64 protein-coding genes (2 of these 64 cut by a window edge) are annotated in these 53820 nt (G+C 60.5%); 33 read left to right on the forward strand and 31 right to left on the reverse strand.

Annotated elements, in window-relative coordinates; translation table 11 throughout:
* Window positions 1-467, forward strand: partial view of a glutaminase B gene (glsB, locus tag HBN98_RS21565; RefSeq protein WP_027611723.1) — the 3' portion only. The gene continues 442 nt to the left of window position 1, outside the view; the window shows 467 of its 909 coding nt (coding positions 443-909); its start codon lies beyond the left edge, outside the window; it ends in the stop codon at window positions 465-467.
* 190 nt (window positions 468-657) lie between these two features.
* Window positions 658-2160 carry an aldehyde dehydrogenase family protein gene (locus HBN98_RS21570; protein ID WP_083368745.1) on the forward strand — a complete coding sequence of 501 codons (1503 nt, stop codon included), beginning with the start codon at window positions 658-660 and terminating at the stop codon, window positions 2158-2160.
* A gap of 128 nt (window positions 2161-2288) precedes the next feature.
* Here the strand turns inward: HBN98_RS21570 and HBN98_RS21575 are convergent, their stop codons facing one another.
* The 3 genes from HBN98_RS21575 to cynS form a co-directional block, all read right to left on the reverse strand.
* Entirely contained in the window at window positions 2289-2948 is a 660-nt protein-coding gene (locus tag HBN98_RS21575) for a carbonic anhydrase (RefSeq protein ID WP_083368746.1), read from the reverse strand.
* Between the two features lie 12 nt (window positions 2949-2960).
* Window positions 2961-3197 carry a DUF2790 domain-containing protein gene (locus HBN98_RS21580; RefSeq protein WP_083368747.1) on the reverse strand — a complete coding sequence of 79 codons (237 nt, stop codon included), beginning with the start codon at window positions 3195-3197 and terminating at the stop codon, window positions 2961-2963.
* A gap of 80 nt (window positions 3198-3277) precedes the next feature.
* Window positions 3278-3745, reverse strand: coding sequence for a cyanase (gene cynS, locus HBN98_RS21585; RefSeq protein WP_064588016.1), 468 nt, complete (start codon window positions 3743-3745; stop codon window positions 3278-3280).
* 120 nt (window positions 3746-3865) lie between these two features.
* Here cynS and cynR point away from each other — a divergent pair, with 120 nt between their 5' ends.
* Complete coding sequence (gene cynR / locus HBN98_RS21590; protein ID WP_083368748.1) at window positions 3866-4741, forward strand: transcriptional regulator CynR; 876 nt, start codon at window positions 3866-3868, stop codon at window positions 4739-4741.
* Window positions 4742-4911: 170 nt separating this feature from the next.
* Here the strand turns inward: cynR and HBN98_RS21595 are convergent, their stop codons facing one another.
* The 3 genes from HBN98_RS21595 to HBN98_RS21605 form a co-directional block, all read right to left on the reverse strand.
* On the reverse strand, window positions 4912-5241 hold the full coding sequence (locus HBN98_RS21595; protein ID WP_064588014.1) for a hypothetical protein: 330 nt from the start codon (window positions 5239-5241) through the stop codon (window positions 4912-4914).
* 511 nt (window positions 5242-5752) lie between these two features.
* Complete coding sequence (locus HBN98_RS21600) at window positions 5753-6256, reverse strand: GNAT family N-acetyltransferase (protein ID WP_083368749.1); 504 nt, start codon at window positions 6254-6256, stop codon at window positions 5753-5755.
* Window positions 6257-6357: 101 nt separating this feature from the next.
* Complete coding sequence (locus tag HBN98_RS21605; protein WP_083368750.1) at window positions 6358-8301, reverse strand: DNA topoisomerase III; 1944 nt, start codon at window positions 8299-8301, stop codon at window positions 6358-6360.
* 38 nt (window positions 8302-8339) lie between these two features.
* Here HBN98_RS21605 and HBN98_RS21610 point away from each other — a divergent pair, with 38 nt between their 5' ends.
* The 3 genes from HBN98_RS21610 to HBN98_RS21620 all read left to right on the forward strand — a co-directional run bounded on the left by HBN98_RS21610 (window position 8340) and on the right by HBN98_RS21620 (window position 10502).
* Window positions 8340-8561 (forward strand): hypothetical protein, encoded by a 222-nt coding sequence (locus HBN98_RS21610; protein ID WP_151101593.1) that lies wholly within the window; start codon window positions 8340-8342, stop codon window positions 8559-8561.
* Between the two features lie 16 nt (window positions 8562-8577).
* Entirely contained in the window at window positions 8578-9984 is a 1407-nt protein-coding gene (locus HBN98_RS21615) for a serralysin family metalloprotease (RefSeq protein WP_083368751.1), read from the forward strand.
* Between the two features lie 149 nt (window positions 9985-10133).
* Entirely contained in the window at window positions 10134-10502 is a 369-nt protein-coding gene (locus tag HBN98_RS21620) for a DUF427 domain-containing protein (RefSeq protein WP_083368752.1), read from the forward strand.
* 122 nt (window positions 10503-10624) lie between these two features.
* Here the strand turns inward: HBN98_RS21620 and HBN98_RS21625 are convergent, their stop codons facing one another.
* Together HBN98_RS21625 and HBN98_RS21630 are read right to left on the reverse strand one after the other, a co-directional pair.
* Window positions 10625-12247, reverse strand: a complete 1623-nt coding sequence (locus HBN98_RS21625; RefSeq protein ID WP_064588008.1) for an MFS transporter — start codon at window positions 12245-12247, stop codon at window positions 10625-10627.
* A 170-nt stretch (window positions 12248-12417) separates the two neighbouring features.
* The gene (locus HBN98_RS21630) at window positions 12418-14064 is read right to left on the reverse strand and encodes a GMC family oxidoreductase (RefSeq protein ID WP_083368753.1); all 1647 of its coding nucleotides are present in this window, start codon (window positions 14062-14064) and stop codon (window positions 12418-12420) included.
* A gap of 133 nt (window positions 14065-14197) precedes the next feature.
* Here HBN98_RS21630 and HBN98_RS21635 point away from each other — a divergent pair, with 133 nt between their 5' ends.
* The 6 genes from HBN98_RS21635 (at window position 14198) to HBN98_RS21660 (ending at window position 18401) form a co-directional block, all read left to right on the forward strand.
* A complete protein-coding gene (locus HBN98_RS21635; protein ID WP_083368754.1) occupies window positions 14198-15082 on the forward strand; it encodes a LysR family transcriptional regulator in 885 nt (294 codons plus the stop codon).
* A gap of 181 nt (window positions 15083-15263) precedes the next feature.
* Entirely contained in the window at window positions 15264-15611 is a 348-nt protein-coding gene (locus HBN98_RS21640) for a metalloregulator ArsR/SmtB family transcription factor (RefSeq protein ID WP_083368755.1), read from the forward strand.
* 25 nt (window positions 15612-15636) lie between these two features.
* Complete coding sequence (locus HBN98_RS21645) at window positions 15637-16107, forward strand: arsenate reductase ArsC (protein WP_083368756.1); 471 nt, start codon at window positions 15637-15639, stop codon at window positions 16105-16107.
* Window positions 16108-16116: 9 nt separating this feature from the next.
* Complete coding sequence (arsH, locus tag HBN98_RS21650) at window positions 16117-16812, forward strand: arsenical resistance protein ArsH (protein ID WP_083368757.1); 696 nt, start codon at window positions 16117-16119, stop codon at window positions 16810-16812.
* A gap of 102 nt (window positions 16813-16914) precedes the next feature.
* Entirely contained in the window at window positions 16915-17754 is an 840-nt protein-coding gene (locus HBN98_RS21655) for an AraC family transcriptional regulator (protein WP_083368758.1), read from the forward strand.
* 68 nt (window positions 17755-17822) lie between these two features.
* Complete coding sequence (locus HBN98_RS21660; protein WP_083368759.1) at window positions 17823-18401, forward strand: LysE family translocator; 579 nt, start codon at window positions 17823-17825, stop codon at window positions 18399-18401.
* Here HBN98_RS21660 and HBN98_RS21665 read toward each other — a convergent pair.
* The 7 genes from HBN98_RS21665 to HBN98_RS21695 are packed head-to-tail and all read right to left on the reverse strand — an operon-like array spanning window position 18372 to window position 24693.
* On the reverse strand, window positions 18372-19766 hold the full coding sequence (locus HBN98_RS21665) for an ATP-binding protein (RefSeq protein WP_083368760.1): 1395 nt from the start codon (window positions 19764-19766) through the stop codon (window positions 18372-18374). The two genes, HBN98_RS21660 and HBN98_RS21665, sit on opposite strands and share 30 nt — an antisense overlap.
* Window positions 19763-20425 (reverse strand): response regulator, encoded by a 663-nt coding sequence (locus tag HBN98_RS21670; protein WP_064588001.1) that lies wholly within the window; start codon window positions 20423-20425, stop codon window positions 19763-19765. The genes HBN98_RS21665 and HBN98_RS21670 overlap by 4 nt, the downstream gene beginning before the upstream one ends.
* A gap of 11 nt (window positions 20426-20436) precedes the next feature.
* Complete coding sequence (locus HBN98_RS21675; RefSeq protein WP_083368761.1) at window positions 20437-21081, reverse strand: tetratricopeptide repeat protein; 645 nt, start codon at window positions 21079-21081, stop codon at window positions 20437-20439.
* Window positions 21078-21887, reverse strand: coding sequence for an SDR family oxidoreductase (locus tag HBN98_RS21680; RefSeq protein WP_083368762.1), 810 nt, complete (start codon window positions 21885-21887; stop codon window positions 21078-21080). Before HBN98_RS21680 ends, HBN98_RS21675 begins: the two co-directional genes overlap by 4 nt.
* On the reverse strand, window positions 21874-22548 hold the full coding sequence (locus HBN98_RS21685) for an iron-containing redox enzyme family protein (protein WP_083368763.1): 675 nt from the start codon (window positions 22546-22548) through the stop codon (window positions 21874-21876). Before HBN98_RS21685 ends, HBN98_RS21680 begins: the two co-directional genes overlap by 14 nt.
* Window positions 22545-24026 (reverse strand): AMP-binding protein, encoded by a 1482-nt coding sequence (locus tag HBN98_RS21690; RefSeq protein WP_083368764.1) that lies wholly within the window; start codon window positions 24024-24026, stop codon window positions 22545-22547. The genes HBN98_RS21685 and HBN98_RS21690 overlap by 4 nt, the downstream gene beginning before the upstream one ends.
* The gene (locus tag HBN98_RS21695) at window positions 24016-24693 is read right to left on the reverse strand and encodes a thermostable hemolysin (protein ID WP_083368765.1); all 678 of its coding nucleotides are present in this window, start codon (window positions 24691-24693) and stop codon (window positions 24016-24018) included. The genes HBN98_RS21690 and HBN98_RS21695 overlap by 11 nt, the downstream gene beginning before the upstream one ends.
* A gap of 207 nt (window positions 24694-24900) precedes the next feature.
* Here HBN98_RS21695 and HBN98_RS21700 point away from each other — a divergent pair, with 207 nt between their 5' ends.
* The 12 genes from HBN98_RS21700 to HBN98_RS21755 all read left to right on the forward strand — a co-directional run bounded on the left by HBN98_RS21700 (window position 24901) and on the right by HBN98_RS21755 (window position 34013).
* Window positions 24901-25449, forward strand: coding sequence for a cytochrome b (locus HBN98_RS21700; RefSeq protein WP_083368766.1), 549 nt, complete (start codon window positions 24901-24903; stop codon window positions 25447-25449).
* A 189-nt stretch (window positions 25450-25638) separates the two neighbouring features.
* Window positions 25639-26532 (forward strand): tetratricopeptide repeat protein, encoded by an 894-nt coding sequence (locus HBN98_RS21705; RefSeq protein ID WP_083369430.1) that lies wholly within the window; start codon window positions 25639-25641, stop codon window positions 26530-26532.
* 127 nt (window positions 26533-26659) lie between these two features.
* Window positions 26660-26872, forward strand: coding sequence for a DUF4287 domain-containing protein (locus HBN98_RS21710; RefSeq protein WP_064587993.1), 213 nt, complete (start codon window positions 26660-26662; stop codon window positions 26870-26872).
* A 13-nt stretch (window positions 26873-26885) separates the two neighbouring features.
* Complete coding sequence (locus HBN98_RS21715) at window positions 26886-27389, forward strand: GNAT family N-acetyltransferase (protein WP_083368767.1); 504 nt, start codon at window positions 26886-26888, stop codon at window positions 27387-27389.
* Window positions 27370-28188, forward strand: coding sequence for a diaminopimelate epimerase (gene dapF / locus HBN98_RS21720; protein ID WP_083368768.1), 819 nt, complete (start codon window positions 27370-27372; stop codon window positions 28186-28188). Before HBN98_RS21715 ends, dapF begins: the two co-directional genes overlap by 20 nt.
* A 94-nt stretch (window positions 28189-28282) precedes the next feature.
* Window positions 28283-28804: a GNAT family N-acetyltransferase gene (locus HBN98_RS21725; RefSeq protein ID WP_083368769.1), complete on the forward strand. Its 522-nt coding sequence runs from the start codon at window positions 28283-28285 to the stop codon at window positions 28802-28804.
* A 506-nt stretch (window positions 28805-29310) separates the two neighbouring features.
* Entirely contained in the window at window positions 29311-29673 is a 363-nt protein-coding gene (locus HBN98_RS21730; protein WP_083368770.1) for a DUF6124 family protein, read from the forward strand.
* 139 nt (window positions 29674-29812) lie between these two features.
* On the forward strand, window positions 29813-31354 hold the full coding sequence (locus HBN98_RS21735) for a phospholipase effector Tle1 domain-containing protein (protein ID WP_083368771.1): 1542 nt from the start codon (window positions 29813-29815) through the stop codon (window positions 31352-31354).
* Entirely contained in the window at window positions 31354-32010 is a 657-nt protein-coding gene (locus HBN98_RS21740; RefSeq protein WP_083368772.1) for a DUF2931 family protein, read from the forward strand. Before HBN98_RS21735 ends, HBN98_RS21740 begins: the two co-directional genes overlap by 1 nt.
* Window positions 32011-32021: 11 nt before the next feature.
* Window positions 32022-32678: a DUF2931 family protein gene (locus HBN98_RS21745; protein WP_083368773.1), complete on the forward strand. Its 657-nt coding sequence runs from the start codon at window positions 32022-32024 to the stop codon at window positions 32676-32678.
* 10 nt (window positions 32679-32688) lie between these two features.
* Window positions 32689-33345 (forward strand): DUF2931 family protein, encoded by a 657-nt coding sequence (locus tag HBN98_RS21750; RefSeq protein ID WP_083368774.1) that lies wholly within the window; start codon window positions 32689-32691, stop codon window positions 33343-33345.
* Between the two features lie 11 nt (window positions 33346-33356).
* On the forward strand, window positions 33357-34013 hold the full coding sequence (locus HBN98_RS21755; protein ID WP_083368775.1) for a DUF2931 family protein: 657 nt from the start codon (window positions 33357-33359) through the stop codon (window positions 34011-34013).
* A gap of 158 nt (window positions 34014-34171) precedes the next feature.
* On the opposite strand, the gene HBN98_RS21760 is transcribed toward HBN98_RS21755, so the two are convergent.
* Window positions 34172-34459 (reverse strand): hypothetical protein, encoded by a 288-nt coding sequence (locus HBN98_RS21760; RefSeq protein ID WP_169844073.1) that lies wholly within the window; start codon window positions 34457-34459, stop codon window positions 34172-34174.
* Window positions 34460-35174: 715 nt separating this feature from the next.
* Here HBN98_RS21760 and HBN98_RS21765 point away from each other — a divergent pair.
* Window positions 35175-35462 carry a hypothetical protein gene (locus HBN98_RS21765; RefSeq protein ID WP_151101590.1) on the forward strand — a complete coding sequence of 96 codons (288 nt, stop codon included), beginning with the start codon at window positions 35175-35177 and terminating at the stop codon, window positions 35460-35462.
* Window positions 35463-35836: 374 nt separating this feature from the next.
* Here HBN98_RS21765 and HBN98_RS21770 read toward each other — a convergent pair whose 3' ends face one another.
* Window positions 35837-36580, reverse strand: coding sequence for an SDR family NAD(P)-dependent oxidoreductase (locus HBN98_RS21770; protein WP_083368776.1), 744 nt, complete (start codon window positions 36578-36580; stop codon window positions 35837-35839).
* A gap of 10 nt (window positions 36581-36590) precedes the next feature.
* Complete coding sequence (locus HBN98_RS21775) at window positions 36591-36998, reverse strand: DoxX family protein (RefSeq protein WP_083368777.1); 408 nt, start codon at window positions 36996-36998, stop codon at window positions 36591-36593.
* A 96-nt stretch (window positions 36999-37094) separates the two neighbouring features.
* Here HBN98_RS21775 and HBN98_RS21780 point away from each other — a divergent pair, with 96 nt between their 5' ends.
* Window positions 37095-37475 carry a winged helix-turn-helix transcriptional regulator gene (locus HBN98_RS21780; RefSeq protein WP_083368778.1) on the forward strand — a complete coding sequence of 127 codons (381 nt, stop codon included), beginning with the start codon at window positions 37095-37097 and terminating at the stop codon, window positions 37473-37475.
* A 159-nt stretch (window positions 37476-37634) separates the two neighbouring features.
* Here HBN98_RS21780 and HBN98_RS21785 read toward each other — a convergent pair whose 3' ends face one another.
* From HBN98_RS21785 to HBN98_RS21795, 3 genes are all read right to left on the reverse strand, one after another.
* On the reverse strand, window positions 37635-38741 hold the full coding sequence (locus HBN98_RS21785) for a DNA alkylation repair protein (RefSeq protein ID WP_083368779.1): 1107 nt from the start codon (window positions 38739-38741) through the stop codon (window positions 37635-37637).
* A gap of 2 nt (window positions 38742-38743) precedes the next feature.
* Window positions 38744-39349 (reverse strand): glutathione S-transferase, encoded by a 606-nt coding sequence (locus HBN98_RS21790; protein ID WP_083368780.1) that lies wholly within the window; start codon window positions 39347-39349, stop codon window positions 38744-38746.
* Between the two features lie 61 nt (window positions 39350-39410).
* The gene (locus tag HBN98_RS21795) at window positions 39411-40319 is read right to left on the reverse strand and encodes a MurR/RpiR family transcriptional regulator (RefSeq protein ID WP_083368781.1); all 909 of its coding nucleotides are present in this window, start codon (window positions 40317-40319) and stop codon (window positions 39411-39413) included.
* A gap of 555 nt (window positions 40320-40874) precedes the next feature.
* Here HBN98_RS21795 and HBN98_RS21800 point away from each other — a divergent pair.
* The 3 genes from HBN98_RS21800 to HBN98_RS21810 all read left to right on the forward strand — a co-directional run bounded on the left by HBN98_RS21800 (window position 40875) and on the right by HBN98_RS21810 (window position 43446).
* Window positions 40875-41279 (forward strand): TraR/DksA family transcriptional regulator, encoded by a 405-nt coding sequence (locus tag HBN98_RS21800; RefSeq protein WP_003225981.1) that lies wholly within the window; start codon window positions 40875-40877, stop codon window positions 41277-41279.
* A 627-nt stretch (window positions 41280-41906) separates the two neighbouring features.
* Window positions 41907-43130: a methyl-accepting chemotaxis protein gene (locus tag HBN98_RS21805; protein ID WP_414860583.1), complete on the forward strand. Its 1224-nt coding sequence runs from the start codon at window positions 41907-41909 to the stop codon at window positions 43128-43130.
* Between the two features lie 112 nt (window positions 43131-43242).
* Complete coding sequence (locus tag HBN98_RS21810; protein ID WP_064587978.1) at window positions 43243-43446, forward strand: hypothetical protein; 204 nt, start codon at window positions 43243-43245, stop codon at window positions 43444-43446.
* 6 nt (window positions 43447-43452) lie between these two features.
* Here the strand turns inward: HBN98_RS21810 and HBN98_RS21815 are convergent, their stop codons facing one another.
* Together HBN98_RS21815 and HBN98_RS27960 are read right to left on the reverse strand one after the other, a co-directional pair.
* Window positions 43453-43689 (reverse strand): DUF2789 family protein, encoded by a 237-nt coding sequence (locus tag HBN98_RS21815; protein ID WP_083368783.1) that lies wholly within the window; start codon window positions 43687-43689, stop codon window positions 43453-43455.
* A 46-nt stretch (window positions 43690-43735) separates the two neighbouring features.
* Window positions 43736-44011 carry a hypothetical protein gene (locus HBN98_RS27960; RefSeq protein ID WP_083368784.1) on the reverse strand — a complete coding sequence of 92 codons (276 nt, stop codon included), beginning with the start codon at window positions 44009-44011 and terminating at the stop codon, window positions 43736-43738.
* A gap of 421 nt (window positions 44012-44432) precedes the next feature.
* On the opposite strand from HBN98_RS27960, the gene HBN98_RS21820 reads away from it, so the two are divergent.
* The 3 genes from HBN98_RS21820 (at window position 44433) to HBN98_RS21830 (ending at window position 46233) form a co-directional block, all read left to right on the forward strand.
* Window positions 44433-44882, forward strand: a complete 450-nt coding sequence (locus HBN98_RS21820) for a hypothetical protein (protein ID WP_169841369.1) — start codon at window positions 44433-44435, stop codon at window positions 44880-44882.
* 8 nt (window positions 44883-44890) lie between these two features.
* Window positions 44891-45088, forward strand: coding sequence for a hypothetical protein (locus HBN98_RS21825; protein ID WP_064590016.1), 198 nt, complete (start codon window positions 44891-44893; stop codon window positions 45086-45088).
* A gap of 128 nt (window positions 45089-45216) precedes the next feature.
* The gene (locus HBN98_RS21830; RefSeq protein WP_083368785.1) at window positions 45217-46233 is read left to right on the forward strand and encodes an ABC transporter substrate-binding protein; all 1017 of its coding nucleotides are present in this window, start codon (window positions 45217-45219) and stop codon (window positions 46231-46233) included.
* Window positions 46234-46389: 156 nt separating this feature from the next.
* Here the strand turns inward: HBN98_RS21830 and HBN98_RS21835 are convergent, their stop codons facing one another.
* Together HBN98_RS21835 and HBN98_RS21840 are read right to left on the reverse strand one after the other, a co-directional pair.
* Window positions 46390-48522 carry a TonB-dependent receptor gene (locus tag HBN98_RS21835; protein ID WP_083368786.1) on the reverse strand — a complete coding sequence of 711 codons (2133 nt, stop codon included), beginning with the start codon at window positions 48520-48522 and terminating at the stop codon, window positions 46390-46392.
* Window positions 48523-48615: 93 nt separating this feature from the next.
* Window positions 48616-49005 (reverse strand): DUF2946 domain-containing protein, encoded by a 390-nt coding sequence (locus tag HBN98_RS21840; protein WP_064587973.1) that lies wholly within the window; start codon window positions 49003-49005, stop codon window positions 48616-48618.
* 93 nt (window positions 49006-49098) lie between these two features.
* Here HBN98_RS21840 and HBN98_RS21845 point away from each other — a divergent pair, with 93 nt between their 5' ends.
* A complete protein-coding gene (locus HBN98_RS21845) occupies window positions 49099-49539 on the forward strand; it encodes a DUF3995 domain-containing protein (protein WP_064587972.1) in 441 nt (146 codons plus the stop codon).
* A 115-nt stretch (window positions 49540-49654) separates the two neighbouring features.
* Here HBN98_RS21845 and HBN98_RS21850 read toward each other — a convergent pair whose 3' ends face one another.
* The 6 genes in view from HBN98_RS21850 to HBN98_RS21875 are tightly spaced (each overlapping or abutting the next) and all read right to left on the reverse strand, a layout consistent with a single transcriptional unit that may run on beyond the window.
* Complete coding sequence (locus tag HBN98_RS21850) at window positions 49655-50017, reverse strand: Na+/H+ antiporter subunit G (protein ID WP_064587971.1); 363 nt, start codon at window positions 50015-50017, stop codon at window positions 49655-49657.
* Window positions 50014-50292: a K+/H+ antiporter subunit F gene (locus HBN98_RS21855; protein WP_003225959.1), complete on the reverse strand. Its 279-nt coding sequence runs from the start codon at window positions 50290-50292 to the stop codon at window positions 50014-50016. The genes HBN98_RS21850 and HBN98_RS21855 overlap by 4 nt, the downstream gene beginning before the upstream one ends.
* Window positions 50289-50777 carry a Na+/H+ antiporter subunit E gene (locus HBN98_RS21860; RefSeq protein WP_064587970.1) on the reverse strand — a complete coding sequence of 163 codons (489 nt, stop codon included), beginning with the start codon at window positions 50775-50777 and terminating at the stop codon, window positions 50289-50291. Before HBN98_RS21860 ends, HBN98_RS21855 begins: the two co-directional genes overlap by 4 nt.
* Complete coding sequence (locus HBN98_RS21865; RefSeq protein WP_083368787.1) at window positions 50774-52453, reverse strand: monovalent cation/H+ antiporter subunit D; 1680 nt, start codon at window positions 52451-52453, stop codon at window positions 50774-50776. Before HBN98_RS21865 ends, HBN98_RS21860 begins: the two co-directional genes overlap by 4 nt.
* Complete coding sequence (locus HBN98_RS21870) at window positions 52450-52794, reverse strand: Na+/H+ antiporter subunit C (protein ID WP_003225953.1); 345 nt, start codon at window positions 52792-52794, stop codon at window positions 52450-52452. The genes HBN98_RS21865 and HBN98_RS21870 overlap by 4 nt, the downstream gene beginning before the upstream one ends.
* Window positions 52794-53820, reverse strand: partial view of a monovalent cation/H+ antiporter subunit A gene (locus tag HBN98_RS21875; RefSeq protein WP_083368788.1) — the 3' end only. 1892 nt of this gene lie beyond the right edge of the window; only the last 1027 of its 2919 coding nucleotides appear in the window; the start codon falls outside the window, past its right edge; the stop codon is at window positions 52794-52796. The genes HBN98_RS21870 and HBN98_RS21875 overlap by 1 nt, the downstream gene beginning before the upstream one ends.

Here is a 53820-nt window from a genome sequence, read left to right on the forward strand (position 1 = left end):
ACGGCAAGGTCGCCGAGTCCGAATACCAGCATCGCGCCCGCAACGCGGCGATGGCGTACCTGATGCAATCGTTCGGCAACTTCCACAACGACGTCGAAGCGGTGCTGCGCAGCTACTTCAGCCACTGCGCGTTGCGCATGAACTGCATCGACCTGGCGCGGGCGTTCTGCTTCCTCGCCAACGATGGCTTCTGCAAGCACAGCGGCGAACAGATCCTCACCCGTCGTCAGACCCAGCAGGTCAACTCGATCATGGCCACCAGCGGGCTGTACGACGAGGCCGGCAACTTCGCCTATCGCGTCGGCCTGCCGGGCAAGAGCGGGGTCGGCGGCGGCATCGTCGCGGTGGTGCCGGGGCAGTTCAGCGTGTGCGTGTGGTCGCCGGAACTCAATGCCGCCGGCAACTCGCTGGCGGGGATGGCGGCGCTGGAGATGCTCAGTTCGCGGATTGGCTGGTCGGTGTTCTGACCCTAACTTCCAGACACTGCAAAAACCTGTGGGAGCGAGCCTGCTCGCGAAAGCATTGTGCCTGTCGATGCATCTCTCACTGACCCTCCGCATTCGCGAGCAGGCTCGCTCCCACAAGGGGTTTGTGTTGCCTGGGGGATGAGTGTTCCTATACATTTTCCGGCCGCCCCTCATATGGTGAATCCGCTTCATGTCTCTCGCGCTCGAACGTCTAGTCGCTGGCACGCCGATCCCTTTCGCTGGTAACCGCGTGACCGTGGTCAGCCCTGAACTGGCCGCGCGCTTTCAGCCCGGTGACCACCTGCTGGTGGAGCAGGTGAGTGGCGAGCTGTTGCTGATTCCGGTGGTCGATCAACAGGCCGCTGCCATTGCCATCGAGCGTGCGGCGAGCGCGTTTACCGCGCTGTCGGCGGTGCCTGACGAGGCCATCAGCCGCTTCTTCGATCTGTTCGCCCAACGTCTGGAAGCCGCGGATTGCTGGGCCTTGATCGAAGCGGCGAATCTGGCCGACATCGAACGCGCCAAGGCCCGTGGCCGCTCCACCACCCGATTGCTCGCCGACGAGCGCATGCGCCGCGACATGATCGCCGGCCTGCGCGCCTGGCGGGATGCGCCGGCCACGCGCGGCAAGGTCATCAGCAGCGTCGAGCATGACGGCTGGAAGGTCGAGCAAGTGGTGTCGCCGCTGGGCATCGTCGCCTTCGTGTTTGAAGGGCGGCCGAATGTCTTCGCCGACGCCGCCGGGGTCTTGCGCACCGGCAACACCGCGGTGCTGCGCATTGGCAGCGACGCGTTGGGCACGGCGCAAGCGATCGTCACTCACGCCTTGAACCCGGCGCTGGCCGATGCCGGTCTGCCGCCGGGCGCGGTGTCGCTGGTGGAAAGCGTCAATCACGCCGCCGGTTGGGCGATGTTCGCCGACCGGCGTTTGTCGCTGGCCGTGGCCCGAGGTTCGGGCCGTGCGGTCAGCCAGTTGGGCAGCATCGCCCAGCAGGCCGGCACGGCGGTCAGCCTGCACGGCACCGGTGGCGCGTGGCTGATCGCTGATCGTGACGCCGACGCCACGCGCTTCGCCGCCGTGGTGCGCAACTCGCTGGATCGCAAAGTCTGCAACACACTGAACGTGTGCCTGATTCAACGTGATCGCGCTGCCGAACTGGTGCCGCTGTTCCTCGACGCCTTGCAGCAGGCCGGCACCGCACGCGGGCAGGGCTGCAAATTGCACATTGTCGAAGGCAGCCAAAGTTGCCTGCCGGCTGAGTGGCTGAACGCGACGGTCGAGGTCTACCGCGCCGAGGGTTATCAAACCGAAGCCCTTGCCGAAGCGCTGGCGCAATCCGAACTGGGCCGCGAGTGGGAATGGGAAGAAACCCCGGAAGTCAGCCTGATGATCGTCGAAGACCTGGATCAGGCGATTGCGTTGTTCAACCGCTACAGCCCGCAGTTCACGGTGTCGCTGATCAGCGAGGATGCTGTTGCACAAGAGCGGTTTTACAACGCGGTGAACGCGCCGTTTGTGGGTAACGGGATTACCCGTTGGGTGGACGGTCAGTACGCGCTGAACAAGCCGGAGCTGGGGCTTTCGAACTGGGAGAGCGGGCGCTTGTTTGCGCGCAGTGCAATTTTGTCGGGGGACGGGGTGTTCACGGTTCGTAGCCGCATGACCCAGATCGATCTCAGCGTAAAACGCTGATGTGAACACCAGACCTGTGGCGAGGGAGCTTGCTCCCGCTGGTCTGCGCAGCGGACCTGAAAAGGCGAGGGCCGCTGCGCGCCCCAGCGGGAGCAAGCTCCCTCGCCACAGGGATGCAGTGTTTTCCTTCAAGCTGCTGCGCTGGTGTTTGCCTGCACCGCGCAAGTCGCCGGCTGCTCAGCCAGCGGTACAAAGGTGCGACGATCCGCCGCCAGCGCATCGATCGACCCCGTCTCGATGTCATACACCCAGCCGTGCAGGTTCAGCAGGCCTTTCTCCTGGGCCAGGCGCACGCTCGGGTGGGTCTGAATGTTCGCCAGTTGCGCGATCACATTTTCCCGCACCATCGAACTCAACCTGGCCGCGTCATTGGCATGCGCTCGCGCCTCGTTCACCACTTTCGCCGACTCGGCATGTTGCAGCCAGCCGCTGACCGCAGGCAGGTGGTCCATGCATTTGCACTGGGCAATCGCGGTCATCGCGCCGCAATCGGAGTGGCCGCAGATCACGATGTCAGTCACCCCCAGCACCGCCACCGCGTATTCCACCGTCGCCGACACCCCGCCCGGATGCGGACTGTAGGACGGCACGATATTGCCCGCGTTGCGGATCACAAACAGTTCGCCGGGTTCTTGCTGGGTCAGCAGCTCCGGTACCACGCGGCTGTCGGAACAGGTGATGAACAAGGTCCCGGGCTGCTGGGTCGTCGCCAGGTGTTTGAACAGTTCGGTGCGTTGCGGGAAGGCTTCGTTCTGGAACTTCAGGAAACCGTCGATCAGGCTTTTCATGGTGTAGTCCTCTTAGTTCGAGCAACCGTTGCCGAATTCGCTGTATTGCAGAATGTGTTTGCCACCGTTGCTGTCCAGATACGTCATCTCCACCGGCACCACGCCGCAGACGTCGGCAACCGGGGTAATGCTCACGACTTTGGCGATGTCCAGCTGCATGCCGTAGCGGTAGGCGACGGCGCCTTCATCGGCGTGGGCCTGAGCGGACAGGCCGGCCAGCAGGGCAAGGGCCAGCAGAATTTTTTGCATGGGGCAGCCTCCAGACGTATTGGGAACGGGTTGCAATGAAAGTGTGGGGTGGCCCGCCCCTCAAGGCGGGCCGGGATGGATCAGAACGGACGCAGCGGCAGGAACTTGCCGTCGAGGGTGACCACGGCGCGGGAACCGCCTTCCGGGTCTTCGACTTTCTTGATGTCGAGCTTGAAGTTGATCGCGCTGATAATGCCGTCGCCGAACTGCTCGTGCACCAGGGCTTTGAGGGTGGTGCCGTAGATCTGGATCATCTCGTGGAAGCGGTAGATGGTCGGGTCGGTCGGCACGCCGCTGAGGCTGCCGCGCAGCGGGATGATCTGCAGGGCGGCAACGGCGTCGGCGTCCAGTTCAAGTTTGTCGCCGACCACTTGCGCGGCGTCTTGCGGCAGCGGGTGCTGGCCGAGCAGGGCAGCGGTGACGTAGGCCAGGCTCAGGCCGGTGTTGTCGGCCAGGTCCTGCCAGGACAGACCTTTGCGTGCCTTGATGTCGAGAATGCGGGTGGTCAGAGCCAGGCTGGCATCGTTGTAGGCGTGGGACTGTTGCATGGTGTCACTCCTTTCAAGGTGGGCTTGCTGTGTTGGAGCAATCTTCTGCCGATTGATCCATAGCGTCCAAGACCGATATACAATGCTTTGCATAAGCCCTGCCTATAGATGGTGAATCACATGCTGTTGCGACATTTGCGTTATCTGCTGGCCGTGGCCGACCACGGCGGGTTCACCCGGGCGGCGGAGGCGTTGCACGTGTCGCAGCCGACCCTGTCGCAACAGATTCGCCAATTGGAGGACACCTTGGGCGTGGCGCTTTTCGACCGCACCTCGCGCACGGTCAAAGCCACTGATGCCGGCGAGGCCTACATCGAATGCGCGCGGCGTGTGCTGGTGGAGCTGGAGGCGGGCAAGCGGGCGTTGCATGACGTGAAGGATCTGTCGCGCGGCACCTTGCGCCTGGCCATGACCCCGACGTTCATGGCCTATCTGGTCGGGCCGTTGGTGCGTGATTACGCGGCGCGGTTTCCCGGGATTCACCTGCAGATTTTCGAGCTGTCGATGGACGACATCGAAGCGGGACTGGCGGACGACTCGCTGGACATCGCAATTGCCTTTACCCCGGTGCGCCACCCGGACATCGAGTGCATCCCGGCGTTTACCGAAACCCTGGGGGTCATGGTCGGGCGCGAGCATCCGCTGTACGACAGCACCGCGGTGCTGACGTCGAGTGATCTCGCGCAACTGGATTTCGCCTTGCTGGCACCGGATTTCATCACGCGGTTATCGATCGATGAGTATTTTCGTCAGCAGGGGATTACGCCGCAGGTGCGGATCGAGGTGAACTCGGTGAGTACGCTATTGGAAGTGGTGCGTCATTCGCCGATGGCGACGATGTTGCCCGAGGCCATTGCGACCGAGGACCGGGCACTACGCAGGCTGCGGATCGAGAACGAAGCGCCGCAGCGTGGGGCGGCGTTGTTGCGGCGCAGGAATAATTATCACAGTGCGGCGGCAGTGGCATTCATGAATCTCGTCCTGCAACGCCAATGATATCTCTCTGTAGGAGCTGCCGAAGGCTGCGATCTTTTGATCTTGTTTTTAAGATCAAGATCAAAAGATCGCAGCCTTCGGCAGCTCCTACGGTGAGTTTTTAGGGGGGAACAATAAAAAGGGCCTGCTTCTTTTTGGAAGCAGGCCCTTTTTATTATTGAAGTTGTAACTCAGTAGAACCGGTCAATCACCCGAACTTCATTCTTGTTCTGCATCGAATCCCACGCCTGTTTCAGCGTCTGCAGGACATTGCCGATGAAGTCTCTGTCGGCCGCGGCTTTCTTGCCGACATAACCGTGGCCGCGGCGGTACATCTTCAGGCGGGCCAGCAGGTTCTGGTTGTTGCGGTCGAATTCTTCTTCACCCGCGTGGGGCGACAGGCAGTCGATATGCACCTGACCCGACTTGCTGATCCAGAGAATGTGGCTGTCGTGGCTGTCTTTTTGCGCAGCGAACATACGAGCCAGTTCTTCGATAGTAGGTTGATTGTTCAGATTCATAATGTTTGCCCCTTGACCAGTTTGGTGATCTTTCAAAGTTGATTCGCTAATACAGGTAGCCCATCGGTTAGTTGATCCCTGGCACCGAAACCAGGACGTCAGCGGTCGCCCGTGAGAAGTACGGGGTCATGCGTCTGTTGCATGTAGTCGTGTTGAATAACTGCTACGCAATAGCGTCACAACGAGGAGAAGCAGCGAAAACCGGGAGGCTCCATGACGACGTTTTCAAGGTCGACCACAAGCGTCTTGAGAATTTTCGCCAGCGCTTCTCGTCCTTGTACTGGACGTTCAGGCCAGGTCAGCTTCTTCAATCTGCCTTGTGGGCAGCGTGTATCCGGAAAAAACAACTCGGCGGTCAGACGAGTTTGCTCAAGCGTGTTACCGATGTTCCCGATCGGGGAACGCCTTCATCATGCAAAAGCAAAACGGTGCCGTCAACGGTTTTGTAGTGATTATTTTTGTTCACTACATATTGTCGGACAAAGCTGTTTTGGAATGAGAAAAGTTCCGTTCAGGCAACGGACGCGGGGGCGTGCAGCACGTAGAAGGTGCACGGGTAACCGTCCACTTCGCGCGGCTGGCAGGTGAAGGCGCCAGCGCTTAATTCGGGGATCAACCTGGCCCAGAAGCGCTGCGCCGGCAGGTTGGCGTCGATGTGGAAAATCTGCCACTGACCGGGCAATCGGCTCAAGAGGGCAGAGACGACAAACTGCGCGACGCCTTGGCCACGAAAGCGTCGGGCGAGGAAGAAGTAGCTGATGTTGTGTTCGGCACCGTCGATGTGGATGTCCTTGTCGACGATCACGAACCCGGCGAGTTCACCGTCGACGCGGATCAGGAACGGTTGGGTGGCGGGGTTACGCCAATAGTCGTCTTCGAGGTGAACACTGAAGAAGCCATGCTCGGCGATGTTCAGCGGCAGCCATTGGCTGAAGTCGTGCATGTAGAACTGCATGAGGTTTTCGATGGTTTGCAGTTCGTCGCGCTGGGCGGGGTGTAGTTCGATGGTGGGCATCGCGCGATGCTCCTGAAGATTGCTGTTTCAGTATTGTCGACTAACACCTTGTGGTGAGGGGATTTATCCCCGATGGGCTGCGAAGCGGCCCCAGCTTTTCCTTAAACCAGGGGACTGCTGCGCAGTCCATCGGGGATAAATCCCCTCGCCACAGCTGCACTGGTGGTTTTACTGCGCGTCGATTTGCGTTTTTTCTTCCACGGCGCCGCAGCCTTTCCAGCAGGTGGCGGGCCGCTGATGGTCAGGCTCAGTGCGGAGCAACGTGTGACCTGCTTGCTCATCCACGCCGCCTGTTTGGTGACGAACTCTTCCAGACTCATTTCACCGCTCTGCACCATGTCCAGCGCCTGCTCCCAGATAGCGGTGGTGCCGGGGTCGGCGATTGCCCGGGGCACGGCGTCGATCAGACTGAAGGCGGCGGGGGTCGCGGCCAGCGCCTTGCCGTTTTTCACCAGATAACCACGGTCCAGCAGGCCTTGAATGATCGAGGCGCGGGTGGCTTCGGTGCCGATGCCGGTGGTGTCCTTGAGCTTCTGTTTCAGCAGTGGATCTTCCACCAGTTTGGCGACGTTCTTCATCGCCTTGATCAGGTCGCCCTCGGTGTAGGGCTTGGGCGGTTGCGTCCACAGGTCCTTGAGGTTCACGCCGGCCACGGCGCAGTCGATGCCCTGGCTCAGCGTCGGCAGGGTTTGCGGGGCCGGTGCGAGGGCTTCGGGCAAGGCGCGTTTCCAGCCCGGCTCGATGATCTGTTTGCCGACCGCGCGCAGGGCTTCACCGGCGCAATCGAAATCGGCCTGGGTGCGATCGTATTCATGGTTGGGCAGAAACTGCGCCAGGTAGCGGGCACGAATCAGGGTGTACACCGCTCGGTGTTTGCCGCTCAGTCGCTCGAGATTTTTCGCCGCCGCCGTGGGGATGATGCCGTGGTGGGCGCTGACCTTGGCGTCGTTCCACGCCCGCGAGCGGCGCTGCGGATCAAGATGACCGTTCAGTGCTTCAAGGCCAGGATCGGCCTGGCGCAATGCCGCGAGTATCCCCGGTGCCTCGCTGTGCTGGCTCAGCGGCAGAAAGCCGCAATCGCTGCGCGGGTAGGTGATGACCTTGTAGGTTTCGTAGAGCGCCTGGGCGATGTCGAGGGTTTCCTGGGCGCCGAGGCCGAGCTTCTTCGAGCAGACTTCCTGCAAGGTGCCCAGGTCGAACGGCAGCGGCGCCACTTCGCGCATGCGTTCGGTGCGCAGCTTCACCACCCGCGCACTGGCGGCATTGCTGATAGCCGCCGCCGCTTGTTGTGCCAGCGCCTGATTCAGGCAGCGGTCCTGATCGTCGCAAACGTCGCCGGGTGCACGCCATTGCGCAGTGAACGGCGTGCCGTTGTGCAGCAGTTGCACATCGATCGCCCAATACGGCACCGGCACGAAATCGGCGATGCTGCGGTCGCGATCCACCACCAGTCGGAGCGTCGGGGTCTGCACCCGACCGACCGGCAGCACGCCCTGATAGCCGGACTGACGGCCCAATAAGGTGAACAGGCGACTCATGTTCATGCCGATCAGCCAGTCGGCCCGCGAGCGCCCCAGCGCCGAGTGATAGAGGCTGAAGGTTTCCGCCCCCGGCTTGAGTGCGGCCAGGGCCTTGCGGATCGACGCCTCGTCCAGCGCCGACAGCCACAAGCGGCGGATGGGCCCGCGATAGCGACAATGCTCGACCAGTTCCCGGGCAATCATCTCGCCCTCACGGTCGGCGTCGGTGGCGATGATCAGCTCGCTGGCCTCGCCCAGCAGGCGCTTGACCGCTTTGTACTGGCTGGCGGTGCGCGGCTTGACGGTCATTTTCCACTTGTCCGGGATGATCGGCAGATCCGCCAGCACCCAGCGCTTGTAACGCGCGTCGTAGGCGTCCGGCGGCGCAGTTTCCAGCAAGTGGCCGATGCACCAGGTCACCGTGACGTCCGTTCCCAGCCAGCAGCCGTCGCCCCGACGCTTGGCGCCGAGCACGGCCGCAATGTCTTTGGCCTGGGAAGGTTTTTCACAGAGGTACAGCCGCATAACCACCGTCGTCGATCAGTTCACTGGAGCTGCACAGAATGGCTGCTGTTGGCGCCTGGGGCAACTTTTATCTGTATGGATATACAGATAAAAGCGTTGCTGGGGATGACCGGTATTTCTGGGACGCCATGCACCACTATCGAGAAATCGAATGGTGCGCCGGTTACCGGACATGGCAGGTTCAGCGGGCCTTTTTAGAAACGCGAGTGACAGGACGATCTCGCCAGAAGATCGCCGTCTCTGCGCACACTGAACTCTGACACAAGGAAGTCCACCATGGCTCAAGCCAAAGCGAAAACCAGCAGCGCCTACGACGAAGTGAATGCCTTCAGCCATCTGTATGACCGCGGCGTCGGCCTGGTCAACGGCAAACCGTCGTTCACCGCCGACCAGGCAGCCGACGAAATCCTGCGCAAAAACCTGTCGTGGCACGACAAGAACGGCGACGGCAAAATCTCCCTGACCTACACCTTCCTGACCGAGAAGCCGGCTAACTACAACCCGAACCTCGGCAACTTCAGTCAGTTCAGCGCGCAGCAGAAAGCTCAGGCCGTGTTGTCCATGCAATCCTGGGCCGACGTGGCCAAGGTGACGTTCACTGAAGGCAAGGGCGGCGACGGCCACATGACCTTCGGCAACTACGACGTCAGCACCGGCGGCGCGGCATTCGCCTACCTGCCGAGCGGCGGCAGCTACGACGGCCAGTCGTGGTACCTGATCAACAATCAATATCAGGTCAACAAGACCCCGGACACCAACAATTACGGGCGGCAGACCCTGACCCACGAGATCGGGCACACCCTCGGCCTGTCGCACCCCGGCGCCTACAACGCGGGCAATGGCAGCCCGACCTACAACGATGCCAAATACGCTGAAGATACCCGTGGCTACAGCCTGATGAGCTACTGGAGCGAAGCCAATACCGACCAGAACTTCAGCAAGGACGGCAGCGGCGCCTACGCCTCGGCGCCGTTGCTCGACGATATCGTTGCGGTGCAGAAACTCTACGGCGCCAACTATGAGACTCGCGCCGATAACACCACCTACGGTTTCGGCTCCAACGCCGGGCGCGACTACTACAGCGCGACATCGGCGTCGTCGAAACTGGTGTTCTCGGTGTGGGACGGCGGCGGCGATGACACCCTGAACTTCTCCGGCTTCACCCAGAACCAGAAGATCAACCTCAATGAAGGTTCGTTCTCTGACGTCGGCGGCCTGGTAGGCAACGTGTCGATTGCTTACGGCGTGACCGTGGAAAACGCCGTGGGCGGTTCGGGCAATGACTTGCTGATCGGCAATTCGGCGGTTAACCATCTGTTCGGCGGTGCCGGCAACGACATCCTCTACGGCGGTGGCGGCGCGGATGTGCTGTGGGGCGGCGAGGGCGCAGACACCTTCGTGTTCGGCGCGGCCAGCGACTCGACCAACAACCAGCCCGACTGGATCATGGATTTCAAGAGCGGCGTGGACAAGATCGACCTCTCGGGCATCGCCGCGTTTGCCACGGGGGCGGCGTCACTGAACTTCGTCAGCAGTTTCACCGGCCACGCGGGCGATGCGATCCTGACTTACTACGCGCAGAACGGTCAGACCGGGCTGCTGGTCGATCTGACCGGGCAGGGGCAGGTTGACTTTGCCGTGGGTGTGGTGGGGCAGGCGGTGGCGACTGACATTGTTGTCTGATGCCTGAAGAGTGGCCCTCACCCTGACCCTCTGCCAGTGGCAGAGGGTTGCGGTGAGGGGCTTCTGGCCGTTCGGCTGCAAAATCGCCCTGACCTGACCCTATGGGCTATACCTGAACCGGTCTCTGCGCCGTATTCAGGAGAAACCTCATGAGCACCACCGGTCTCAACCCCGTCATCACCCTCGAACAACTCTCCGGTTGCCTGCTGGTGAAATTCCACGGCATTCAGGTCGCGGCGTCCTCTCACGTGCTGGTCCTCAGAGAGGCCAACTACCCGCCGGTGTACTACGTCCCCCGTGAGGATATAGACGAGAAATACTTCGCCCGCACCGACCACACCAGTTACTGCCCGTACAAGGGCGATGCCAATTACTTCAGCCTGCAAGTGCCGGGGCATGAGGGGGCGAACGCGGTGTGGACGTACGAGAAACCGAAAATCTCGGTTGAACAGATCAAGGACTATGTGGCGTTTTATCCGGATCAGGTGAAGTTCGAGGTGATCGAGGCGGATGCCTGAAACCTGCATCTGTGGCGAGGGGATTTATCCCCGATGGGGCGCGTAGCGCCCCGGAAAAACGGGGACTGCTGCGCACTCCATCGGGGATAAATCCCCTCGCCACAAGTTCAATCAGTTCGATTTCAGTTCTTGTCCAGATCGATATTCTTCGTCTCCCGCAGACAGATCATCCCCACCACCAGGCTCACCCCGGTAATCAGCACCGGGTACCACAGCCCATAGAAAATATCCCCGGTGTACACCACCAGCGCGAACGACACAGTGGGCAGGAACCCGCCGAACCAGCCGTTGCCGATGTGATACGGCAGGGACATCGAGGTGTAGCGGATGCGGGTCGGGAACAGTTCGACCATCAGCGCAGCCAGCGGGCCGTAGCACATGGCCGAGATGATGATCAGCGCGACGATCAGGGCGACGATCATCGGCTTGTTGATCTGTTGCAGGTCCGCCTGCTGCGGGTAGCCGGCGAGGGTGACTGCGCCGCGCAGGGCAGACTCATCGTAGCCGTCGATCTTCATGTCGCCGATGCTCACCTGCACGCCGCTGCCGGCCGGGGCGGCGGCGCTGGTGTAGGGCAGGCCTTGCTTGACCAGGAAGGTCTTGACCTTGTCGCACGGGCTGTCGAATTTGGCCTTGCCCACCGGGTCGAACTGGAAGGTGCAGGTGGCCGGGTCCGCCAGCACGGTGATCGGTGCCTGACGGCTGGCCTGATCGATCGCCGGGTTGGCGTAGTGGGCCAGGGATTTGAAGATCGGGAAGTACAGCGCCGTCGCCAGCAACAGGCCAAGCATCAGCACCGGTTTGCGTCCGACCTTGTCCGACAGCCAGCCGAAAAAGATGAAGAACGGCGCGCCGATCACCACGCTGATGATCAGCAGACTGTTGGCCACTGCCGGGTCCATTTTCAGGAACTGCGTGAGGAAAAACAGCACATAGAATTGCGCGGCGTAGAAGGTCACCGCTTGCCCGGCATTGATGCTGAACAGCGCGATCAGCACCACCTTGAGGTTTTCCCATTTGCCGAAGGATTCGCGGATCGGCGCCTTCGAGGCTTTGCCTTCCTCTTTCATTTTCAGATAGGCCGGCGACTCGTGCAGGCTCAGGCGGATCCAGGTGGAGATGCCCAGCAGCACGATCGACAGCAGAAACGGAATACGCCAGCCCCAGACTTCGAACTGATCGCCGGTGAAGTAGCGGCAACCGAGCACCACCAGCAGCGACAGCAGCAGGCCGAGGGTGGCGGTGGACTGAATCCAGCTGGTATGGAAACCGCGTTTGCCGATGGGCGCGTGCTCGGCGACGTAGGTCGCGGCGCCGCCGTATTCACCGCCCAGCGCCAGACCCTGAAGCATGCGCAGCACCACCAGGATGATCGGCGCGGCGATGCCGATGCTGGCGTAGGTCGGCAGCAGGCCGACGCAGAAGGTCGCGATGCCCATCAGGATGATGGTCGCGAGGAAGGTGTATTTGCGTCCGATCATGTCTCCCAACCGACCGAACACCAGCGCCCCGAACGGCCGCACGATAAACCCGGCGGCGAAAGCCATCAGCGCGAAGATGAACGCGGTGGTGTCGTTGACCCCGGCGAAGAACTGCTTGCTGATCACCGCCGCGAGGGCGCCGTAGAGGAAGAAGTCATACCACTCGAACACCGTCCCCAAAGACGAGGCGAAGATGACTTTCTGCGTGGCATTGCTGGTGCTGGCGCCGCTCGCGGCGTCCAGCGGCTGAGCGTGTTCTGACATGTCGGTATCCCTCACAGTGATTGTTTTTGTTGTTCCACTGGTGTTGCGTGTCCGGGTGAAGCCTTGAATTAAACGCGGTCCCCTGTAGGAGCTGCCGCAGGCTGCGATCTTTTGATCTTGCTGTTGATCTTGTAAATCCAAAGCCAAAAGATCGCAGCCTGCGGCAGCTCCTACAGGGTTTGGGCCAGTTCTGGGGTTGGTGTGCAGGTCCTGGTCGGTGGATTGAGGATCAGCTGCGCCGCCTTCTCGGCAATCATCAGCGTAGGCGAACAGGTGTTGCCCGAGGTGATGCGCGGCATGATCGAGGCGTCGGCGATGCGCAGGCCCGGTACGCCATGCACGCGCAGTTGCGCATCGACCACCGCGTCAGCGTCCTGGCCCATGCGGCAAGTGCCGACCGGGTGAAAAATCGTCGTGCCGATTTTCGCCGCGGCTTCGTGCAGTTGCTCCTCGCTTTGCAGGCTGGCGCCGGGCAGGTACTCGACCGGTTTGAACGCTTGCAGGGCCGGGGCGCTGACGATGCGGCGGGTCAGGCGGATGGCGTCGGCGGCCACGCGCAGGTCTTCGGGGTGGCTGAGATAATGGGGTTGAATCAGCGGCGCGGCTTGCGGGTCTGCCGAGCGGATGTCGATCCGCCCACGGCTCTGTGGGCGCAGGTCGCACACTGACGCGGTGAACGCCGGGAAGCTGTGCAGCGGCTCGCCAAAGCGCTCCAGCGACAATGGCTGCACGTGGTATTCGAGGTTGGCCGAAGTCTGCTCCGGCCCGGAACGGGCAAATGCCCCGAGCTGACTCGGCGCCATCGACAACGGCCCGCTACGGTCGTACAGGTAACGCAGGCCCATGCCCATCTTGCCCCACACGCTGCCGGCGATCTGATTCAGGGTGCGCGCGTTTTGCAGTTTGTAGATCAGGCGCAGTTGCAGGTGATCCTGCAGGTTGCCGCCAACCCCCGGCAATTCATGAATCACGCCGATGCCGAGGCCTTCCAGCAACCCACGCGGGCCGATCCCGGAGCGCTGCAGAATGCCCGGCGAGCCCACGGCGCCGGCGCAGAGGATGATCTCCTTGCGCGCCGTAAAGCTTTGCACTTGGCCTTCGTGGCGTGCACTGACCTTCGACGCACGGCCGTTTTCCAGCAGCACCCGATCCACCTCGACCCCGGTCAGCACGGTCAGATTGGCCCGGTCACGAACCGGTTTGAGAAAAGCCTTGGCGGCGTTCCAGCGCACCCCGGCCTTCTGGTTGACCTGGAAGTAACCGCAACCCTCGTTGTCGCCCTGATTGAAGTCATCGATGCTGGCGATGCCGCTTTGCTCGGCGGCGCTGCGGAAGGCGTCGAGAATCGGCCACGACAGGCGCTGCTGCTCGACCCGCCATTCGCCCTGGGCGCCGTGAAATTCGGCAGCGCCGGCAAAGTGGTTTTCGCTTTGTTTGAACAGCGGCAGCACGTCGTTCCAGGCCCAGCCCGGATTGCCCTCGGCCGCCCAGCCGTCGTAGTCGCCGGCCTGGCCGCGCATGTAGATCATGCCGTTGATGGAGGAGCAGCCACCCAGCACTTTGCCGCGCGGGTAGCTCAGGCTGCGGCCCTGCAGGCCGGGTTGTGCTTCGGTCTTGAAGCACCAGTCGGTGCGCGGGTTGCCGATGCAGAACAGATAACCGACCGGGATGTGAATCCATGCATAGTTGTCGCGTCCGCCGGCTTCGAGCAGCAAGACGCGCTGCTGTTTATCCGCCGACAGCCGATTGGCCAGCAAACACCCGGCAGGGCCGGCGCCGACCACGATGTAGTCGTATTGCTCAAGGGAAGTCTGCATTCCCTGACCTCGCTTTTTGTTTTTATTGTCGGACACTCTAGTTGTTAGCTTTCGTCAAAAGAATGTTAGTTTTTGCGCAGCCGCTGTGCGTTTTCAAACAGCCGTAACTGACCTTAGCTGACAAGGACCTGCCATGTTCGACTGGAACGACCTGCGGTTTTTTCTCGAACTGCAACGCAGCGGTCGCCTGCTCACCGCCGCCCGGCGCCTGAACACCACCCATGCCACCGTCGCCCGGCACATCGAGGCCATCGAAAAAAGCCTCGGCACCGCGCTGTTCGTCCAGCATGCACAAGGCTACGAGATGACCCCGGCGGGGGAGGCGCTGCTCAAGCACGCCGAAGCGATGGAAAACGTCGCGCTGCTGGCCCAGGAAGAAATCACTCAGTCCACCGCGCCGCTGGGCAAGATCCGCGTCGGCGTCACTGAAGGGCTCGGCGTCAAATTTCTCGCCAGCCGCATGATCGGCCTGTTCGAACGCTATCCAGGGCTGGAAGTGGAACTGGTCGCCGTGCCGCGCTTCGTCAGCATCCTCAACCGCGAGGCGGAAATCAGCATTCATCTGGAGCGCCCGGCCGCCGACATGCTGGTCACCCGCAAACTCACGGACTACCGCCTCGCGCTCTACGCCAGCCAACGTTACCTCGACAACGCGTCGCCGTTGCGCAGCCGCGAAGACCTTGGGCGGCACGCGTGGATCGGTTATGTGGACGATCTGCTGTTCAGCCAGGAACTGATGTTCCTCAACAGCTTCTGCCGCAGCCCGCGCGTCGTGTTCCACAGCACCAGCGTCATCGCCCAGCAGGAAGCGGCGCGCTCGGGGTTGGGCATTGCTGTGCTGCCGTGCTACATGGCCGCGTCCGATCCGGATCTGGTGCCGTTGCTGCCAGACGAGGGCATCGAGCGCAGCTACTGGATCAGCACCCGGCGCGAGTTGCACAAATCGGTGCGGCTGCGGGTGGTCTGGGATTATGTGGTGGGGTTGTGCGAGGCGGAGCAGGGGTTGTTGCGGGGATAGTCCTGGCAACAAAAAAACCTGTAGGAGTGAGCCTGCTCGCGATAGCGGTGTGTCTGTGAAACAGAAGTCGTCTGATACACCGTTATCGCGAGCAGGCTCACTCCTACAAGAGGTCGCATTCGGGGTTGAATAATATATGGATATCCGTATATTCGGCTTTCCATATGTTCGAGTCCGCCCCATGCTCACCCCCACCGAACTTTTCAAAAGCCTGGCCGACGAAACCCGTGTCCGCGCCACCCTGTTGATTGCCGAGCAGGGTGAGCTGTGTGTCTGCGAGTTGATGTGCGCCCTCGACGACAGTCAGCCGAAAATCAGCCGCCACCTGGCGCAATTGCGCAGCAACGGTTTGCTGCTTGATCGCCGTCAGGGCCAGTGGGTGTATTACCGGCTCAATCCGGACCTGCCGGGTTGGGTGCACGAAATCCTGCACGTCACCGCCAAGGCCAACGCCGATTGGCTCAAGGACAACGCCTGTCGCCTGCAGAACATGGATGGCCGTCCTGCCCGCGAAACCGCCTGTTGCTGAACCCTTCACTTTTCCGGAGCCACCGATGCGAGTCCTGTTCATGTGCACGGCCAACAGTTGCCGCAGCATTCTTTCCGAAGCGTTGTTCAACCACCTCGCGCCGCCAGGTTTCGAGGCGCTGAGTTCCGGCAGTTTCCCCAAGGGCCAGGTGCTGCCGCGCAGCCTGAGCACCTTGCAGCAGGCCGGGATTTCAATCGAGGGCTTGTCCAGCAAAGGCAACGACGCCTTTGAAGGCAACCCGCCGGACATCGTCATCACCGTGTGTGACAAGGCCGCCGGCGAAAGCTGCCCGGTGTATTTCGGCCCGGCGCTGAAAAGCCATTGGGGGCTGGAAGATCCGTCCGATGTGCAGGGTGACGAAGCGGCCATCGACGCGGCGTTCCGTACCACGCTGGCGCACATCGAGCGACGCTGCAAAGCCTTCCTCGACCTGCCGTTCAATCGCCTCAGCCGCACCGAACTGAAAACCGCGCTCGATGCCATCGGCGCGCTGTAAGGAGGATCCATGTCAGAGCATTTGCCCAATCTCGACCTGAGCCTGTTCGAGGGTCGAACCATCACACCTGATCAGCACAAACCCCGGATCCTGTTGCTCTACGGCTCGACCCGCGAACGTTCCTTCAGCCGTCTGCTGGTGGAGGAGGCCGCGCGCTTGCTGGAGCACTTCGGCGCTGAAACCCGGGTGTTCAATCCGTCCGGTTTGCCGTTGCCGGACGATGCGCCGGTCGATCATCCCAAGGTCCAGGAACTGCGCGAACTGGTGCTCTGGTCGGAGGGCCAGGTCTGGTGTTCGCCGGAGCGTCACGGCGCGATGTCGGCGGTGTTCAAGGCGCAGATCGACTGGATTCCGCTGGAGCTCGGCGCGGTGCGTCCGACCCAGGGCAAGACCCTCGCGGTGATGCAGGTCTGCGGTGGTTCGCAGTCGTTCAACGTGGTCAATCAATTGCGCGTGCTGGGGCGCTGGATGCGCATGTTCACCATCCCCAATCAGTCCTCGGTGCCCAAGGCCTACATGGAATTCGACGAGGCGGGGCGGATGAAACCGTCGCCGTTCTATGACCGCGTGGTCGATGTGATGGAAGAGCTGGTCAAGTTCACCGAGCTGCTGCGCGACCGCCAGGCATTTCTGGTGGATCGCTATTCCGAACGCAAGGAAAGCGCCGAGCAGTTGATGGCGCGGGTCAATCAGCGCTCGATCTGAAGCGCTGCGCCACGCGTTCGTCGGTCGGGCAATGCACAAACGTTCTAGCCGTTCAGGGGCATTTGTGGATTACTGACCCCAGCCCATCAGCGTATTCAAGCCATGAGTAACTGGATCGACCTTGCCCACGACCGGGAAACCGGCATCGAAACCCTGCACGCGCATTTCGCCGGGCACGCGCACGCCTACGATCCGCATTGGCATGAGACCTACCTGATCGGCTTCACCGAGCAAGGCGTGCAGCGCTTCAACAGCCGTCGGGCACGGCATGACAGCACCCCGGGCAAAGTCTTCATGCTCGAACCCGGGGACATTCATGACGGCGATGCGCCGAGCCCGGACGGCTTTACCTATCGCATGCTGTACCTGCAACCGGCGTGGCTCGAACAAGCGCTGGACGGCCTGCAACTGGATGGCTGCGCGGGCGGCTTGCCGGGCATTGGCACGGTGCTCAACGACGATCCCGAGCTGGCCCGCGCCACCCTGTTCGCGTTCAACGCGCTGCATAAACAGGACGTGCGCATGGTCCGCGAAGTGGCGCTGGATGCGTTGCTCGAACGCCTGGCGCTGCACCTCTATCGGCGCCCGCAACCCTGCGCCAATTTGCGTGCACCGCTGATTGCCCGCCAGGCCCGGGACTATTTGATGGCCTATCACGAGCAGGACATCAGCCTGCACACCCTGGCCGAAGTCTGTGGCACCGATCGCTTTCGTCTGACCCGCGCCTTCAAGGCTGCTTATGGCCTGGCGCCGCACGCGTGGTTGATCCAGTTGCGCCTGATCCGTGGCCGGCAATTGCTCGCTGCCGGGGTGCAACCGGTGGAGGTGGCGAGCAGGCTCGGGTTTGCCGACCAGAGCCACTTGGGCCGCTGGTTCGTGCGCGCCTATGGCATCACCCCGGGCGTCTATCAGCAACGCGCGATCGGCACCTTTCGCCGCTGAACAAACGTTCAAGACCGCAGCTTTATGCAACCGCCACAGTAGGCCCTGACTTTCTACAGGGCCGTGCCATGCTTGCGTTCATTCTCTTTGCCTTCGTTGCCTCGATCACCCCGGGGCCGACCAACCTGATCGTCCTCAGCACCAGCGCCCGACGCGGCTGGCGGCCGTGCCTGCCGATCATTCTCGGTGCGGGAGCGGGCGCCGCGTCACTGGTGTGGGTTGCCGGTGCGGGGGCCAGCACGCTGATGCTGCCCGGCGTGCGCCCCGTGATCAGTGCACTGGGGATGTGCTGGGTGTTGTGGCTGGCGTGGCAGATTTTCACTGCGCCGGCCACCGCCATCGATCCCGCCGCCGGCGAGGAAAAGCCCGAACTGGGCCTGCTCGGCGCCGCGCTGTTGCAATGGGTCAACCCCAAGTCGTGGATGATGGCGATTGCCGTGATCAGCGTGTTCACCGCGCAGGGGCAGGGCTTGAATGCGTTGTGCCTGGCGTTCTTTCTGGTGTCGTTGCCGTGTCTGGCGCTGTGGGCGCTGCTCGGTCGGGGCGCGGCACGCTGGCTGAGCAATCCGGCGCAGTTGCAGTGGCTGAACCGGATCCTCGCGGTGCTGCTGGTGCTTTCATCCGCCGCTGCGCTGCTCCACAGCTGAGCTGAGCGGCACCGACAACGTTGCGCACAACCCACCTTCAGCCCGGTTGACCAGGGTAATCCGCCCGCCCAGGCGCAACGCGATGGTGTTGACGATGGTCAGCCCCAGGCCCGCACCGTTGACGTTGCCGCGGCTGTAAAAGCGTTCGAACAACCGCGCCCGGTCCGCCTCGTCGATACCCGGGCCCTGGTCTTCGATCTTCAGCAGGCACCAGCCGTCAGCCTCGCTCAGCTTGACGGTGATCACGCCGTTCTCCGGGGAGAAGTTGGCGGCGTTGGTGATCAGGTTGCTCAGGGCGATGTCGATGGCGGCGGTGCTGGCCATGACGTGCAGCGCTTGCTCGCTGTCTTCGAAGGCCAGTTCCAGATGTTTGCTCAGCAGCCACGGCGTCAGTTGCACGAGGCTGTTGCGCACGGTTTCGCTGAGGTCGATGCGTTGCAGCGGCGGCGGGTTGGATTTCGGTTCCAGACGGGCCATGGTCAGCAACTGGTTGACCAGACGGCTGGCGCGGTCGACGCCGGAAATCAGAAACTGCAACGACTCGCGGCGTTCCTGTTCGGTGCCGGCCTCCAGCAGGTTTTGCGCGTGCACCCGCAGCACGGCCAGCGGCGTGCGCATCTCGTGGGCGGCGTCGGCGATGAAGCGCCGTTCGCGGCCGAGCACTTCCTGGATCTGCGCGAGCATGCGGTTCAGCGCCGCCTGCATCGGTTCCAGCTCGCTGGGCAGCGGCGTCAGTTGCAACGGCTCCAGCGAGCCACTGTGTCGGGCACGCAGGGTCGCGGCCATGTTCGCCAGCGGCTTGAGGCCCCAGCCGATCGCCAGCCAGACCATCGCCGCGAGAATCAGACTGCCCAGCACGTTCGGCCACAGCGTGTGGCGCACGATGCGGTCGACCAGATCAGTGCGCACATCATCGCGTTCGCCGACCCAGATGCGCAGGCCGTTCTGCGGGTCTTCCAGCATGAAGGCGCGCCAGTGCCGGTTGTTCAGATCCACCACATCGCTGAAGCCCGGTTGCGTCGGCGGCGCGGTAAACGACGGGGCACTGGCGGTGTGTACCAGCACTTCACCCTTGGGGTTCCACACCTGAAACGCGATCTTGCTTTCGTAAGGGTGACCGTCAACCCGCGGCTTGGCTTCGCTGAGCGCCTGATTGAACGCCTGATACAGTTGCGAATGTTCCTTGCTCGCCAGCGGCATGCGCATCACGCCCTGCAACAGGCGCGCGTTTTGCGCCAGTTGCGCGTCGTAGACTTCGGCGATTTCGTGGTTGCTGTCGTGCAGGTTGAATACGCTGAGCACGGCCAGACCGGTGAGCAGCAAACCGATGATCAGCGTCAGCGTGCGGCGCCGGATCGAGGTCATCGACGCTCCTCCACCAGATAACCCACACCGCGAATGGTGCGGATCAGGTCGGTGGAGAATTTCTTGCGCAAGTGATGGATGTGCACTTCCAGGGTGTTGCTTTCCGCTTCCTCGTTCCAGCCGTACAGCAACTGGATCAGTTGATCGCGGGTCATCACCCGGCCCGGCGGCGACAGCAGTTCATGGAGCAGCTGATATTCCTTGGGCGTCAGGGCGACGGGCTGCCCCTGATAACTGACTTGCTGAGTCCCGGGGTTGAGGCTGATACCGGCGTGTTCGATCAGCGCCTGAGCGCGGCCGGCACTGCGCCGCAACAAGGCGCGCAGGCGCGCCTTGAGTTCGGCGAGGTCGAACGGTTTGACCAGGTAATCGTCGGCGCCGGCGTCCAGCCCGGCGATGCGGTCTTCGGTGGCATCGCGGGCGGTGAGGATCAGCACCGGCAGGTTCGACCCGCTGTCGCGCAGACGGCGCAGCACTTGGAGGCCGTCCATGCGCGGCAGGCCCAGATCAAGCACCGCCACGTCAAAGGTTTCACTGAGCAGCGCATGCAATGCGCTGCTGCCGTCCTTGAGCCAGTCGACGGTGTAGCCCTCGCGGCCCAGCGCCTGATGAATGCCTTCACCGAGCGCAACGTCATCCTCAATCAGTAGTAAACGCACGCGGACTCCTGTCAGTCGAGTTTCTTGTTCACGTCCACCAGCAGGGCGGCGATCTCTTTGCGGCGCCCGGCATCAGCGGTTTCCCGGCCTGGGCGCGGCGCGGCTTGCAGCGCTTTGAGCAACGCAGCCCTGGCTTCAGCGTAGCGCTTCTGACGGTAGAGGTGATCGCCCCAGAAGTACAGGCTGTCGATGCCGTCCGGGTTCAGTTGCAAGGCTTGCTTGAGCAGTTGCTCGGCCTTGTCGCTGTCGCCGAAACCGATCGGCCAGCCCGGGACGCGATCATACAGCGCCGCCAGGCTGGTGTAGGCCGAACCTTGCAGGGCCTTGGGGTCGAGCGTCAGGGCTTTTTCCAGATCAGCCTTGGCGTCCTTGGCCTTGCCCAGCGCGCCGAGCCCGCCCTGGGCGCCGGCCCAACTGCTGGTGACAATGCCTTTCCAGATCCACGCTTCGGCCACCGCCGGACGCTGGGTGGTGAAGGCGCTGGCGTCGGACGCCAGCTGCTCGAACGCGGCAGCGCGTTGCTTTTCTGCCACTTCATATTGGATGTGCGCCCAACTCTGCTGGATCCCGTTGAGGCGCTGCTGATCGGCCGGTTCCAGCGCCCAGACGCTTTGGCTGAGGGCGGCGAACAACAGGCATGCGCTAAGTTTTTTCATGGCTTCAGGGACTCGTTGTCGGATTTTTCACTGAGGCGGCGAATCAGCGGCAGTTGCTTGCGCAGGCCTCGATCCACCAAGTGCGGCAGCAGGTTGTTTAGGCGCACGAAAAAGCGCTCCGGCCAGCCCAGGTACAAGTCGCGACGGTCGCCGGCAATCGCATGGACTACCGCCGAGGCCACGGTTTGCGGGTCATCGACGTTGGACTTGAGCGCGTCGTTCAAGGCTTGCGCCGCTGCACTGTTCATCGACGTGCGGGTGGCCCGGGGCGCCACATACAGCACGTTGACCCGGGTGTCGGCCAGTTCCCGGCGCAGCGCTTCGGAGAAACCGCGCAGGGCGAACTTGGTCGCGCAGTAACTGGCGTAACCGGCGTAGCCAATCGAGCCGTAGGTGGAGCCGACATTCACCACCATGGCGCTGTCGGCCTCTTTGAGCAGCGGCAGCAGCAGTTTGGTCAGGCAGATCGGCGCACTGATGTTCACCGCCAGCATCGCGTTGATCTCGCTGTCATCCAGCTGCTCGAGCATGGCGAAGTGGTTGACCCCGGCGGCGTTGATCAGCAGGTTGATGCCGCCGATGGCTTCGGCGGCGGCCAGCACTTTGCGCCGGTCGCTGAGAAAGGTCAGGTCGGCGGCGACCCAGCACAGGCTGTCGGGGAAGCGCGCCAGCAGCGGCGCCAGCGCCTCCTCATGCCGCGCCACGGCCAGCACCTTGGCACCGGCGGCGCACAAGGCCTCGGTAATCGCCATGCCGATGCCGCCACTGGCACCGGTCAAGACCACCCGTGCGTCACGCAGCTGCATGTTGAGTCTCCGCGTCACGCGGCAGGCCACGGAACATGTCGGTGTACAGGCGATAGACGACTTTCGAGGCGTGAATCACTGCCGCCTGGTCCTGCGGATCTTCCAGCTGATTCATCAGTCGGCGATAGGTTTGCATGTGCTCGATGTCCAGCGAACCGTGCGAGTTCAGGTAGCTGAACGCGGTGTCCGGCAGCGCCAGACGCTCGCGAATGCTGCCCGCCGCGTGGGTCGCCAGGGCGATGCTGGTGCCTTCGAGCACGTTGACCATGCCGAACAGGCCCACCGGGTTGCCGCGGGCGATCAGGTCGTAGAGAAAACTCACCATCAGTTCGATCGGCAGCGAAGGCTGGCCGTCGCGCACCGCATCGCGATCACCGCCACATTCAGCGATGTCGTTGAGCACCCAGTGCTCGTGGCCGTATTCGTCTTCGATGTACTCGGCCACCGCTTTGCGCAGCCATTCCAGGCGCGTCGGCAGGCGCGCACCGCAGGCCATCATCAGCGGCACGGTGTGGCGCACGTGGTAATACGCCTGCGCGAGAAACGCCCGATAGCTGTCGAGGCTGACCTTGCCTTGCAGGGCATCGAGGATGATCGGCAGGTTGAACAGCTCATGGCGTTCCTGTTGCGTGGCTTCTTGCAGGGTGTCGAAAAAACTCATGATGCGGACTCCTCGGAAACAGCGGATTCAGTCAGTTGGGCGTGGTACTGCGCGACGATTGCTTCGCGGCGCGGCCGGCCATTGGCGGTGAGCAAACCATTGCTGGCGGTGAACGGTTGCGGCAGGCGTGTCCAGCGATGCACTTGGGCGTAATCGGGTAAGGCTTCGTTGGCTTCGGCGACCGCCGCCGCCAGCTCCGCGTCGCTGCAATCGGCGCGGTGCGGCCAGAGCAGGGCGTGGTTGTGCGGCAGGGCCTCGCCGTAGACGAAGGCCTGGGCGATGTGACGGCGCTGGGTCAGTTCGGACTCGACCCATTCCGGGTTGACGTTGCGTCCGAAACTGGTGACGAACTGGTGCTTCTTGCGGCCCTTGAGGTAGAGAAAACCTTCCGGATCGAACTCGCCCAGATCTCCGCTTGGCCACCATTCCTCGGCGTACGCCGTGTCGCCCAGATAACCGAGCAGGGTCGAGCCCTTGATCAGCACTTCACCGTCCTCGGCCAGGCGCACTTCAACGTGCGGCAGCGGCTGGCCGACGCTGCCCGGACGCCGCGCGCCGGGGCGATTGAGGCACACCACCGAGGCGCACTCGGACAAGCCGTAACCTTCAAACACCGGCAGACCGACACGCTGCGCGCGGTGCAGCAAATCCTCCGACACCCGCGCCCCCCCGACGGCGGCGAAGCGCAGTTTTTGCGGGTCGAAGGCCTTCTGTTCGGCGGCGCTGACCAGCATCAGCAACAGTTGCGGCACCAGAATCAGACTCTCCGGCGCCCGCCCGGCCAGATAGCCCAGCAGGTGCGGGACATCAACGCCGCTGGCGCCCTGGATGCCCAGGGTTTTCTGGCTCGGCAGACTCAACGTCGCACCGGCGTACAGCGCGGCGTAGCAACCGAGGTTTTCCAGCAGAATCGCCAGCGGCAACAGCGCCAGATGATGCTGCGGATCGGTGGACTTGCTCGCCTGCTCCAGCTCTCGCGCCACGCGCAGCAGACTGTCGGCACTCAGGCACACGCCTTTCGGCGTGCCAGTGGTGCCGGATGTGAAAGTCAGTTTGGCGGTGCCGGCCGGCATCCGACTCGGGCCATCGAACGTGCGGCACCAGAACTCGCCACGTTGTTCATAGCCGGCGGCGAGCAGTTCGGCTTCCAGTTCAGGTGCGGCGATCACTCGTTCGGCCTGGCTTTGCTGCAGACAATGTGCGCGTTGCGCCGGGCTGAAAAACGGCGGCAGGGTCACGCAGGTCAGGCCTTCGAACAGCACGGCCAGATCCCACAGCATCGCGTCGACACCGTTGTCCAGCGCCAGGCCAATCACCTGCGCCTGTTCATCGCGCAGGCGCTCCTGGCGATACAGCACCTCGGCGTACAGCGTGGCGTAATCGAGCTTCAGCGTGTCGCCCCACAGGGCGGTGGTGTTGTCATTGCGCCGGGCATGGTCGCGCAAGGTTTCCTGGAAGCGTTGCAGCTCAAGCGACATGGCAGGCTCCTTCAATCGAACCCGGCAGACCCAGGCGGGTAAACAGGCCGATATTGCGCAGATGGATGAAGCCGGCGCGGATGTTGCCGACATGCACCCAGGGTTTGCTTTCGTAATAACTGCCCCAGTGTTGACGCTCGTCACCCAGTCGTTCCGGGTCGGCGGCGCATAATGTCACTGGCTTCAGACCGAGCCGATGGAAGCTGTTGACCAGCCCGATGTTGCCGGTGAACGTCACCCATTCCAGGCCGCCCATCGCCAGCAGGTAGGTGATGGCGATGATGCTCAGCCGCGCACTGCCGGTGTCGCTGGCGGCGAGGTTGCCGACCTCGACGATGGCGCTGCGCTCGACCGCACGATCCGCCGCTGCACTGATCAAGGGTTCGATCGGCTCATCCAGGTAGCGCTCCAGAAACAGCGGCTGCAGATGCGCTCGGCGCACCCCGGCCACCGCGCACAGTTCGCCGTCGCCGTTGTGCATGCCGAACAGCTCGGGCATAAAGTGTCGGATGTCGGCGCCGTGGGCTTTGCGAAAGCGTTGCTGGATGAAGGCTTCGAAGGTCTCTCGCAGCGCGTCGTCGGGCAGCGCGCCGGTCAAGGTCATCTGCGGCGTTTCGGCTTGACCGAAGCGCAGGGGAAGGGGGATGTTCCAGTCGAATTCGGGCATGGGCAGAACGCCTCCCTCAATGGTTTGAGTGGAGTATCGAAGGCATTTCTTAACGAAGTCTGAAGGTGAAAAAATGTTAACGAAGCAGTCTGTCTTCAGACTGTCTTAAGGCTGGGTGGGCAAGGTGGCACCGTCGGTTCGCCCGGCACCGGATCGAGGCGGTCGAACGAATCGACCGTCGCTCACGACACTATCGAGGCGCTAATCATGACCCGCGACAACGCCGTACCGCGTTATGGAAAACTGTCAATTACGTTGCACTGGCTGATGCTGGCGCTGTTCGTCGGCGTGTATGCCTGCGTCGAAATCAAGGGCTTCATGCCCAAGGGCAGCGAAGCGCGCGGCCTGCTGATGGGCTTCCACGGCCTGTTCGGCACGAGCATCTTCGTCCTGGTCTGGGTGCGCCTGCTCGGCCGCCTGAGCCCACGCCCGCCGATCACCCCCAAGCCACCGGCCTGGCAGACCGGCATCTCGCACCTGATGCACCTGGCGCTGTACGGGCTGATGATCGCCACGCCGATCCTCGCCTGGCTGATGCTCGCCGCCGCCGACAAACCGTTCCCGTACTTCGGCTTCCACGTCCCGGCGCCGGTGGCGATCGACCCGGACTTCGCCAAACAACTCAAGTACTGGCATGAAACGCTGGGCAGCGCGGGCTACTGGCTGATCGGCCTGCACGCGGCGGCGGGGCTGTTTCACCACTACTGGGTGCGGGATAACACGCTGGTTCGGATGTTGCCGGGCCGCACGGATTAACCTTGATCTACCTGTAGGAGTGAGCCTGCTCGCGATAGCGGTAGACCCGTCAGCACGGGTGTCGACTGAACAGACGCCATCGCGAGCAGGCTCACTCCTACAAGTTTTGTGGTGTGTTCAAGTAATCGACGCTTCAGGTTTTGCACCTGCCTGCCGATGAAATCTGCACGATTTCAACGGATGCCGTTCATGAACAAGGTTGTTGCTTTACTGGCGCTTACCGCCCTCGTCGCAGGCTGCAAATCGCTCAACCATCTTCAGGTTGCGGATCAGGAATTCCCCACTTTCCGTTGTGCCAACTACTTCAAACAAGCGTCGATGAGCGAGCAGCAAGTCGCTGAAATTCGCTATCTCAGTACTCAGAACGCCAACTGCAAAGTGATTCTCGGCGAGATGTACGAACAGGGCCGTGGCGTGCCGCAGGACATCGATAAGGCCAAGGATATCTATGAGTCAGTGGCCCGAAGAGCGCCGAATGTCTATAGCCGATTGGGCGACATGGCCGCAGCGGGTGTCGGCGGGCCGGTGGATATGGTGGCAGCCAGGGATTTTTATCAGCGTTCCATCGCCGAACCCGGCAATACCGAAATGGAACTCAAAGTGGCCGATTTCCTGGAAAACGGCAGAGGTGGCCCGCAGGATCTTCAAGGTGCACTGAACCTCTACTTCAAAGCCAACGCCTGGGACAACCTCCAACGCCTGCGCGCCAAAGGCGTGGCAATGACGACCGAGCAACAACAGCAGTACAACAAGATTTACGTCCGTCAGGTGCAGTTCGGCGTCAGAGAGACGATGCGAGAGATCGAGGAAAGTCTGGCGCAAGAAAAGCTTTCGACCCCCGAGCGCAAACCCGTACTGCTGGAGCTGACGTACACACCCGGTTCGTTAGTGCCAGTGATCTCGCTGCAGCAAAGCTGTGGCAACAGCGCTATCGACCAAAAGGTCTTGCAAGGCTTTAGCGATTACCGATTCCCCGGTGATCCGATCTTGCCGCCGGAGCAGAAGAATCACGCGACCATCGCCAGCGTCAGAACAGACGGGCTGACCGAGAGGGAACGACTCAGAGCGCTATCAAGAAAATAAGTGCTGCGGCGTAGCACGAACATGCCTATATGGGCCACTTGCCGGAACAGCGTCCCGCGTCCACTCTATGACCTGCCGACAAGGAGCGTCCGCCGACCCTCCGTCGTGACCCAAGGGAGCTGGCAGCATGAGCGAAGACAACAAGGTAAAAGGCCCGGCGTCGTACTTTCCCGCTATCGAAAAGAAATACGGCCAGCCTATCGAGCACTGGCTGAACCTGCTCGCCGGCATCACCGACAAGAAGCACATGGAGCTGGTGGCGTGGCTCAAGGAGGAACACGGCATGGGCCACGGTCATGCCAACGCCTTGGTTGCGCATCATCTGACGGTTAAAAAGTGAGGGCAGGGCAGCGATGAATTTCTCCCACCGGCCAGTGACGGCCGACGACGTCAAAACCCTCTGCAGCTTTCCGCAAGGCGAACAAGAGCTGTTCTTCATGTTCCCGAAAGCGAGCTTCCCGCTGACGGAAGAGCAAATGCACACCGCGATCAGCCAGCGCTTCGACTCCACGGCGTTCTTGGCCAACGGCGAGTTCGTCGGCTTCGCCAACTTCTACCGTGCCGAGCACGACGGCGTCTGCTGCATCGGCAACGTCATCGTCGCGCCATACGCCCGGGGCCAGGGTGTCGCTCGCTACATTGTCGAAACCATGACCGCCGTCGGCTTCGAAAAGTATCAGGCCAGGGAAGTGCAGCTGTCCTGCTTCAACGAAAACACCGCTGGGTTGCTGCTTTACCCGAAACTCGGCTTCGTGCCGTTCTCCATCGAAGAGCGTGCTGCGCCGGGTGGCAGGCGTGTGGCGCTGATCAACATGACGCGGAGCAGAGGCGCAGCGAATGCCACTCACCTTCCATAAGATGCACGCCAACGGCGATGACTTCGTCGTGATCGACGCACGTAATAGCGCCAACCCCGTTACCAGTCAATTGGCCCGGCGTCTGGGTGATCGCCATCGCGGCATCGGCTTCAACCAGCTCGCTGTGATGCTCGATTGCGAAGACGCCGATGCGCGCCTGGAGTTCTGGAACGCTGACGGTTCGGCGCTCGAGGTCTGCGGCAGCGCCACGCGCGGCGCCGCCGACCGACTGATGCGTGAAACCAGCCGCACCTTGATCGTCCTGCGCACCCAACGTGGTCTGCTGACCTGCGAGCGCACACCGTCGGGCACGATTTCGGTGGAGATGGGTCAGCCGCTGTTCGACTGGGCAGACATCCCGCTGGCGCAGGCACTCGACACCCTCACATTGCCACTGTCCGGCGACCCCGCTGCGTGCAGTATGGGCAATCCGCATTGCACGTTTTTCGTCGACGACTTGAGCACCGTCGACATTGCCACCGTCGGCCCACGCCTGGAAATCCACCCATTGTTCCCCCGCAAAACCAACGTCCACTTCGTGCAGATCATCGACCGCCGGCACATACGCCTGCGCATTTGGGAACGAAACGGTGCCATCCCGCTCGGCTCGGGCTCCTGCTCATGTGGGGCGGCGGTCAACGGCATGCGCCGAGGTTTGCTGGATAACACCGTTGAAGTCGAATGCGACGGCGGCCCCGTCATGGTTCACTGGGATGGCACAGGCCCAATCATCCTCAGCGGCCCGGTAGAGGCGAGCTTCACTGGCACCATCGCTGACCACCAACTCGATCCCAAGTGAAACGCGCCCTCTGTGGGAGCGAGCCTGCTCGCGAAGGCGCCAGCCCAGCCGCCACATAACCTGTTGAACCAACGAAAACCCCTAGGTTTCGACCATGCCAGACACTACAGCACGCCTGCTCTACCGACGCCCACAACAAGCAGACCTGCCCTCCGTTTTCAGCATTTTCGGCGACCCGCAAACCAACCTGTTCAACCCCGCCGGCCCCATGACCGACATCGCCCAGGCCGAAGCACTGCTGGATCGCTGGCTGCAACACTGGGAAACCCACGGCTACGGATGGTGGGCACTCAGCAGCGCACAAGCCCCTGAGCAGATCCTCGGATTCGCCGGCATCGCCGCCCACGACTACCTGGGCAAACAGGTCATCAACCTCGGCTATCGCTTCGCCGTCCAAGCGTGGGGCCACGGCTATGCGACAGAGGCTGCACAAGCCGCGCTGACCCACGCCTTCGATCATCTCGAGCTGCCTGAAGTCTTCGGCCTGGTCAGGCCGGATCATGTCGCGTCCATCCGCGTTCTGGAGAAAATCGGCATGCGCCGTATCGATGAGCTGGACGACGTACCGGGCAAAGCCCCCAGCCTGATTTTCCGCATCCAACGAGATGCGCGCTGATTCGACCACATCCCCCTTGTAGGAGTGAGCCTGCTCGCGAAGACGTCAGCCCAGCCACCACCAATCTCAACCGAGGCAACAATCCCTGTGGGAGCTAGCCTGCTAGCGAAGACGCCAGTCCATCCACCCCATCAACCGCTGACCGAAATAAACAGTAAAACCACCACTGTTTAAACGAAGCCTTCCGTAACCCCCTACGCCCTACAACGTCTTGCGCCATCGCCTACGACTACGCCAGAATCCGCCGGCTTGTGCGTCTGGCGCGCCCTCCGTAACTTGATTCCTGTCACTGCTCATCAGTGATCGGGTCTGCAAGCCCGCCGAAACCAGTCGCATAGCCATGCCAAATGGACGCCCGTTCGCGTCCAACCAATGGCAGCTTTGTGCGGGAGACCTTCGGGTCTGCCGGGTTCCTGGTTTCCCGGTCTTGCAGACCCGCGCACAGCTGCCACCCATCATCTGCAAGTGATGCCGGTAGCTCCTAATGAACAATCAGGAGTTTCACCATGATCAAACCAACACCCAACCCCCCAGAAACCGACCTCGCATCCCCCTACGAATCCCTCGATTCCAAAAAGCTCAACGAAGCCGCCGAGCGCGCCCTCGACCACTACCTGTCCCCGGCCACTCAAATCATGGCCAGCCCCCACGAACCCGAACCCATGTTCCTCGCCAACCCGAAGTGCGACACCGAATCCCTGCTCGCCAACGCCAGCGAAACCCTCGGCTGCGCCAGCGAAATGCTCAACAACTTCGCCGCCATGCTCGACACCTCCCACCGCAAAACCGCACTGGGCATCGCCCAAGTCGTCATGCTCGGCGAACTCGCCGTAAACCAGGCCCTCGACAACGTCGAAATCGCCCACTGACCACCCGGTGCGACGAGCCCGAACCCTCGTCGCACCACACGGTCTCAACCGCGCTGGCACAGGGCCACGCCTTGCGCCCCCAAGCCTCGGCTGGCACCCTTCGGCCCGTTCTTCAAGGATCAGAACAAGGAATCAAGGATTGAGTGGCTACGTTCCCAACCCCCCGAAAAACTACCGCTACGAAGAAGCCAAACCCGTCGATATTCATGCCCAGCGTTGGGCGGAATATGAGAAGCACGGGAAAGAGCCCTCATCGGCGCGTGAAAAAATTGGCATTGCACTGCGTATTGGAGTTTTCTTCGACGGCACAGGCAATAACGCCAATAACGCTGCCGCTGGGTTGCTCTGCGGTGCACATCATCCCATTGCTGCCAAAGATATTGACGCCAGTTGCAAGCCGTTCATGAAAGACCCGGACAGCAGCTACGGCAATGACACCAGCAACGTGCAAAAACTGAGTGACTTGTATTACGCCCCTCAAGGCGCCGAAGGTGATGGCGCGCAAAAGCAAGCATTCCGCGTGGTGTATATCGAAGGCATCGGTACCCGTTCGGGCCAAGAAGACAGCAAGTTCGGTGCTGGCACTGGCCGAGGCGAAACAGGTGTGGCCGGTCGTGTGCAATTCTCTTTTTCAGAAATCAAGCTGCGTATTGAGGGGCTGTTGGCTAGCCACCCCAACAGTGAAATTACCTCTTTGACGTTCGACACGTTCGGGTTCAGTCGGGGGGCTGCCGCCGCGCGACACTTTGCCAACGAAATTGCACGCGGCAAGCAAGGTCCTCTCGGGGAGGTGTTGCGTAGCAACGCCAGAGATTTCAGCTCAACATTCAATGACCAATACAAAAGCAGCATCAACATGGGCTTTATTGGTCTATTCGACACCGTGCCTTCAGTTGCCGGCTGGTCCAATCTGGGCAACATCCAAAGCCCAGTGGCGACGGGAATAAAGTTGTATTTGGACCGGCGTTTTTTCACTGATGTTGTTCAGCTAACGGCTCGTGATGAATGTCGAGCCAACTTCGCTTTGAGTCGCGTAAAACCTGATCATCTTGAGATTACTCTGCCGGGTGTCCACTCCGACATAGGCGGCGGTTACCTTGAAGACGCCTTAGAAAATGTTCTAGTCAGCCCAATGCAAACCCTCGACGTACCCCAATACACAGAGGTGGCCTCTACTTCGATCTACCGTGACGCGGTGACAATCAGAGAACAGTGGCTTGCCAAGGGCTGGCCTGCGGAAATGCTGGAGATCGTCACACCTGATCCTCTTCTTTTAACAGGTACAGCGAAAAACGAATTCGGCCCACGCATGAAACGCATTTATGCCGCTTTGCAACTTAAGCGCCCAGTGAGCGGCCTGTTGTCCAGGGTTTACTTACGAGTGATGCACAAGTTGGCGAAAGAGAAGGGCGTCCGCTTTAAGGACATTCCAGATACACCTGAACTGGCCGTTCCCTCAGAGCTTCAAGCATTATGTGATCGTTTTTTGGCAGGGGATTACAGCGTCACGCCCCAGGAAGATGAGATGCTGAAGCTGAAGTACATTCACACCTCGGCAAATTGGAATCATCCCTTGGGTCGCAGAGATGGCAGTGGTGTAAGAGCCGTCTATATCAATGCACCTACGACCGACTCGATTCGTGTGCAACACCCCCACGTACCTGACTGGACGCTCTGGTAATGAAATTACTTGTCACCCTGATTTGTGTGTTGTTCATGACTGGCTGCCAGTCTGCTGACTCGCTATCCGGCAAAAACGATCCCAAGTCCGAATGGTGGGAGCTTGCCTTCATTGAGCCTGACTATATGCAGGTTTGGGTGGAAGACAGTTCTGTCCAAGACGTCACCGGCAAGGTTTTCTTCAAAGCCAATGGAGGCTCTGCGGCGGGTGGTGAGCCTGAAGATGACACCGAGTCAGCCCGTGGATGGTCCATCGTTGATGGCAGCGGAAAGCGAGTGGTCGGGGCCGGTCTTCCCGTCCGCATATACGTTCGATGGCAATCGATCGTCGAAAAGAAAACCTGGCAAGCCTGGGTAGATATACCAGAGCAGGCAAGGCAACTGATGGTGTCATCCACCAACAAACGATGCCCGGAAACGCCTGACCGAGAAGCCCGGTTTATGGCATCGGTCTACTTGGGACTCGCTCCCGGTGGAGTTGTGCAGGCTTGGGTTAAAGATTCATGCCATCACGCGGTCAAGGTCGCTCGGGCGCAAGCCGAGATCGAGCCATTAGGGCCGAGTCAGGGTAAGAGCGAAGGGCGTTATGCATACCCTGTCAGCGAAAAGTCCAAGCGGTATATCGATAAATTCGGTATCCCGTACGGGAGTTGGTAATCCATCCGCCAATGAAGCAAGTCATATTAATCTTGAGCGTTTTACTGGTAGCTGGATGCCAGACTACTGACCCACATTCAGCCGAGAACGATCCGAGATCGGATTGGTGGGGGCTGGCTTTCACAGAACCGAACTACATGAAGGTTTGGGTAGAAGACAGCTCAGTCCTGGACATCAAAAACAGGACTTTTTTCAAGGCGGGCGGAAGCACCGCCGCCGGAGGTGAACCAGAAGATGGCACAGAGTCAGCCCGTGGTTGGGGCACTGTTAGTGGTTCCGGTATTCCGGTAACCGGTGCCGATCTTCCCAAACTCATCTTCGTCCGTTGGCAGTCCATATCAGAGCAGAAGACCTACAAGGGTTTCATTGAAATTCCAGAATCGGCGAGGCAATTGATGGTGGAATCAACGCACCAGCGTTGCCCGGAAACTCCAGAAAAGACTGCTCGATACATGGCATCGCTGTATGTGGGCCTAGCCCCAGGTGGGGGAATACGAGCGTGGGTCAGAGACTCATGCCATCGCCCGGTCCAAGTCGCTCATGCCCAAGGCGAACTTGAACCGTTAGGCCCGGAGCAGGGGAAGCACGGCGGGCGCTATGCCTATCCGGTGAGTGAGAAGGCCAAGCGCTACATCGACAAGTACGGCATTCCGTTTGGGAGTTGGTAACCGTCACTTGATGAAACTACTTGGAACGATGCTTTGTGTTCTGTTGATCAGCGGGTGCCAGTCAAACGATCCGCTTTCAGCAAAGAACGACCCTAAATCTCCATGGTGGGAACTCGGTTTTACCGAGCCTAACTACATGAAGGTCTGGGTTGAAGACAGCGCCGTAGAAGATATAAAGGGCAAGACGTTTCTACGCACTGGCGGTGGAACCGCATCGGGTGGACAGCCTGAAGACGGCACAGAATCGGCCCGAGGTTGGGACGGAGTGGGTGCATCCGCTAAAACAGTGGTAGGCGCTGATCTCCCAAAACGAATTTTCGTCCGCTGGCAATCCATCGTGGAACCTCAAACCTATCGCGCATGGGTGGAGATACCCGAAGAAGCCAGACAATTGATGCTGACCTCAGTCAACCAGCGGTGTGCGAAAACCCCAGACCAAAAAGCTACCTATATATCTTCGGTCTACTTGGGATTGGCTCCCGGAGGTGTCGTACAAGTGTGGGTTAGAGACTCTTGCCACCATCCAATCAAAGTTGCCAAAGGCCAAGCTGAAATCGAACCGTTAGGACCAAGTCAGGGGAAAACCCAAGGGCGATACGCTTATCCCGTCAGTGAAAAGTCCAAGCGATATATCGATAAATTCGGCATCCCTTATGGGAGTTGGTAAACGGTAAACCCATGAAGCAATGCATTGTGGCGGTATGCGTGTTGTTCCTGAGCGGCTGCCAGTCTGCGTATCCGCTATCCGTAAAAAACGACCCGAAATCCGAATCGTGGGAGCTTGCGTTCACCGAGCCCTATTACATGAAGGTTTGGGTTGAGGACAGTGCCGTCGAAGACATAAACGGCAAGCTATTCACGCGCACGGGAGGAGGCACTGCCGCTGGTGGAGAGCCAGAGAATGGCAAAGAGTCCGCGCGCGGTTGGCATGCGGTAGGCGCGGCTGCGAAACCAGTGGTTGGCGCTGACTTGCCCAAACGCATTTACGTGCGCTGGCAGTCCACCGTCGAGCCGCAGACCTATAAGGTATGGGTGGACGTGCCTGAAGAGGCGAGGCAATTGATGGTGCAATCGGTCAGTCAGCGCTGCCCGGAAACACCGGAGGAACAGGCCAGCTACAGCGCATCTATTTATTTGGGATTGGCTCCAGGGGGCGTTGTACAAGTTTTTGTTCGAGACGAGTGCCATCGCCCTGTCAAAGTCGCCAGAGCGCAGGCAGAGGTCGAACCGCTGGGGCCTAGTCAAGGTAAGAACCAAGGGCGCTATGCGTATCCCGTCAGCGAAAAGTCCAAGCGGTATATCGAAAGATTTGGCATTCCATATGGAAGTTGGTAGTCGTGGCATTTACCTGAATGGAACATTTGTGATGAAGGCAACGCTTCAGTGCCGTTGTGTTGAGTCATTATCTTCGGTAGCTGTCGCGTCAATGCTGTGTTCAACGAAGGTCCGCTTTGGCCAAAGCGGTCATTCGTGGTTGATGACCACCTATGACGCTAAGCAGCCCCATAGCTAAACGGCTCTAGAAAAAACTGTGGATCGACCCAAAGCCTCAAGCCGTAAGGAATTACCGAATATCCGTCATAGCGTCCGGTGAAGGTATTCGATGCGGCGAACTCCACAAATGTGCCGCGCTTATCGTCAACAACCCGGATACCAGGGCATCCGAGCAACGTGTACTTGATAATCGGTTTGGATAATGACGTCTCCCACATCTGAATTTCTACATCAGAATCGTATTGCCAGATTGTCAGTTCCAGCCTGAGGGAGCCTTGTTCGATCATAAGCGATCACCGCGATACACGATATTAACGCCCTGGTGATTCCCCCTCAGTTCCGCAAACCAAGGTTCGCTCTGGGGCGAATAGTCAGACCGTCGTTTTCCGACCCAGAGCGGACGTTGTCACTGCACCCGGCGTCTAGTAGAAAGGTCATCTCCAGTTCCACGTACTGAAGCGAATTTATGACTGCTGACTATGGTCAACGTGTTTGTAATCGATGCGGCGATTCAATAACTGGTTACTGTCCATCAATTGAAACGCTAGCGATCATCGGGGCTTTCCACGAGAAGGGTGATCAGGCGGTAGTAGATGAGATAGTCCTCCGAGAAAATATTGATCCTAATGTTGTCTGGGAATATTTCCGCCATCGGATGAGGCCTCTTTGCGAGCAAAAAATTGCCCGATGCTCATTCTGCGGAGGGCAGTTGAGGACTTGGCGTGCGCGTCAATGCATGCACTGTTTTAGGGAGTGGCACTGACGCAGGCGATTATCGAGCTGAATTTTCAGATTCTGAACTGCATTCTTCCTACTTCTGACTGACCGCTATGTGGCCGGAAACCGCCGTACCTGGCCTACCGTTTTCGGCCAAAAGCTGTACTTGCACAGCCTAGTGGCAAAACAGTAATTTTTGCGATAAGGCCGACGGAAAATGGCCGCCAGCGGGTCATTCAATGAGGATTCCACGTATGCCCACTTCGCTAACCTTTAGGTACCACAATGAAGTCGTATCGCAAGTTGATTTCAGCAATAGAGGCGTTTGATCGCTGGGAGCAGCCATGGGAGTTTTATGAGTCGATATCATCTGCACCATCACTCGACACAAATGACCTCGAACAACTGCGGCGTGCCTGGGGTACTGCAATAGAGAGAGAAGGTTGGCTTGCGAGCAAGGACTTTGCCGATGGCTGCTCGCTTGCAGATGCTCGTCTTGCGTCGGGATTCCCATGGCTATCGAACAAAGCACGACAGCAGCTTGTCAACGGCGCTTCCTACCAATGGCTGTAACGCTTAACAGCTCGCCGAAGGCTGGATCAACATTGGTACATCTTGTTCAACAGTCCATTCTCTGAATGATAGCCAAGGTAGGTTCAAGCCCTACGCTACAAGGCAACAACTGGCAGAGATCAACCAAAAGCAGACATTCGCAACCGACCGCTAACGGCCACAAGCGGACGTTCAACATCCGTCTTTTCGCCTGTTCTGAATGTTATGCATGGTGAGAATTTCTATTAGCGCGACCCATGTGATAGAGGATTACTTTGGATCGAATGCAGCCGCCGCAACCGCATCCGCATTCCGCTTGACCGCTAATCAGGAGACATAGCATGGAGTGTTTCCTGATTTCCGTTGAGTTGGCGTTTAGTGTTTGGACACGACAGTTAGCGGGCGCTGTCGATGATTTGACCTCCGTCAGGCGTGAGGCTGTATCCCGTCAAGAACTGCGAGTCCCTGCTGGCGAGAAACAATACCACTGGCGCAATATCCTCTTCCGGTGATCCATAACGGCCAAGCGCGTTAGTGGGGGCGGGCGCATCGACTGCTGTTCCCCAAGTATCAGCAACCGGCATGACATTGTTGACAGTGATCTTGTCAGCGCCCCACTCCCTGGCCGCAGTGCGAGTCAAAGCACGTACTGCCTCCTTTGCCATGTTGTAAGGCGCATAGCCCTGCATACCAATTACGCCGGCCAAGGAAGCGAAGTTAATAACCCGGCCCTCACCGCTAGCTTTGAGGTGGGGATAGCACGCCTGCATTGTTCGCAGATAAGCAATCGGGCCCATTTCTAAATTACGCTGCAACAACTCGGCCGATAGCTCATTCACCGATGAAAAAACCGCAGAGGGATCGAAAGCATTGTTAACCAAAATATCGATTCGTCCATAGGCAGCCATCACCTTGTCGACAGCGACAGGAAATTGATCGGGATCAGCGATATCGCAAACGATTCCGAGGGCGACACCGCCAGCGGCCTGTATATCGGCAACCACCTGATCAACATTTTCAGCCGTGCGCGAAACGATCGCGACTTTCGCACCCTCCGCCGCCAAAAGGTTAGCGGTGGCTCGGCCGATACCACGGCCGGCGCCGGTGACAATAGCAACTTTTCCATTGAGTCGGGTCATAGTATTCCCCTCACTTAAAAGCATCATGAATGATCGCCATCGGCGCATAAGGCGATGGATTTTCGCGAACAACGTTTTGTGTCACGAAGGAAGCAGCGAGGAGAATGATCCCAACGGCTGCCGGGATAGAACCTTTGGGTTTACGAACACCCAGGTGGGCTGACGCTGATAGCAACAGGTGATAAAACATTCCGGCATACGCCAGATCACTGATTGCCACATTGAAACGCCACAAGATCGCGATGGGCCCCAGTATCTTCACCACGATCATCAACGGCACAAGATGGGCGGCTGAATAGCCCAACTCCGCTTGTGCGTTGCGAACAAAGTCTCCTTTGGCGATGTACATCGAGGCAGAGGCGAAATAGAGCAGCGAAAGCAGCGCTGTGCTAACCCAATAAATATAATTTACGATCATGAGGTTTTTCCTAAACAGGTGTTGTTACTTCGACTTGGGGCAAAGATGTCGTTTAATATGAAAGACCACAAGTAGGATGAAAAACTGGTGCTTAGTATGGAAAACCAGACTAATGATGACGGTCAGATCAATATGCATGAGGAAATGCGGCGCGCATTTTCGCTGCTTTCAGGCAAGTGGAAGCTGGAGATCATGTGGCTGCTAAACCAGCGAATCTACCGTTTTGGGGAACTGCGCAAAGCGATCAGCGGCATTACACAACACATGCTGACGGCGCAACTTCGAGAGCTTGAGAGCGATGGCTTGATCTCGCGAACGGTCTTCGCAGAAGTGCCCCCGCGTGTTGAATATGAAATGACTGCAAAAGCACGTGCACTCGGACCGACGATGGAGGCGCTCGCTAAATGGTGGAACGAATACGGCGGAAGCGTGCCGGTGAGGCCCGCCTCACGTGGCCGCAAAGCAAAAACAATCTAGTTGGATCAACGACTGATTTGAGTCGATCTGGGTGTAGCTTGAAAGGCAGCAATGGGTCGAACGGCCGGTCATGACTGACTGCTTTTGGCCGAAAGCAGCCCCATCCCTAATTTTCTATCAGTCCGAGCACTGCCAGATCAACGGAATCTATTACCGGTATCATTCAGCAACGATCTCAAACGCAGCACTCCCCCAAACCTCCCCATTAACCATAACCCGCACCCCATGCCGCCCCACAAAATGCCTCCGCGTCGTAAAATCCCTAATCACCTGCCTCCGCCCCACAACCACCTCCCCAAACCCCGCCAACACCAGCGTCTTCAACTTGAAAACCTTCCCCGAAACCCCGCCGTTCGCCTTCACATAGTCAATCGCATAATCAATCACCAACCGCTGTTCATGCGCCACCGTCGACTTCACCGTAAACGACAACGTAATCGCCTCACCCAGCCTCACCACCGCCGGCTCAACCCGCACGTCCAACAACTCAACCTGAGCCTTGGCCCCCGCACCGATCACCGTCAGCGCGCGCAAATCGCCCTGTTTGATCAAACTGCGCAACGCATGCTTGGCAATCCACGCCGTGTGTTTGTTCTCCAGCGACCACCCTTCAATTGTGTCCAGCACCCACTCCGGATGCTCCTTGGTCACGTCATTCAGATGATTCGCCACGGACTTGCGCACGTACAAACTCTCGTCGGCTTTCAATCGGTCGAGGATGCCGGCGGCCAGTTGCGGGTTGGCCTGCACGGATTCCAGGCGAAATGACCAGGGCAGGCGCGGGCGGGTGCCTTCGCTGGCGAGGCGGCGGACGTGGTGGTTTTCGTCTTGGGTCCAGTCGTGCATGAGTTCCAGCGAGCGTTCGAGGTCGCTGCGCAGGAAGTGACGGATGGCGAATTCGGAGGAGCCGAAGGTGGTGAAGTATTTCAGCGCTTGCATCGAGGTGTCGAAGGCGTGGCTGCCGTAGCTGGCGACGTAGTGCGGCAGGCACATGCTGACGAATCCGCTGTTGAGGCGGGGGGCGAGTTCGCGCAGGACTTCGAGGGAATCTTCGTAGTCCAGTGGCAGCACGGCGTGCAGGCTTTCGCTGACGCGGGCCATGCGTTGCATCACCGACAAGTCCGCCAGCCCTTGGTTGGCGTGCTTGAGAAACGCCTTGGCCTTGAACGCCGGGTACACGGTGCTCATTTCGGTGGCGATGTGTTGCAGGCGTTCGGCGTTGAAGATTTCCTTTAACGCCGGGGCGGCGGTGTCGGTGGTGCTCATGGTCAGGTCATCGGGGTGCTGACGAACGCTTCGAGGGTTTCGGCGTAGGCGGTGTATTGGGCGATATGCGGGTAACGGCGGGCGTCGATCTGGTCGGGGACGACGAGGTCGGTGAAGCTCCAGGCGACGGCGAGGCTGATGCCGGCCTGGGTGAGGGTGCCGTCGGTGGGCAGGCCGGTTTTTTCCAGTTCCTGTTCGAGGGCGGTGAAGGCGGCGGCGAGTTGGCCTTCGACACGCTCGACCCACGGTTGGTATTGAACGTCGGCCGGGCGCAGGTTGCGTTCGTAATAGAGCTGCACGGCTTTTTCGCAGGCGGCGAGGCTGAGGCCGATCAGGCGCAGGGCATGGGCGCGTTGTTTGAGGTCGTTCGGCAGCAGGCTTTTGCCGCTGACGGCTTCCAGGTAGTCGAGGATGAGGGTGGAGTCCATCAGGACCACGCCGTCATCGAGGATCAGCGTGGGCGCCTTGACCACCGGGTTGATCTGCTGGAATTGCTCGAAGTGGCGGAACACCGAGACTGACTGGTGTTCGAGGTCGATCCCTAAGCGTTTGGCGGAGATCGCCACGCGGCGAACGTAGGGGGAGTCCAGCATGCCGATCAGTTTCATGACGCGTTCCTTCAAGTCGAACCGGTGGGAAGGCATAACCTAGCCGAGCCTGAGGCAAATGTCAGTCGTCAAACCCAGCCTGCTCGTGAATCTCATCCACATTCAGTTCCAGCCGATATGCCACCGCCACGAACAACGCCTGACACAAACACAACGTCGCACTCAGCGAACGAAACGCCAGCGCGCTGCCTTCATTCACCAGCAGCAGGCTGTTGGCGTTCTTCGCCAGTGGTGAGAGGTGGCTGTCGGTGAGGACCAGGGTGTTGGCCTGTTGCTGGCGGGCGTAGCGCAGGCAGTGTTGGGTTTCCTTGGCGTAGGGGGTGAAGCTGATGGCGATCACCAGATCTCCGCTACGCACGCTGCGCATCTGCTCGCGATAACTGCCGCCCAACCCCGAAACCAAATGAATCCGCTTTTGAGTGTGTTGCAAGTTGTAAACGAGGTAGTCGGCGACGGCGAAGGAGCGGCGCACGCCGACGACATAGATGTTGTCGGCGTTGACGATCAGGTCGACGGCTTTTTCAAACGCGACGTCGTCGAGTTCGCGGCCCAGGCGTTCGATGCCGGAGCGGGTCGCGTCGATGCATTCGCGCGCGAGGTCGCCGTCGCTGGCGTGCTGCGACTGGTTGGCGATCATGCTGCGGATGCGTTGCTGGTAGTTCTGCACCGGCGAGGCTTTGTGGGTGTAGGCGGTGCGGAACAGCGCCTGCATTTCGCTGAAGCCACTGAAACCGAAGCGCTGCGAGAAGCGCACGATGGCGGACGGATGCACCTCGCATTCCCGGGCGATGTCGCTGATGCGGTCGACCATGATCCGGTCGCTTTGCTGGCTCATGTAGCTGGCGATGCGCTTGAGTTGGCGCGGCAGGCTGTCGTATTCGTCGGTGATCAGTTGCAGCAGACGCTCGGCATTGATCGGGGGGCTGGCGAGGGGGCGCTCGTCGTTGGCCGGCAGATCGGGGCGGGGCATAAGTTATCCTTTGGGCTGATCAAATCACACTGTGGCGAGGGAGCTTGTCGAATCGTCGCACCGTCCCGCTGGACTGCGCAGCAGGCCCAATAATTGGGGGCCGCTTCGCGACCCAGCGGGAGCAAGCTCCCTCGCCACAGTGATGTGCGGTGTGCCTGATGATAGGCGGGGTGCGGACAGTTGGCAGGGGAGATTTTCGGCGTCTGCGCAGCTGAAACGATGCACTGCGCGGGCGGCATGGCTGAAAAAAATGCAACCAACTGCCGCTCGGTTAGCCGTTTGTCTTCTATATACAGCCGCTCGACTGAATTTCTTGCTATAAACGCACTCCGATGACCGCCATGGCGCCTGTGTCAGAGCTGTTTACGGGTGTTGTCGGACAAATTCCCAGTATTTACAGTTGCTGAGGCCTCAAACGGGCCTTAGACTGCCGCCCCTTCGTAAATTGAGTGCCGGGTGGCGTTTGCAATAAACGATGCCTTTTCGTCGACCGGACACGGTTCGCCGGAACGCTCCCTAATTCGCCTTAATGCACGTTTTTTTATAGAGATATCAATGACAAAGGACAAGTTGCTGGCTATGCCGGCAGATGACTACATGAATGCCGAGCAGCACGCTTTCTTCACTGAGCTGCTGCAGAACATGAAAGTCGAAACCCACGAGCGCATTGAGCAAAACCGTATCGCCATCGAAAGCCTGGACACCCCGGCCGACCCGGCGGACGCGGCTTCGGTTGAAGAAGAGCGCACTTGGCTGGTCAACGCGATCGATCGCGACCAGCGCATGCTGCCGCAACTGGAACAAGCCCTTGAGCGCATCAAGGAAGACAGCTTTGGCTGGTGCGACGACAGCGGCGAGGCCATCGGCCTGAAGCGCCTGCTGATCAGCCCGACCACCAAGTACTGCATCGAAGCTCAAGAGCGTCACGAGCAGATCGACAAGCACCAGCGTCAGGCCTGATTCCATGGCTGCCCCCTGAATGGGGGGCGCCTGCAAAAGATCGCAGCCTTCGACAGCGCCACATGGTTTTTCGTGAACCACTGTAGGCGCTGCCGAAGGCTGCGATCTTTGCTTTTGCTCGTCTGCACTATTCCCGAGCGCTTCCATTGACCTGCTGCAGACTCCACGACTAACGGACCATGGATAATGGCGTTCTAGTGGCGTTTAATGCAGTCACAACAATGAGAACAAGCGTGGGGTGTTGATATGACGAGAGATGGATCTCTGGTTGGGGCTCTGCCCGCACCAGTGCTGTTGCCGAAGAATCGCTGGATCGCTCCGACTTTGCAAAGCATCGCCCTGATGCTGTTGCTTGTCGGCATGACGCTGGGTGAGTGGTCGTTGTACATCGGCCTGCCGCTGGCGGTGCTGATTATCTGGCTGCCACGCCTGCGTTCACGCGCCGTCGCCGATGCTGCACCAGTCGACACCGGCAGCGCGATTTCCGAACTCACTCGCGATCTTTCCTACACCACCAGTCATAACGCGCTGTCAGCCGCGGGCGTGGCGTTTTCCGTCAAGCAACTGGCCAGCAAGCTGGAATCGCAGCTCGATGCGGCGGCGCAGATTGTCAGCAACGCTGAAGTGATGATCGCTACCGAACATGCCACCTCGCAGCTCAGCCGTGAAGCGTTGGCCGCCGCCAGTGAAGCGCATCACAGCAGCGCGGCGGGGCGCACCGAGCTGGTGGATTCGATTGCGCGCATGCACCAGCTCAGCCAGCGCGCCAATGCCAGCCGGGAGTTGATCGAAGCACTGAGCCTGCGCAGTGACGACATTCAACGGGTGACGCTGGTGATTCAGTCCATCGCCAGCCAGACCAATCTGCTGGCCCTCAACGCCGCGATTGAAGCGGCGCGGGCGGGCGAGCATGGTCGCGGATTTGCCGTGGTGGCGGATGAGGTGCGTGGTCTGGCGGCGCGCACGGCGTCGGCGACTGGCGAAGTCGGCGAGATGGTCGCCGATATTCAGCAGCGCACGGCACAAGTGGTGGAGCAGATCCGCGAGCTGTCCAGCGATCTGCAAACCGGCGTCGAGCAGGTGGAAAACACTGGTCAGCACCTGGAAAACATTGCCCGCCTGGCCGCCGGGGTGGAAGGTCAGGTCGGCGAAATTGCCCGGGGCGCGGAAACCAATCGTGAGCAACTCGACAGCCTGTTCAAGGCGATCGAGCAGATGCGCAGTGATCTGGCGATCAGCGATCAACAGACCCGCCGCCTGGCCGAGGCTGCCGTGCAGATGGAAGGCCAGGCGGAAACCATCAGCGAGCGTCTGGCCGAAGTCGGTCTGGATGACTATCACCAGCGGGTCTACGACCTGGCGCGTGAGGGCGCGAGCCAGATTGCGGCGCGGTTCGAGGCGGATGTCGAACAGGGACGAATCAGCCTTGAGGATCTGTTCGACCGCCAATATCAGACGATACCCGGGACGCAACCGGCGAAGTTTCAAACCCGATTTGACCGTTATACCGATCAGGTGCTGCCAGCGATTCAGGAGCCGTTGCTGCCGCGCCATGAAGGTTTGGTGTTCGCCATCGCCTGCACGCAGCAGGGCTATGTGCCGACGCATAACCTGGCGTTCAGTCAGCCGCTGACCGGTGACCAGCAGGTCGACGCCGTGGGCAACCGCACCAAACGCAAGTTCGCTGACCGCACCGGCATCCGCTGCGGCAGTCATCAGCAAGCGGTGCTGTTGCAGACTTACACCCGCGACACCGGGGAGTTGATGCATGATCTGTCGGTGCCGATCATGGTCAAGGGCCGGCATTGGGGCGGGCTGCGGCTGGGTTATAAGCCGGAGGCTGCGCGCTGATCGATTGTTACCGCTGGCGCAATGAATCTGTGCACGAGCGTTGCTGTTTCCGCTGTGGCGAACTCATTAACATGGCAACTAGTTAGGTAGCTAATGAAATTGAGAGGTCAGCATGCAGAGCAGAGTCGATGTCGCGGTGATGATTGGCAGTGGCGTGCCCGCCGGATTGCGCGCGATGGGGCAGAGCGTGTGCTGGGTCGTGTTGCTCAACGGTGAGCGTCGCGGCACCGCGTTCGCCAGTCGCGTCGAGGCGGAAGAGTGCAAGGCTGCCTGGCTCGAACAACTGAAAGCCGAGCCGGGCGACAGCCTGCACTGACATTGATTAACGTCCGTCGTGCAGGCGCACGTTCAACTCATCGACCATCACGGCTTCTTCACCGTCGGCGCGCAGCCATTCCTTCAGCAGTTGCGCCTGTTGCGGCGACCAGAAGGCGGCATCGATCAGTTTGGTATTGGCGTCCAGCGGATGCGCTTCGATGAAATCGTCGATTTCGCTGCCTTCCGAAGGCAGTCCCAGTTGGTCGAACAGGGTTTTCAGATCATATGCAGGCAGTTCCATCGTGTACTCCTTTTGCGTGTGCCGGAATGGCGCTGTCGCTCGCCCTTTATCTGAGGCAGCCATGGGGCAAGAGTTCGATTTGTGATTCAAGCGAACGGGCGAGGGCGCAGGCTTCGTTATGATCTTCGCGGAAACCTCTTACACGCCCGGTCGATGATTCCTTGATATGAAAGAACGCATTACCCGCCGGGACGACCTGGAAACGTGGGGTCTTGGCGTTTTGTGCGTATTGCGCAAGTTCCGGTATAGCGCCACCGTGCAACACGAAAGGCGCGTCGATGTGGGTGCTGGAAGGCCGGGCAAAGTGAGTCAGAGTGCACATATGAAGTCCTTTTCATGAGTTGGCCGACGTTTACTGGTCGGTTCGGGTAGTCGTAAGGAGCATCGCTGCTCTAGAATCGCCAGTGCCTGTTGGCGACAGGTGTCTATCTAAAGCAATTTTTTGCGGGCGATATGTCGGAAAAGGGCTTTTTTTCGTCAGCCTTTTCCCTAAAGTTTGTAGTCAGTCTTCACTACGCTTAGGTGAAGATTTTTCCTTCAAGGTCTGGCGAACGTCGGGGCAAGTTTCTCGCGCTACTTTCCAGTAGTCTTGCGAACTCGCGATGAATGGGCGTTCTGCTTGATTCAGGTTTACTGGAGTCATTCGGTAACAGCACCGGCCTGGCCGTTTTTTTGCCGTGCGCGTTTGGCGCAGGGTACTTTTCAGATGTGGGGATGTTTCTTTGGCAGTCAGTAATCTCGATATGCATGCTTTGTTCGTGCTGGGTGATTTGCGTGCAAAGTTGGTCAAGCTGTTCCAATCGCGTTTTGTTTACATCACCGAACAGAACGCCGAAGGCATTTACGTGGCCGAGATCGACACCGAAAGCGCATTGGTGGTCGATGACAAACCGGGGCTCAAGCTCAAGGTTGGCGATCATTTCAGCGCCTCGGTCCTGCCCAGCCGTGAAGGCGGCAAGATGGATATCCGCTTTCGCGAGATCAAACTGACGGTGTACGGCCTGGGCGATTACGCTTTTGTCGAAACGGCCGATGGTCACGCGATTCTGTTCAAGGAAGGCCACAGCGTGGTGACGGTGTTTGCCGCGCATCAGCAACTGCAAGAAGGCCTGACCAAGACCCTGAAAGCCGTCACCGGCAAAGCGGCGAAATGGCGCAAGGGTGAACTGGTCACGTTCAAGGCCAGCGAATGACCGGTGGCTTGAGCCGCGCCGACTTCCATTCGCAGAACCTCGAGCGTGCGCGTGAGGAGGCCTTGCGCCTGTTCAACGCCAAAGCCGGGTTGCAGGGCGCCTGGCTGAATTGGGTCGGCGCGCAGATCTACAGTTTGCGGCCTGCGGCATACGCCAGCATGGTCAGACGCGAGCTGCAAAGCTTGCAGGAAAAGTCTGAAACGTAACCTCGTCGGCGGCATGCTCCCGGAAAAAGCAGGAACCTCGGCTACAGTCAGTTGACTGAGTATTCAGAGGCTTGCGGTCTTCTGCCGGGCCATCCTGCTATTGCTGTGAACAGCACGAGGTGCAAAGCATGAAAGAAATTCGACGGCTATTGGCCGCCAGCGTGGTCTCGTTCGGTGTGCTGACGGCCGCGCAGCCGGCAGCGGCGGCACAGGCGCCTATCCATTTTGCCGACCTGAACTGGGAAAGCGGCAGCCTGATCACCGATGTTCTGAGGATCATCGTCGAGAAAGGTTACGGGCTGCCGACCGATACGTTGCCTGGCACCACCATCACGCTCGAGACCGCGTTGGCCAACAATGACATCCAGGTCATTGGAGAAGAGTGGGCCGGGCGCAGTCCGGTGTGGGTCAGGGCCGAGGCAGAGGGCAAGGTTGTCAGTCTCGGCGACACGGTCAAGGGCGCCACTGAAGGTTGGTGGGTGCCGGAATACGTGATCAAGGGCGATCCGGCCAAGGGCATCAAGCCGCTGGCGCCGGATCTGCGCAGCGTCAGTGACCTGAAGAAATACAAGGATGTATTCAAGGACCCGGAAAGCCCGAGCAAGGGCCGGTTCCTCAACAGCCCGATCGGCTGGACCTCGGAAGTGGTGAACAAACAGAAACTGACCGCGTACGGCCTGCAGGATGACTACACCAATTTCCGCAGTGGTTCCGGCGCGGCGCTGGATGCCGAGATCAGCTCCTCGATCCGCCGGGGCAAACCGGTGCTGTTCTATTACTGGTCGCCGACGCCGCTGCTGGGCAAATTCAAACTGGTGCAGCTGGAAGAGCCACCGTTTGATGCCGAGGCGTGGAAGACCCTGACCGATGCCGACAATCCCAATCCGAAACCGACCCGTTCACTGGCGTCGAAACTGTCGATCGGGGTGTCTACGCCGTTCCAGAAGCAGTATCCGCAGATTACCGAGTTCTTCAGCAAAGTGGATTTCCCGATTGCGCCGCTGAACAAGGCGCTGGCCGAGATGAGCGAAAAACACACCGCGCCACGGGAGGCCGCAGAGGCATTCATGAAGGCGCATCCAGAGGTGTGGCAGGCGTGGCTGCCGAAGGATGTGGCGGACAAGGTCGCGGCCGAACTGAAATAAACGGCGCATCTGTGGCGAGGGAGCTTGCTCCCGCTCGGCTGCGAAGCAGTCGCCATCTCGGCTGATACGGTTTACTGGATAACCGCATCAACCGATCTTGGGGCTGCTTCGCAACCCGGCGGGAGCAAGCTCCCTCGCCACAGGTTAAATGTCGACTCAGAATCGAGTCTGCACCGCCAGTTCAAAGGTGCGCGGCGTGCCCAGGTAATAAGCCGGCGACACATGCGCAAACTCGGCATACACCTTATTGGTCAGGTTTCGCACCCGGCCTGTGACGGTGGTGTGTGAGTCGACCTTGTAGCTGAGGAAACTGCCGAACAGCGTGTACGACGGCACGGTCATGGTGTTCGCCGTGTCGGCATACACCGACGCTACATACCGCGCATCGACCCCACCTTGCCATTGCGGCGAAAAGTCATAAGTCAGCCACAGGTTGCCCACCCGGTCCGGGACGTTGGTCGGCGTGTTGCCCTTGCGCGACACCACCACACCAGCGGCATTCTTTTCGGTGAAATCGTCGTATTGCGCATCGACCCAAGCGAAGTTGCCTTCGGCCAACAGCTTGTCGGTGATGCGCAGGGAGCTGGCGATCTCGATGCCTTTGGAAGTCTGCTGGCCCACCGGAATGCTGCTGGTCGGGTCCAGCGGATCGGTCACGGCGAAGTCCTTGCGCTCGATGGTGTACGCCGCCACCGTCGCCGAGCCGCGGCCGTTGAGGTAATCGAACTTGCTGCCGATTTCCCATTGCTTGCCGGTCGACACGTCGAAGTCCTGAGTGCCGTTCGGTTGTTCGGCGGCGGTGCTGTATTGCACGTAGACGTTGGCCGACGGGATGAACTGGTAGCTCAGGCCGACACGTCCGGTGACCGGCTCCCAACTGCGCTTGAGGTGTTTGGGATTGGTCGCCGTCACGGTGCGGTGGTTAGTCACGTCGAGGTCGATGTCGTCGTAACGCAGGCCGGTCAGCAGCGCCAGTTTGTCGGTCAGGGCCAGGCGGTTTTCCACGAACAGTGCCTTGGTCGTGACCTCGTTGGTCTTGTCGCTGATCAGCGCCGGGTTGGTACCGGGAATGTCGTAGAAATGCCCCGGCCGGTAGTGGTTCGGATCGACCGTGCTCGCGCCTTTGATGTTCAGCGGCGAGTTGGTGGTCTGGTTGACCTTGTATTCGAAGCCACCGGACCATGTCGTGTCGAGCCCGAAAAACGTGTTGTCGTGACGCAGTTCGAACTGGTTGCCGTTCTGCTCGCCCTGATGTCGCACCTGATAGGCGGTTGAGCGGTTCACCGCAGTGTTGTCGGCGTTGTACTGATAGGTCTCGAGGTTGCGGTAGTCGCGCTGGCTGTCGAGGTGATACAGCGTGTTGCGCAGGGTGGTGTTGTCGTTGATCCGGTAGTCGATGATCGAGCGCAGCCAGATCGTGCGCTGCTCATAGCGCCCGTCTTCGACGTTGTAGTTGTTGAAGCGATTGTGTTTGTCGATCTTCAACTCGCCGGCCTTGGGATTGAGCACCGGCGTGCCCCAGTACGGGCTGTCTTCGTGTTCGTCCTGATATTCCAGGGCCAGGGTGTGCGACAGGTCCGGTGTGAGGTCGCTGAGCAGCGAGAACGCCACGCTCCAGGCATCGCGTTCCTGGCGGTCGATGTAGCCATTGCTGGTGTTGTGGCTGACGTCGAGGCGCGCGTAGTGCTGCACATCGGCGTTCGGGTCGGTCAACGCGTGGTTGAGGCCGAACGCAGTTTCCGTGGTGTCGTAGCTGCCGTAGCTGACACGCCCCTCGACGGCTTGCTCGTCGCGGGTCGCCAGTTTGGTCACGTAGTTCAGCGAGCCGCCCACCGAACCTGCGCCGTTGACCTGTGACGACGGGCCGCCGAGCAATTCCACCCGATCATAGATCCACGCATCCACCGGGCGCGCGAGGCCGCCGGAGACATTGATGCCGTTGAACATCTGGGTGATCTGGCTGCTGGTGAAGCCGCGATAGGAGACGAATCCGCCAAAGCCCGGCGGTGCGCTGGCATTGACCCCGGGCAGGGTGTTGGCGGCGTCCTGGAAGTTCTGCGCGCCGTGGCGTTCGATGTCGTTGCGGTTGGCGATGGCCACCGAGGCAGGCGTATCGCGCACGCTCAGGCCAAGGCGCGAGGCCATGCCGCTGGACTGGTCGAGGCTCAAGCCCGGCTCGCTGCCGGATTCGCCGTCGATGGTGATCGGCGCCAGGTCGACGGTGGATTGCGCCCAGGCGTTAAGGGACAGGCAGCCGCACAGGCTCGCCAGCAGAGGAATATGTTTCATCGTTGAATCCTGAATGCTTGTCTAGGAGTCAGCGCACAGGCGAACGCCGCGCGTTGGCGCAGTGGGCTGAACAATCAAAAAAGGCAAAGACACTCAGGCGAGCGGCGGGGCGCGAGGATTGGCCGAAGGCCAGGTGAAGCGGGCAGGGAGGTCGGCGCTGACGATGGGCGCCAGCGGTGGGCTGTGTTGTTCCGGCAGCACCGCCAGGGTCAAACTGGAGTTGAACGCCGGGCCCATGCCGCCGCCGACCGAACACAGCGGACAGCCGAACGCCTTGGACAGGGTCGGCAGTTTTTCTTCGGTGGGGTTGCTGGTCAGCGGCGCTTGAGTGGCCGGATCGACCGTACAGAACTGGCCGCCGATGCCGTTGAGTTGCATCCCGACCATTTGCCCGTGACCGATGCTGCAGGCGAACACGTTGAACAGGACGCAGCAATAAAGCATCCAGGCCAGCAGTGAGCGATCGGAACGGGAGAATTTCATGGGGCGGCACTTTACCGTACCGCTGATCGGTCGTGCACTTCAAAAAAAGCCGACTAGGATGATTTGTTCAAATCCCTTGAAAGGATTTCAACCATGACCTTTGTGATGGCTCAATGGCTGGTGACGATTTTTGCAGTGATCGCCCTGGTGCATGTGTATTGGGCGTTGGGTGGACAATGGGCGGCGGTGGCGGCAGTGCCGCAGATTCCAGTGCGAGGTTTGGTGGCGACGGTGCGGCCAGCGTTCAAACCGTCAGGCTGGATCACGTTGCTGGTGGCAGCCGGGTTGCTGGTGATTGCCGGGTTGGTGTGCATGCGCGTCGGCTGGGGAATGCCGGCGGTGCATGACGGCTGGTTGCAATGGGTGATCAGCGCGATTGCGCTGGTGATGTTTGCCCGGGCGATTGGCGATTCGCATCTGGTGGGGTTTTTCAAGGAAGTGAAGGATTCACGGTTTGCGCGGCTGGATACCTGGGTGTATTCGCCGTTGTGTCTGGTGTTGGGGGCGGGGTTGTTGGCGGTGGCCTGGGTCTGAGGTTTGATTGATCTGGAGATTGCTATCGCGAGCAGGCTCACTCCTACAGAAGAACGCATTCCAAATATAGGAGTGAGCCTGCTCGCGATAGCGCCTGTCCAGGCAACCTAAGTCTTCAGCTACCGCTCTCGGTGCGGCGGCTACTGACCTCAGCAGGCACATCATCCCCGGCCATGCGCTTGCGGAACAACGCCGCCCGCGCCAGCAGCAGGGTGGTCACCGGCACGGTAATCGCCAGCAGAATCGGGATCAGCCAGGCGTGCAGCACCGGCCCCGATTTCAAGGCCGAGAAACAAATGATCGACGCCAGCGCCACGCACCATGCACCCAGCGTCGACGCCAGTGCCGGCGGGTGCATGCGCTGGAAGTAGTCCTTCATGCGCAGCAATCCGATCGCACCAATCAGCGCAAACACGCCACTGAGCACCAACAGGATCGCCACCGGAATCTCGACCCACAGCGACAATTCAGCATTCATTCGATCACCTCGCCACGCAGCAGGAATTTCGCCAGGGCAAAGGAGCCGACGAAGCCGAACAGCGCGATCAGCAGCGCCGCCTCGAAATAGGTATCACTGGAATATCGGATGCCCAGGGTCAGCATCATCAACATGGCGACGATGTACAGGTAGTCCAGGGCGAGTACCCGGTCCTGCGCCGACGGTCCCTTGAACAGGCGGATCAGGGTCAGGACCATCGCCAGCGAAAACAGGAACAGCGTCAGCAGAATCGCGTTCGACAGCAGCGGGCTCATTCGAAGATCTCCATCAACGGCTGCTCGTAGGCCGTCTTGAAGTGGTGGATGAAGTGCGCCTCGTCATCCAGATCCCAGACGTGCAGCAGCAGGATGCTGCGATCCAGCGCCAGCTCCGACCACACGGTGCCGGGCACCACGGTGCAGATCATCGCCAGTGCGGCCAGGCCGTGGGCATCGCGCAGGTCCAGCGGCACTTTGACGAAGCGCGAGCGCGGTGGACGACGCCCGGCGTTGAGCACGCCCCAGGCGACGATCAGGTTGGACATCACCACGTCACGCCCCACCAGCAGGAACAGGCGCAGGATCGTCAGCGGGCGGCGGATGCGCACCTGTTTCGGGCGCAGCTTGCGCATCATCAACGGTGCAGCAAACCCCAGAATCGCGCCGAGCAGCAGGTTGCCCGGGCTGACAGAGAGGTTCAGCGTCAGCCACAAAACCCACAGCGCCAGTGACAGCAGCGGAGCCGGAAACACGCGCTTCATGGCTGCACCTCCAGCATCACGGCCTTGGCTTCAGGGCTTGGCACGGCACGGGTGCCGAGCACGGCCATCACGTATTGCTGCGGATTATTCAGCGCGTCGGCAGTGGCCTGGGTGTAACGCAGCAGCGGCTCGGCCTTGAAGGTCAGGGCGATGCTCAGCCCCAGCAGCAGGAAGATCGGCGCGCATTCGAGTTTGCGCAGCAGCGGCGAAGGCCGCTCCTCCGGCGTCCAGAAGCGCTGGACGCCCATGCGCGCAAACGCCATCAGCGAGGCCAGCCCCGACAGGATCAGCAGCGCCAGCAACGCCCAGGCGGCGTTCGAAATCGGTGCCTCCGTGCCCAGCCCCAATGGATTGAGCAGGGCGCCGATCAGGCTGAGCTTGCCGATGAAGCCCGACAGCGGCGGCATGCCGATGATCAGCAGCGCGCAGGCAATAAAGCTCAGGCCAAGAAATGCCATGGTCCACGGGATGACCTGACCGACCACGGCTTTCTGTTCGTCGTCGAGGTTGATGCCCTTGGGGGGTTGCAGTGATTCCTGCGGGCGCGGCAACAGTTCGCTTTCGTCTTCCAGCGGAATCTCGTTGGCCGAACGCGAGCGCTCGATCAACTCGGCCAGCAGGAACAGCGCGCTCAGTGCCAACGTCGAGCTGACCAGGTAGAACAGCGCCGCGCCAATCAGGTTCGGCTGGGCGAAACCCACGGCGGACAGCAAAATCCCCGCCGACACCAGAATGCTCAGGCTGGCCATGCGCTCCAGACGTTGCGCGGCGAGAATCGCCAGCGCCGCGCACGCCATGGTCGCCATGCCGCCGTAGATCAGCCAGTCGCCACCGAAGAATGCCGAAGCCCCGGCCTGCCCGGAGAACAGCAGCGTCCACAAACGCAGCAGGGTGTAGACGCCGACCTTGGTCATGATCGCGAACATTGCCGCCACCGGCGCACTGGCCGAGGAGTAGGCCGGCACCAGCCAGAAGTTCAGCGGCCACATGCCGGCCTTGGCCAGGAACGCCACCGCGAGAATCCCCGCGCCGGCGTGCAGCAAACCACGATCGGCTTCCGGCACCAGCGGAATCTTCAGCGCCAGATCGGCCATGTTCAGGGTGCCGGTGACGCCGTAGATCAGCGCCGCGCCAATCAGGAACAACGATGAGGCCAGCAGGTTGATCGAAATGTAATGCAGCCCCGACGACACCCGTGCGCGCCCCGAGCCGTGCAGCAACAGGCCATAGGAGGCGGCGAGCAGCACTTCGAAGAACACGAACAGGTTGAACAGGTCGGCGGTGAGGAACGCGCCGTACAGGCCCATCAACTGAATCTGGAACAGCGCGTGGAAGCTTGATCCCGCGCCGTCCCAACGGGCCATGGCGAAGAGCAGGGCGCTGACACCGATGACGCCGGTCAGCACCAGCATTAGTGCCGACAGGCGATCGACCACCAGCACGATGCCGAACGGCGCCTGCCAGTTGCCCGGCAGGTACACGCCGATGGAGCCGGGCACGCCGGTGGTCTGCGTCCACTGCAGCAGCATCACTGAAATGAACAGGCCGACGAGGCTGGAGAACAGGTTGATTTTCGCCTTCAGCGGCCGGTGCTTCTCGCCGAGCATCAACATGATGGCGGCGGTCAGCAGCGGCAGCAGGATCGGTGCGGCGATCAGGTGAGTCATCGCCATCATTCCTTAGGCTCCCGGCCGTCGACGTGGTCGGTACCGGTCAGGCCCCGCGACGCCAGCAGCACCACCAGGAACAGCGCGGTCATGGCAAAGCTGATGACAATGGCGGTCAGCACCAGGGCCTGTGGCAGTGGATCGGTGTAGTGCAGCAGGTCCTGGGTCACGCCGTCCTTGATCACCGGTTCTTTACCGATGAACAGGCTGCCCATGCTGAAGATGAACAGGTTGACCGCGTAGGACAGCAGGCACAGGCCCATGACCACCTGGAACGTCCGTGGCCGCAACACCAGCCAGACGCCGGACGCGGCGAGCACGCCGATGGCGATTGCGATGACTTCTTCCATCAGACGGCTCCTTTGCTGGCGACGGACTTGGGCAGCGACGCGGTCTTGTGACCACGCACCGATTGGTGAGCGAGGGCGGTCAGGATCAGCAGTGTCGAGCCGACCACCACGGCGTACACGCCGATATCGAAGAACAGCGCGCTGGCGATGTGGATATCGCCCAGCAACGGCAACTCGAAATGCCAGGTGTGGGTGGTCAGGAACGGGTAACCGACCGCCATCGCGCCGAGGCCAGTCGCCGTGGCGAACAGCAGACCGGTGCCCATCCAGCGCAATGGTCGCAGGCTCATTTGCGCCTCGACCCACTGTGTGCCGGCGACCATGTATTGCAGGATGAACGCCACCGACATCACCAGCCCGGCGACAAAACCACCGCCCGGCTGGTTGTGGCCGCGCATGAACAGGTAGAACGAGACCACCAGCGCGACCGGCAGCAGCAGGCGCACCAGCACCGCCGGCACCATCATGAAACCGAGTGCGGTATCGCTGGCGGTGCGTGGATTGACCAGATCGGTGACCACGTCCGGCGCGAGCAGACGTTGCTGGGCCGGCAGTTGCAGGCTTTCTTTCGGCGGGCGGAAGCGTCGCAGCAGGGCGAACACGGTCAGCGCCACCGCTACCAGCACGGTGATTTCACCGAGGGTATCGAAGCCGCGGAAGTCCACCAGCATCACGTTGACCACGTTGCTGCCACCGCCCTCGGGCATGGCGCGACTGAGGTAGAACGAGGAGATGTCGTTGGGCGTCTGTCGCGTCAGCATCGCGTAGGACAGCAGCGCCATGCCGGCGCCGACGGCAATCGACAGCAGCAGGTCGCGCAGACGGCGGATGCGTGCCTTGCGCAGGGTGCTTGGCAGTGGCGAGACTTCTTCGATGCGTCGCGGCAGCCAACGCAGACCGAGCAGGATCAGCACGGTGGTGACCACTTCCACGGCCAGTTGCGTCAGCGCCAGGTCCGGTGCCGAGAACCAGACAAAGGTCACGCAGGTCATCAGGCCGCAGACGCTGACCATGGTCAGGGCGGCG

Source organism: Pseudomonas koreensis, assembly GCF_012986595.1.
GTDB classification, from domain to species: Bacteria; Pseudomonadota; Gammaproteobacteria; order Pseudomonadales; family Pseudomonadaceae; genus Aquipseudomonas; species Aquipseudomonas koreensis.

Coding starts and splice junctions, on each gene's coding strand:
- HBN98_RS21570 (WP_083368745.1), top strand. CDS start 658: ATGTCTCTCGCGCTCGAACGTCTAGTCGCTGGCACGCCGATCCCTTTC.
- HBN98_RS21575 (WP_083368746.1), bottom strand. CDS start 2,948: ATGAAAAGCCTGATCGACGGTTTCCTGAAGTTCCAGAACGAAGCCTTC.
- HBN98_RS21580 (WP_083368747.1), bottom strand. CDS start 3,197: ATGCAAAAAATTCTGCTGGCCCTTGCCCTGCTGGCCGGCCTGTCCGCT.
- cynS (WP_064588016.1), bottom strand. CDS start 3,745: ATGCAACAGTCCCACGCCTACAACGATGCCAGCCTGGCTCTGACCACC.
- cynR (WP_083368748.1), top strand. CDS start 3,866: ATGCTGTTGCGACATTTGCGTTATCTGCTGGCCGTGGCCGACCACGGC.
- HBN98_RS21595 (WP_064588014.1), bottom strand. CDS start 5,241: ATGAATCTGAACAATCAACCTACTATCGAAGAACTGGCTCGTATGTTC.
- HBN98_RS21600 (WP_083368749.1), bottom strand. CDS start 6,256: ATGCCCACCATCGAACTACACCCCGCCCAGCGCGACGAACTGCAAACC.
- HBN98_RS21605 (WP_083368750.1), bottom strand. CDS start 8,301: ATGCGGCTGTACCTCTGTGAAAAACCTTCCCAGGCCAAAGACATTGCG.
- HBN98_RS21610 (WP_151101593.1), top strand. CDS start 8,340: ATGGCTGCTGTTGGCGCCTGGGGCAACTTTTATCTGTATGGATATACA.
- HBN98_RS21615 (WP_083368751.1), top strand. CDS start 8,578: ATGGCTCAAGCCAAAGCGAAAACCAGCAGCGCCTACGACGAAGTGAAT.
- HBN98_RS21620 (WP_083368752.1), top strand. CDS start 10,134: ATGAGCACCACCGGTCTCAACCCCGTCATCACCCTCGAACAACTCTCC.
- HBN98_RS21625 (WP_064588008.1), bottom strand. CDS start 12,247: ATGTCAGAACACGCTCAGCCGCTGGACGCCGCGAGCGGCGCCAGCACC.
- HBN98_RS21630 (WP_083368753.1), bottom strand. CDS start 14,064: ATGCAGACTTCCCTTGAGCAATACGACTACATCGTGGTCGGCGCCGGC.
- HBN98_RS21635 (WP_083368754.1), top strand. CDS start 14,198: ATGTTCGACTGGAACGACCTGCGGTTTTTTCTCGAACTGCAACGCAGC.
- HBN98_RS21640 (WP_083368755.1), top strand. CDS start 15,264: ATGCTCACCCCCACCGAACTTTTCAAAAGCCTGGCCGACGAAACCCGT.
- HBN98_RS21645 (WP_083368756.1), top strand. CDS start 15,637: ATGCGAGTCCTGTTCATGTGCACGGCCAACAGTTGCCGCAGCATTCTT.
- arsH (WP_083368757.1), top strand. CDS start 16,117: ATGTCAGAGCATTTGCCCAATCTCGACCTGAGCCTGTTCGAGGGTCGA.
- HBN98_RS21655 (WP_083368758.1), top strand. CDS start 16,915: ATGAGTAACTGGATCGACCTTGCCCACGACCGGGAAACCGGCATCGAA.
- HBN98_RS21660 (WP_083368759.1), top strand. CDS start 17,823: ATGCTTGCGTTCATTCTCTTTGCCTTCGTTGCCTCGATCACCCCGGGG.
- HBN98_RS21665 (WP_083368760.1), bottom strand. CDS start 19,766: ATGACCTCGATCCGGCGCCGCACGCTGACGCTGATCATCGGTTTGCTG.
- HBN98_RS21675 (WP_083368761.1), bottom strand. CDS start 21,081: ATGAAAAAACTTAGCGCATGCCTGTTGTTCGCCGCCCTCAGCCAAAGC.
- HBN98_RS21680 (WP_083368762.1), bottom strand. CDS start 21,887: ATGCAGCTGCGTGACGCACGGGTGGTCTTGACCGGTGCCAGTGGCGGC.
- HBN98_RS21685 (WP_083368763.1), bottom strand. CDS start 22,548: ATGAGTTTTTTCGACACCCTGCAAGAAGCCACGCAACAGGAACGCCAT.
- HBN98_RS21690 (WP_083368764.1), bottom strand. CDS start 24,026: ATGTCGCTTGAGCTGCAACGCTTCCAGGAAACCTTGCGCGACCATGCC.
- HBN98_RS21695 (WP_083368765.1), bottom strand. CDS start 24,693: ATGCCCGAATTCGACTGGAACATCCCCCTTCCCCTGCGCTTCGGTCAA.
- HBN98_RS21700 (WP_083368766.1), top strand. CDS start 24,901: ATGACCCGCGACAACGCCGTACCGCGTTATGGAAAACTGTCAATTACG.
- HBN98_RS21705 (WP_083369430.1), top strand. CDS start 25,639: ATGAACAAGGTTGTTGCTTTACTGGCGCTTACCGCCCTCGTCGCAGGC.
- HBN98_RS21710 (WP_064587993.1), top strand. CDS start 26,660: ATGAGCGAAGACAACAAGGTAAAAGGCCCGGCGTCGTACTTTCCCGCT.
- HBN98_RS21715 (WP_083368767.1), top strand. CDS start 26,886: ATGAATTTCTCCCACCGGCCAGTGACGGCCGACGACGTCAAAACCCTC.
- dapF (WP_083368768.1), top strand. CDS start 27,370: ATGCCACTCACCTTCCATAAGATGCACGCCAACGGCGATGACTTCGTC.
- HBN98_RS21725 (WP_083368769.1), top strand. CDS start 28,283: ATGCCAGACACTACAGCACGCCTGCTCTACCGACGCCCACAACAAGCA.
- HBN98_RS21730 (WP_083368770.1), top strand. CDS start 29,311: ATGATCAAACCAACACCCAACCCCCCAGAAACCGACCTCGCATCCCCC.
- HBN98_RS21740 (WP_083368772.1), top strand. CDS start 31,354: ATGAAATTACTTGTCACCCTGATTTGTGTGTTGTTCATGACTGGCTGC.
- HBN98_RS21745 (WP_083368773.1), top strand. CDS start 32,022: ATGAAGCAAGTCATATTAATCTTGAGCGTTTTACTGGTAGCTGGATGC.
- HBN98_RS21750 (WP_083368774.1), top strand. CDS start 32,689: ATGAAACTACTTGGAACGATGCTTTGTGTTCTGTTGATCAGCGGGTGC.
- HBN98_RS21755 (WP_083368775.1), top strand. CDS start 33,357: ATGAAGCAATGCATTGTGGCGGTATGCGTGTTGTTCCTGAGCGGCTGC.
- HBN98_RS21760 (WP_169844073.1), bottom strand. CDS start 34,459: ATGATCGAACAAGGCTCCCTCAGGCTGGAACTGACAATCTGGCAATAC.
- HBN98_RS21765 (WP_151101590.1), top strand. CDS start 35,175: ATGAAGTCGTATCGCAAGTTGATTTCAGCAATAGAGGCGTTTGATCGC.
- HBN98_RS21770 (WP_083368776.1), bottom strand. CDS start 36,580: ATGACCCGACTCAATGGAAAAGTTGCTATTGTCACCGGCGCCGGCCGT.
- HBN98_RS21775 (WP_083368777.1), bottom strand. CDS start 36,998: ATGATCGTAAATTATATTTATTGGGTTAGCACAGCGCTGCTTTCGCTG.
- HBN98_RS21780 (WP_083368778.1), top strand. CDS start 37,095: ATGGAAAACCAGACTAATGATGACGGTCAGATCAATATGCATGAGGAA.
- HBN98_RS21785 (WP_083368779.1), bottom strand. CDS start 38,741: ATGAGCACCACCGACACCGCCGCCCCGGCGTTAAAGGAAATCTTCAAC.
- HBN98_RS21790 (WP_083368780.1), bottom strand. CDS start 39,349: ATGAAACTGATCGGCATGCTGGACTCCCCCTACGTTCGCCGCGTGGCG.
- HBN98_RS21795 (WP_083368781.1), bottom strand. CDS start 40,319: ATGCCCCGCCCCGATCTGCCGGCCAACGACGAGCGCCCCCTCGCCAGC.
- HBN98_RS21800 (WP_003225981.1), top strand. CDS start 40,875: ATGACAAAGGACAAGTTGCTGGCTATGCCGGCAGATGACTACATGAAT.
- HBN98_RS21805 (WP_414860583.1), top strand. CDS start 41,907: ATGATCGCTACCGAACATGCCACCTCGCAGCTCAGCCGTGAAGCGTTG.
- HBN98_RS21810 (WP_064587978.1), top strand. CDS start 43,243: ATGCAGAGCAGAGTCGATGTCGCGGTGATGATTGGCAGTGGCGTGCCC.
- HBN98_RS21815 (WP_083368783.1), bottom strand. CDS start 43,689: ATGGAACTGCCTGCATATGATCTGAAAACCCTGTTCGACCAACTGGGA.
- HBN98_RS27960 (WP_083368784.1), bottom strand. CDS start 44,011: ATGTGCACTCTGACTCACTTTGCCCGGCCTTCCAGCACCCACATCGAC.
- HBN98_RS21820 (WP_169841369.1), top strand. CDS start 44,433: ATGCATGCTTTGTTCGTGCTGGGTGATTTGCGTGCAAAGTTGGTCAAG.
- HBN98_RS21830 (WP_083368785.1), top strand. CDS start 45,217: ATGAAAGAAATTCGACGGCTATTGGCCGCCAGCGTGGTCTCGTTCGGT.
- HBN98_RS21835 (WP_083368786.1), bottom strand. CDS start 48,522: ATGAAACATATTCCTCTGCTGGCGAGCCTGTGCGGCTGCCTGTCCCTT.
- HBN98_RS21840 (WP_064587973.1), bottom strand. CDS start 49,005: ATGAAATTCTCCCGTTCCGATCGCTCACTGCTGGCCTGGATGCTTTAT.
- HBN98_RS21845 (WP_064587972.1), top strand. CDS start 49,099: ATGACCTTTGTGATGGCTCAATGGCTGGTGACGATTTTTGCAGTGATC.
- HBN98_RS21850 (WP_064587971.1), bottom strand. CDS start 50,017: ATGAATGCTGAATTGTCGCTGTGGGTCGAGATTCCGGTGGCGATCCTG.
- HBN98_RS21855 (WP_003225959.1), bottom strand. CDS start 50,292: ATGAGCCCGCTGCTGTCGAACGCGATTCTGCTGACGCTGTTCCTGTTT.
- HBN98_RS21860 (WP_064587970.1), bottom strand. CDS start 50,777: ATGAAGCGCGTGTTTCCGGCTCCGCTGCTGTCACTGGCGCTGTGGGTT.
- HBN98_RS21865 (WP_083368787.1), bottom strand. CDS start 52,453: ATGATGGCGATGACTCACCTGATCGCCGCACCGATCCTGCTGCCGCTG.
- HBN98_RS21870 (WP_003225953.1), bottom strand. CDS start 52,794: ATGGAAGAAGTCATCGCAATCGCCATCGGCGTGCTCGCCGCGTCCGGC.